The organism is Melghirimyces profundicolus (assembly GCF_003054245.1).
Taxonomy (GTDB): Bacteria; Bacillota; Bacilli; order Thermoactinomycetales; family DSM-45169; genus Melghirimyces; species Melghirimyces profundicolus.
In genome coordinates, this window is sequence record NZ_QBKR01000023.1 from 1 (window position 1) to 57,671 (window position 57,671).

Here is a 57,671-nt window from a genome sequence, read left to right on the forward strand (position 1 = left end):
CGGGGCACCCGGGTGAACACCTTTCCGTCCACCGGAGACGGATTGTCGAAGTATTCCCCTCCGAGGGGGGCCACCCACTCTCCTCCGATGAAATTTTCGTACTGGGGCTTGTAATGGACCAGACTTCCCTCGGTGTTGGGCTTTTTGTAATCCGACAGAGTCACGCTCATCCCAATTCATTCCTCCTCTTAACGTTTTGAGGCAAAGGGACCGCATCTCCTGTCCCACAAAAGCACTTCGACGCGAAAATTCTTTCTCCTTCCGAAAATTCATTTTTCAACCGATGGTTCCCGGAGACCCTCGTTCCGGGGCACGAATATTGACTTTGATAAAATGGTTCTTTCCATTTGTGGTAAATAGTGATCCACATCAAAACAAGGGTGAGCCGATCATCGATCTGTCACGATCACATACGTCACTTTTACCGGCCCGTGAACACCGACCACGAGACTCATCTCAATATCTGCGCTGTTACTTGGTCCGGAAATAAAGTTGACACAGGAAGCCACCGGGTCTCCTTTTTCGACCCTTTTATGAATCTCGTGTGCCGCCTGTGTCATCCGAGGAACAATCGTGCTTTTCGGAATAATCGCTATATAGTTTTCAGGTAAGAGACTGACCGATCGTCCTTTTCCTTTGTCACTGAAAAGGACGACGGTTCCGGATTCAGCGAGGGTGATGTCGCTGAAGGTGATGCCGATCTCCGCCCGCTCAGCGATTTGAATGTTTTTTTCTCGACTTCGATTTTCGTCCCAAACGTGAACTTCTGCTCCTTGTTCCGGAAGGTTCTTTTCAAGATAGGACTGCAGACCGAATTCTTCAAATCTCGGGTCATCCCATGTCACGATCTTTTTCCCTTGATACCGGGTTATGACTTCAGATACGACGTGAGGCAGATTTCTGATCGTTGTTTCTTCCACATCCGTATGAATCGATTGACATTGTTCTTTTAAAACATCGACGAGCTGCTCCGGAGAATGGCCCTGATATACGTTCCATTGCGGAAGTGTGCTCCATTTCGGGCGTTTCACCCCTTTTGTTCGTCTCTTTCGCCCTAAACGATCGGCAATGTGATTGAGAAACGCTTCTTGATGATGAATCGTTCCTTTTTTCATTTTCTCCGCCCCCCTTTCTCCCGCTTATTGTACCAATCCCGAAACCGCTCTTTTCCCGGCGCCGGCAAATCACGAATTTCCGTCCACGGCTTTAACGGGCCGGGCCCTTTTGAGATGTTGCCTTCCTTCGTAAAAGGAGACATGGCCAGCGACGCTGCTTTCGATCCCATATTGTAAAGCGACGGGGTGCTTGCAACCCATTCAAATGCTTTCATCGCGAACCGTTCCGAAGCTTCCGTTTTCTTTGCTTCCTCGACGATCTTTTGCCGGTGTTTAATCAACAGTTCGTGCAGCGGAATTTTCACAGGACAGGCCTCTGTACAGGCCGCGCAAAGGGATGAAGCATATGGAAGTTCTTTGTTATTCTCGTATTCATCTAAAAGTGGCGTCAGGACTGCTCCGATCGGCCCCGGATAAATCGAGCCGTAGGCATGGCCGCCAATGTGACTGTAAACCGGACATACGTTGATACAGGCTGCACAGCGGATACAGTGGAGCGCTTCCTGAAATTCGGTCCCGAGAATGTTGGAACGGCCGTTATCGACAATCACAAGATGAAATTCATCCGGTCCGTCCACATCACCATCCTCTTTCGGTCCGGTCAATCCCGTGATGTAGCTCGTCAGCTTTTGTCCCACTGCACTGCGGCACAACAGGCTCACGAGTACGTCAAGCTCTTCCCATGTCGGAACGATCCGCTCCATCCCCATCACGGTGATTTGTGTTTTAGGAAGGGCGGATACGAGGCGGGCATTTCCCTCATTCGTTACCAGGCTGATGGAACCGGATTCGGCTACCGCGAAATTGCAGCCTGTAATCCCAATATCCGCAGATAAAAATTCGTTTCGCAATTGCTCTCTCGCAAATCGAGTCATTTCTTCAGGAATGTCGTTGTTTACATAGCCTTTTTTGTCCCGGAACACATCACGAATCTGCGCTTTGTTTTTATGGAGAGCGGGGGCGACAATATGCGACGGTGGATCCTGGTCATCCATTTGAAGAATGTACTCGCCCAAGTCCGATTCAATCACTTCACAACCGTTGTCTTCCAGCGCTTCATTCATGCCGATCTCTTCGGTGACCATCGATTTTGATTTGATCACCTTTTTCGCCTGTTTTTCTTTTACAACCTGTTGGATATACTCGTTGGCTTTTTCAGCCGTTTCTGCAAAAAAGACATGTCCTCCCCTTTTGGCAACATTTTCACTCAATTGCTGCAAATAAAAATCGAGATTTTCCATCGTATGATGACGAATTTCTTCACCCAAGTCGCGCCAGCTTTCCCAGTCGCCCAGTTCTTCTGCGGCTTTGAGTCTTCCGGTTCGCAAGCGATCTTGAGCTTCCGTGACTGCACTGCGCATGAAGGAATCAGCGAGGCCTTTTTCGACACGCTTGTCAAATTCTTTTTCACCGATTCGGATCCCCATGATCTCACCTCTTTTCCTTGCGATTCAATACTTGTGCAATATGCATCACTTTGACAGGCTTTCCTTTTCGCCTCAAACGCCCGCCGATATTCATCAAGCAACCGGCATCCGCACCGATTAATACATCCGCATCCGTCTCTTCAATATGTTTCACTTTGGCGTCTGCCATCTGTTCGGAGATCAGCGCCATTTTAACTGAAAATGTCCCTCCGAAGCCACAGCAATCGTAACCGTGGGGAAGAGATGTTAAATCGAGTCCCTCGACCTTGCTGAGCAGTTTCACAGGTGCATCTTTCACCCCGAGAAGACGTGTCATATGGCAGGAAGTATGGTACGTGGCTTTCGCATGGAACGCAGCCCCCACATCCTCTTCGTTCAGCACATCGACTAAGAATTCAGTCAGTTCATATGTTTTTTCCCCGAGTGCTCTTGCCTTCTCCTGCCATGCTTGATCGTCGGCCAACAACTTCTCATACTCCTTTAACATTGCCGCACAGGACCCTGACGGGGTCACGACATAATCGGACCCTTCGAAGGTTTTCACCATATGTTTGGCAACTTTTATTGATTCTTTGTGATAGCCGCTGTTAAAAGCCGGTTGACCGCAGCACGTTTGCGATTCAGGAAAATCGACCTCACAGCCAAGCCGTTCCAATAACTCCACAGTATCTTTTCCCACCTCCGGATAAAAAATATCAGTGAGACAAGTAACAAATAAGGAGACTTTCATCGGAAAACTCCTTTCCAAGTTCAGCTGATTGCACCGAACGGTTTTGCTTTAAACCGGTCACGATTGCAGCAATCATCATCCGACAACAACAATCAATATCAAAGAACCGATATGAAAACCGAAATCTTTTCGCCGGCCATCTTAAAATAACGAGAAATAGAAATACAGATACAATGGGGATCAGCCCCATAATCAGAAACCCATCTCTCCACCTCACCTTCAGTTATTTATCAGGTCATCTGATGACCTGTTTATTAGATCATCATAAAATAACCGATTACAAAATTGAAGGCGGCTTCGAATAATGTTGAAGATTTCGAAATTCGTTTATTGGAAACCACTCTTTCTAAGCGTGCCGTAATGGTATAGGGGTGTTCAGCGTGCGTTTCTTCGCCATCTTTCGTTGTACGCCATGTAGTTTCAGGATTCCTCCGGCTCGTTCTTGGTCAAAGCGGTACGATTTTTAACGGAGCAATTCCGACTTCTTGATGATCATGGCCATTCAGCGGGAAACCGGCCCCGCCCTTGTCACCGTTTTTCCCGATAGAGCAGCAGGAACAAACCTTATCCATAAGAAAAACTCTATAAGTGGCCCTTCTCGTGAATGGCTTCAATAGAAAACTTTTAAATCCCGTCCACGAAGAATTAACATTCCACCGGTATGTTGTCAGTGGATTATTGTGTTCTAAAAAGAGAAGGAGGTTCCCCCCGTTGGATGAAAAAAACCTTTCTCGCCGCAATCGATATCAACAGGAATCCGTGAACCGGAGCCGAAGGATCTTCCTGAAATCTCTCTTGGCCGGCAGCGCCCTGGTGGCCCTGGACCAATTGGGCGGACGCCGTCTCACCGACGCGCTGGCCAACGCTGCCGGCGGCACCCCCACGTATGGTCTCCCCCGCTTTGAACCGAGTGAAGCGGTCGGGAAAGGGTTTGATCAGTCCGTTGCCGCCGGGGATCCGACCCCCACCGGCGCCGTCCTGTGGACCCGGATCGACCCCTCCCTGGTCACCGGAATCCGTGCCGCCCCATACGATCCGCAACTGGTTCAGTGGCTGGACAACTCCGCCGGGGAACCCAACGATTCCGTCCGCCGGGCGATCGAGGAAGGTAAGTTTCTCATGGTGGAACTCGCGGAAACCCCCGATTTCTCCGAAGTGAAGCTGACGGGTTACACCCCGGTCTGGAAAGATTACGACAACGTGGTCAAGGTGGATGTGGATGGGTGGCTGGAACCCCGGAAAACCTATTACTACCGCTTTGTCGCCAAGACGGGGCACGTGAGCCAGACCGGTCGTTTCCGTACGCTGGTCCCCGAGGGGGCGGATCTCGCCTCTCTCCGGTTCGCCTATGTCAGTTGCCAGGACTACACCAACGGATATTACCACGCCCTTCGGTTTGCCGCTGAAGAAGAGGTGGATTTTGTCATCCACTTGGGCGACTATGTGTATGAATCGGTGGGGGATCCCACCTACCAAAGCCCTCTTCCCGACCGTCAGATCAAACTGCCGAGCGGAAAATCCAAAGCTTTTACCATCGAAGACTACCGGACCCTCTACCGGACGTACAAATCGGATCCCGATCTGAAGCGGTTGCATGAGCGGCATGCCATGATCTCCATCTGGGATGACCACGAATTCGCCAACGACACTTACTATCCTGCGGTGGCACCCGATGACAGCCTCGACTCCGACCCGGACCGGCGCCGGACCGCCAATCGGGTGTGGTTCGAATACACCCCCGCCCGGGTCCGGTTTGACCCCTCCAAGGGGTTTCGGGATTCCTTGCGAATTTACCGTTCCCTCAAAGCCGGCAACCTGGCGGAGTTCATTTTCACCGATGAGCGGCTCTACCGGAGCTCCCACCCTTGCGGGGAAGAGACGCTGGACCGCTATTTCACCGCCGGTTGTCCCAGGATGAACGACCCGTCCCAAACCATGCTGGGAGCCGGAGTTTCCCAGCAGAAGGAATGGTTCCTCAACCGAATGAAAAACTCCGACGCCCTTTGGAAAATCTGGGGGAACGAAGTCCAGTTCACCCCGTTGAAAGTCCTGAGCCGGTATATGAACCTGGACGCTTGGGACGGTTTTGCCGGGGAGCGGAAAGAAATCACCCAAGCGCTGAAAGACGCCGGGGTGAAAAACTTCCTCACCATCACCGGTGACCTTCACACCTATGAGGCCGGTTTGATCAAAGAGGACTATGAGAACGACCCCGATGACGCCGCCGTTGGCGTGGAATTCATGGTGGGCTCCGTCACCTCCTCCAACCTGAGCGAGATGGTTCACCAGGCTGCCACCAACACCGTCTCCCACTCCAACCCGGTGCCCTCTGAGGCCATGGACGGGATCATCACTCAAATCCTGGGGGCCGCCACCCCGTTGACCAGCGCCCTGGTGGATAAGGTGGCGGGCGAGCTTGACACCATTATCAAAACGGAGAACCCCTGGATCAAGCTCTTCAACAGCAACACCCACGGGTACTGCGTCATGGAGCTGACTCCGTACAAGGCCGCCTGGACCGCCTACAGCGTCAGTGATACCCAATCCCGGGACGCTCAAAAGTCACTCTTGTTTCAATGTGAAGTACCGAAGGATCAGGCCCGGATCCACATTTTGAAGAAATAAACAAACACCGGAAAACAGATCTTTGAGGAATATGAATCCTCAGCCAACACCTCTCTTTACATGACCGGGATGCTTCCATCCCGGTTTTTTTATTGATTGATACAGTCAAAGCTGGACGGAAATGGATTATAATGCCTTTTTTCTCTGACTCAGGCAGTTGCCCTTACAATTTCAAAGTAAATATCTAGACTATATTGACACTCATGAAAGGAGGAGTTTTCATTATGAGTTGGTTTGGTGGCGGATACGGTTATGGATCTGGGTTTGGTCTGAAACGTTTGCTTCTCTTCCTTTTGGTGATTGCAACCATCTTTGCTTTAGTCGGTATTTGGGGCTATTAAATTTTCGATAACCAACACCTTAACAAGCCGATTCTCTTCAAGAATCGGCTTTACATGATAAGGAGGGAGAATCTCTTTAATCTTCTTAGCCTTATGAAACAGATGGGACTGCGCTCGGAGTGCTTCCCTAAAGTGAAGCCCTGCGTCTAACGCCTTTTGATTGTTAATCTCCAACATTCCTTGAGATGGGCCGTTTTTTCGACCCAAGGTTTTGCTTCAGGAACCCATAATGGTACCTCCCTAAAGGGCTCAACGGATTGTTCCAGTAAAAACAGATCGGGAACCCATGTAAAGGCAGCATCGCTTTGGGTGAGACGGGTGTACTGACTCGGGTAAAGGACGACCGCCCTTGAACGGTGTAATTTTTCGTGACAGGCGATTCGAGCGCCCCCACCGTGGAGTGATCGGTCTGCTGGAGGACATCCTGTGTTTTGCCCAGCCTGTCACCGAATGTGTGAAGGATCGGTATCTGTGTACCTGTGTATGGCCCTCTTTAAGAGCGTTACAAGAGAAAAACCGAGAATACGATCATAGCGGCTAAATTCATTCAAACTGGGGGCGAGCCCTTTCCAACCCTCCCACTGGCACATAAGATACAACTGGAGCAAGGGAGGTGAACGAATGTCGGGTTACTATGGGTTTGGGTTGAAACGGCTGCTTCTGTTCTTGTTGGTGATTGCGACCATCTTTGCTTTGGTTTCCTTTGATGGTAAAGGTTATGGTGGCTACTAGGTCCAAAAAGCCCCGTTAGGGGCTTTTACATAAACAAGGACCGGTCGATGACTCAGCACAAATCGAAAGTTTGAATCTACACGCCATTTGATCGGCCCAAAAGTTCAATCATCGTGCATTTTTCCCTTTGCGCTCCTCTCACACTCCTGAAGCTCCCGCACCACCTCCGTCAAAAGAACGGATCCCTTTCTTTTTAATAAACGAATGCCTGATAACGAAAAACCGGCCTTCCACACTTCCGCGCGGAAGGCCGGTTTGATCACTCCGCTTCCATCAGCTTGGTCATCACCAGTTTTTGAATCTGGGTGGTGCCTTCATAGATGCTGAGGACTTTGGCGTCCCGCATCCACTTCTCCACCGGGTAATCCCGCATGTACCCGTAGCCGCCGAGGATCTGGACCGCGTTCGTGGTGACTTCCATCGCTGTTTCTGCGGCGAAAGCTTTCGCCATGCTTCCCTCCATGGAACAGGGCTCGCCCCGGTCGTACATCTCTGCGGCCCGCCAGACCAGAAGGCGGGAGGCTTCAATCTTGGACCGCATGTCGGCCAGCATGAAGGAGATGGATTGGTTTTTAAAGATGGGTTTTCCGAATTGCTTCCGTTCCCGGGCGTAGTCCAAGGCGTATTCGTATGCGGCCCGGGCCACCCCGACCGCTCCGGCGCCCACCACCGGGCGGGACTCCTCCAGCATCTTCATCGCATGGTAGAATCCCATGTTTTCTTCTCCCAGAAGAGCATCCCCCGCAACGCGGACCCCTTCAAAGATGACATCCGCGGTATGGGAAGCCCGCTGTCCCATCTTTTTCTCCTTTTTCCCGGCGGAGACCCCCGGAGTGTCTGCCGGAACGAGGAACAGGGACACCCCCTGCGCCCCCTCTTCGGGCCGGGTCTTGGCAAACACCAAGTAGAGATCGGCGATTCCGCCGTTGGTGATGAAACACTTGGTCCCGTCCAGCTTCCACCCGTCCCCGTCCCGCTCGGCTCTCGTCCGGATGGCCCCGAAATCGGAACCCGCACCCGGTTCCGTCAAACAGACCGCTCCCATCCGGACCTTGCCGGGATCGCAGAGGAACGTGAGCCACTTTTTCTTCTGTTCTTCATCCCCGAAGTGATGAATCAGCCCCGCGGCCAAAGCACTCACTCCGAAGGACGTGCTGAACCCGGCACAGCCCCAGAACAGCTCCTCCGAGATGATGCAGGAGGTCAACAGGCTGTCCACGCCGCCCCCGTGGTACTTCTCCGGGAAGCGGTAGGTGATCAGTCCGGTTTGATGGGCCTTCTCAAAGACCGTTCTCGGAAAGATCTCTTTCTCATCGCATTCCGAAGCCACCGGCCGCATTTCCTCCCGGGCAAACTTTCGCGCCAGGCGGGACAGCTCTTTCTGTTCCTCTGTCATCGAAAAGGAAATCACGGTGGACTCCCCCCTCCCTCAATGACCCGATTCTTTTGCAAACGCCCGATCTCTTCCGGGGAATAACCGGCCTCGATCAGCAACATCTTCGTATGCTCCCCCAGCCGAGGGGCCGGGGTGATGTCGGAGACGGCTCCCTGTTTCAACGTTCCCCCGTTGGGCAGTGACACCGATGAACCCTCTTGGCTCTCGGTGATAAAACCGTTCCGGTCAACGGCAAGGGGAGAGTCGATCGCTTCGGTGACGGACAGGACCGGAGTAAGACAACAATCCGCTTCCTCACCGATCCGGGTCCACTCTTCCCGGCTTTTGGACCGGAAGAGCGCCTGGATGTCTGCGTAAAGCGATTTATCACTGGACACGGGGGTCAAGCCCCTGCCCTTCCACTCCAAGCGTCCCACCGCCTCGCAAAAACGGTCCCAGAACTTGGGCTCCAGAGCCCCCAGAGCCATATATTTCCCGTCCCCGGTTTCATAGACATTGTAGCCCACCACTCCACCGCCGAGGACGTGTGCACCCCGGGACGGGGCCTGACCCGTCTGTTCCAGGAACAGGGCGTAGGCCTGCCAACCGTACAGCACGTCCATCATGGAAAGATCCAGAAAAGCCCCTTCTCCCGTGTTCTGACGGTGAATCCACGCCGCCAGGATCTGTTCGCTGGCGGCCAACCCCCCGGCCAAATCCGCCACTTGGATCGAAGGGAGAGCCGGGGGACCGTCCCGGCGCCCCACTCCGTCCAGGATTCCGGCCAAACCAATGTAGTTCACGTCATGACCGGCCAGGTTCGCCATACGCCCTTCCTGGCCGTAACCGGTGATCGAACAGTAGATCAACCGCGGATTGATTCCCCTCAGGGTCTCCGCATCCAAACCCCACCGGGCCATGACACCCGGACGGTAACTTTCCACCACCACATCGATATCCTCGATCAGCTGGTGCAGGAGTTCTCTTCCCTCCGGTTTCCGAAAGCGGACCGCCAAGCTCCGCTTGTTCCGGTTCAACATCCGGAACAGAAGCCCCGACTCACTCCCCGGCGACTGCAGATGGCGGAGCAGGTCCCCTCCTCCTTCGGGATCCTCCACCTTGACCACATCGGCTCCCATGTCCCCCAAGCGCAAGGTGGCGTAAGGACCGGGAAGATAACGGGAAAAGTCCAGCACCCGCATCCCTTTCAGCAAGGTTTGCCGCTGCATGTTACCGCCCTTTGAAGACCGGCTCCCGTTTGGTGAAAAATGCCTGGATTCCTTCCCCCGCATCTTCCGTCGTCACCAAACGGAGCATCTCTTTCATCTCTTTCTCCAAACCTTCCTCCAACGGGGATTCCACCCCTTCGTTCACCGCCCGGAGAATGCCCGCCAGGGAGAGGGGGGCGGAACGACGGGCCAACCGGGCAGCCCGCTCAAAAGCGGCTTCCCGAAGTTGTTCATGGGGGAACACCTCGTTGACCAATCCACATTCCTTCGCTTCATCGGCGGACATTTCCTCCCCGCTCAAAAGAACCTCCAAAGCCCGCCGTTTCCCGATCAGGCGGGGTAAGCGCTGGGTCCCTCCGTATCCCGGCAGAATGCCCAGCTTCACCTCCGGAAGCCCGATCCGGGCCTGATCGGAAGCATAGGCCAGGTGACAGGCCAACTGGAGTTCATTTCCCCCTCCCAGCGCAAGACCGTTCAAGGCGGCGATCACGGGTTTGGGAAAGGTCTCAATCCGTCGGAACAGGTCGTGCCCCCGCCGGATCGCCTCCCGGGGACCGCCTTCCAACTGCCCGAACTCACTGATGTCAGCCCCGGCGGAAAACGCCCGGTCCCCGCTTCCCGTCAGCAGGATGACCCGGACTTCTTCGTCTATCTCAAGGGAATCCAGGATCTTGCCCAATTCCGTGAGGGCGGAGACGCTCAACGTATTGAGCGGGGGGCGGTGGATCGTGATCGTCGCCACATAATCCCGGGTCTCGATGTTGAAGTGTTCCCACATGGTTACGCCTCCTCCCTCTCCAAAATGGTGGCCACCGCCATCCCGAAACCGATGCACATGGTAGCCAGACCGTAACGGGCTCCCCGGCGTTCCATTTCGTTCAGAAGCGTCGCCGTGATCCGGGCTCCGCTCGCCCCGAGAGGGTGCCCCAAGGCGATCGCCCCTCCGTTGACGTTCACCTTTTCCCAAGGAATCCCCGTTTCCCGCTGCCAAGCGAGGACCACGGAGGCAAAGGCTTCGTTCACCTCATAGAGATCGATTTCTTCTTTGGTCAAACCCGCCCGCTTCAGTACCTTCTCCGTGCAGGGGATCACCCCGGTCAGCATAATGGTGGGATCGACTCCCGCCGTTGCCGTGGCCACAACCCGGGCCCGGGGTCGGATCCCCAACTCTCTCGCTTTCTCTCTGGAAGCGACCAGGACAGCGGCCGCCCCGTCGGTGATCTGGCTGGAGTTGCCCGCCGTCACCACCCCGTCCGGTCGGAAGGACGGACGGAGCCCGGCCATTTTTTCCGGATCGGTATCCGCCCGGGGGGTTTCATCCGCTTCCAGGATGAATTTCTCTCCTTCTTCGTTTTCGGCTTCCACCGGAATGATCTCCCGGTCAAACCACCCTTCCTCTTGAGCCCGCAAGGCTTTCTGGTGGCTCTCGTAAGAGAAATGGTCAAGGGACTCCCGGCTGAGGTTCCATTGCTCCGCGATCATTTCGGCGGAAAATCCCTGGGGGATGATCGTATGGCGGTCCAACAGTTTGTCGCTGAAGTCACCGCCGTCACTTCCCATCGGAACCCGGCTCATGCTTTCCACACCGGCGGCCACCATCAAATCACCCATCCCCGCCATGATCTGATGCGTCGTCTGATTGAGTGTCTCCAGGCTGGAACCGCACATCCGGTTGGAACTCACCCCGCATACTTCGACGGGAAAGCCCGCGATCAGGGGGGCCATCCGGCCGATGTTGTACCCCTGTTCCCCGATCTGGGTCACGCAACCCATCTTGACGTCTTCGATGGATCCCGCCTCCACCCCGTTCTTCTCCACCAGCTTGGTGAGCAGATCGGCCGCCAGTTCATCCGGCCGTCGCCTGCTCAGGCTCCCGTTTTTGCGGCCCATCGGCGTTCGGACCGCGTCCAGAATCACCGCATCCCGGTCCCGCATGCCAAAACCCCCTCTCTCAAAAAGTGAAAAGTTCAATCCCACCGGACACATTCAGTTCAATGCCGGTAATGTACTTGGCGTGATCCGAAGCCAGGAAACAGATGGCGTTGGCGATGTCCTCCGGCTCCCCCGGCCGCTTGAACGCGGTCCGGTTGATCATGCGCTCCCGCATGCCGGAATCCGTCATCTGGAACGCCTCTGTGTTAATGATGCCGGGGACGATGGCATTCACGTTGATGTTATATTTGGCCCCCTCCAGAGCCATGCTCTTGGTGAAACCGAGAAGGCCGGACTTGGTTGTGGAGTAACTCGCTTGTCCAAAACCGCCCAGTGTACCGGCCACGGAAGCCATGTTGATAATCCGCCCCCACTTCTGTTCTTTCATAATGGGCCAAACCGCTTTGGTGGTGTGGTAGGCGCCGGTCAGATTCACTCTCAGGTCCCGTTCCCAGAATTCATCGTTCTGGTGTTCGATCCGGGAGACATGATCCAGTGTCCCGGCATTGTTGACCAGGATATGAATTCCGCCCATTTCTTCTTTCACTTTTTGAAAGACTTCCGCCACCTGCTCCCGGTTGGTCACATCCATCTGAATGGCCAGGGATCTTCTTCCCATCCCCCGGATCTCTTCCGCTGTTTTTTCGGAATAGACCACCCCGGTGGACTGCATCACCTGGCTGACCGGACCGTAGCGGGCGGCCACTTCCTCGTTCTCCCCGCTTTCCAGCAGGATGTCCGTGATCACCACATCGGCGCCGGCCCGGGCCAGAGCCAACGCATCTGCCCGTCCCAATCCCCGGGACGCTCCGGTTACCAGTGCCACTTTCCCTTCAAGAGAGTAACTCATGGAATCCTCCTTGTTATGAATGAATGCTCAATCATTTCAGCGGAAAAAAGTTCCCCTCCCGGGGATGATCACACCCGTCCGACGGCTGCTTCCACACCGGCCCCCGCGGCATCGGCGTACGCTTTTTCGATCAGGTCGCCGTATTTCTCTTCAACCACTTTCAACCGCACCTTCATCGTGGGGGTCAACTCCCCGCCCTCGATGGTCCATTCTTTCCCGCACACCGTCACTTTCTTGGGTTGTTCGAAGGCGGCAAAATCCTTTGTAAGCCTTTTCACTTCTTCGTTTAAGAGATGCTGCACTTCGGGGTGGTTCGCCAGGTTTTCGGGGTCCTGTGCCGGCAGTCCCTTCTTTTTCGCCCACGGAATCAAGTTTTCAAAATCGGGAACGACCATGGCGATCACAAATTTCCGACCGTTTCCGATCAGGACCGATTGGGCGATGTACGCGCTGTTGTTGATGGTGTTTTCCACCGGTTGCGGGGCCACGTTTTTGCCCGTGGACAGTATCAGGATGTTTTTCTTCCGGTCGATGATCTTCAGGTAACCGTCTTCATCCAGTTCGCCCAAATCCCCTGTGTGGAGCCACCCATCCCGGATGGTTTTCGCCGTCGCCTCCGGGTTGTTGTAGTATCCTTTCATCACGCTCGGTCCCTTGACCAGCACTTCCCCGTCGGGAGCGGTTCGGACCTCCAGGTTGGGAAGGGGTTTGCCCACCGTGCCGATTTTGGGACGGAGCATGGGATTGGAAGCAATCACGGGTGAGGTCTCAGTCAGACCGTACCCTTCCAGCACCGGCAAATCGATCGACCAGAAAAATTCGGCGATCTCCGGGTTGAGAGGAGCTCCGCCGGATACCATTCCCCGGAGGCGTCCTCCCACCCGCTCCTTGATTTTCCGGTAAACCAGCCGGTTGGCCAGGTCAAACTGAATTCCCAGATTGGGATCCAGGGGATCTCCCAGGAGCAACTGGTCCACCCGGGCCTTCATCAGGTGTTCATAACGGCGTTTGCCCACATCGACCGCCCAGTTGAAGATCTTCTTCCGGAGGGGACTGGCCAATTCGATCTGTTCCTGCACCCGGGCGTACACTTTCTCGAACAGCCGGGGAACGCTGGTCATCACCGTCGGGCGGACTTCCACCATGTTTTGTTGGATGGTGTCGATGCTTTCGGCATAAGCGATGGTGGCCCCCACCTTCAAAGGCATAAACTGCCCCGCCATCCGTTCGAACACGTGGGACAAGGGCAGGTAGGAGAGCGTCACGTCCTCCGGCAACAGTTCCAGGATCCAGAAGTGAACCCCCTCGGTGTTGGCCAGGAAATTGTCGTGAGTCAGCATCACCCCTTTGGGCGGCCCCGTCGTTCCCGAGGTGTGGATGATGGTGACCAACTGCTCCCCGTCGATGGCTTTCCATTCTTCCTCCCAACGCGCTCTCGGGTGGTCTCTCCCTTCTTTTCGGAGGGCATCAAATGAGAGAACCCCTTCTCCGTCGGAAAAACCGGGTTCCGGCTTCATGACCACGACACCGCCCAGTTGCACCCCGGTGGATTTGACCTTCCGAAGTTGGTCACCGTTTTCCACCACCGCTGCCTTGCACTCGGCGTTTTTCAGGATATAGGCCGTCTGTTCGGCCGTCTGGGTGGGATAAATCGGCACACTGACCGCTCCCAGGCTGGCGATCGCCAGGTCGGTGACCGGCCACATCGGGTTGTTCTCCGACAGGATCGCCACCTTGTCACCGGGGCCAACTCCCAGACGGGTGAGACCCAAGGCCGCTTCTTTTACCTGCTTCCACATCTCCCGGTAGGAAATGCCACGGTAGGCCCCTCCATCTTTGAACATCAGGGCGTCCTTTTCCGGGTAGCGTTCCACCGTTCTCCGTACCATGTCCAACAGGTTCTTCGGCTTCATGGATCAAGCCCCCGCTCGCAATGGACTCGTACGGTTTCTCCCCAGGGTCCGGTTGTTTTTATCTCCGGTTTTTCCGTTTCCGTTTAAGACTGGTACTTTCCCAACACACTTTGCAGTTTCATCGCTTTCCCCATGTCCCCTTTTACTCTCAGCTTTCCGGACATAAAGGCCGCCGTGGCATTCAGGTTGCCGAGGAGCATTTCCTTGAAATCTTCGGAATCCATCTGGATCGTGCAATCCGCCTCATGAGGCGTTCCCTCTTCCACCCCGGCCGTCCCCTCCGACAGCTTCAACTGGAAAACGCCGCTGTCATCACCGGACAGTTCAAACTGGTAGACCGTCTCCATCCCTTGAATGGGTTCGGGGTTTTCCTTCAGCCGGGATTCAATCTCCTCAAATACCTGCTTTGTACTCATTTCCACGCTCATGCCCGGTTCCCCTTTCAACAGAAAATGTATTCGGAAGGTCGCCGGCGGCGGATCCCATCGTGTCGGACGGAATGTGGGAGTCAGAAGGCTCAGAGCCTCTCGTGTTTTGTAAAAGGACGCCTCCTGCTGAAAACGGATGAGTTCGTGTACCGGTACCGTTCCGTCCTTACCGAAAGGGCGTCAGATCCCGCCCCAGAGCAAGGGCGGAGAAGGAGCCCACGGCGATCCGGTTCAGCAACCGTGCCACCGGTTCCACCTCCACCTCTTCGGGCCCCATTAAGCGCTGAATCACCACTTCGTTGATCGCTCCGACCATGGCCTGGGAGACGACCTCCATCTCTTCCTCGGAAACCTTGTCGATCAGCACTTCACGGACGGTTCCGTGGATCAATGCCGCAAACCGGTTGTGGGCTTTTCGCCGGACTCGCTCCACCTCATCGCTGACCCCCACGGAAGCCACCAGCATGACCTGGGTGATCGGCTTGTGCCGCCGACACAGCTCCATATACCTCCGGATTCCCGCATAGCCCTTGTAGGCCACCCGCTCTTCTTTCCGGATCGCCTCTCCCACTTCATGAAGAAATTCTTCGGCCAGCTGTTCAAAGAGCTGGGCCAAAAGCTCTTCTTTGCTCCGGAAAAAGTTGTAGAAGGTGGTCTTGGACACACGGGCTTTTTCAACCACGTCCAAAATGGACGTTTCTCGATACCCTTTGGAGGCAAAGAGATTCATGGCGGAAAACAACATTTTTTCCCTCGCATGAACGGGCAATTCCGTAGTGGACAACAGAGGTTGCATATTCGACACTCCCCACCCGATACCAGTACGTATTCGTATTTTAGCCTCGGTCCAAACCGTCTGTCAATATGAAATAGTCAAAAATCATTATGCCTTTTCTTTGTGCAAAATGCAAGAACCATGATTCTCATGACCAACAAATCAGCCAACACGGCGCTGACAATACCCCCAGTGAAGCGTTGTGAAAAAGTGAGCGGCAGCATTTACCCAAAGCCGCTCCGGCTGCACTCACAGAGCACAAGTCTCGCTTGGGTCGCTTGCGCTCCCCGGTCTCGCTATGCTGTCCTGCAGAGATGGTGGCACTATCCGCTCCTAATCTTCCTGCTGCGGGTAGGGGCAAACGCCTGCGGATGCAACACAGAGAAGCTTTTGCCCCTGAACGCCCTTGCCGGCTGATTCTCCGCTTGGTAGGACAGCAAAGTCGCTGTTTTGGGTAAATGCTTCCCTTCTTCTGAGCCTGACCATCAATCACAACGCTTCCAGCGGATCGATAAGAAGGATCCGGGAAACGGCTTTTCACTCACATCCCTCCTTTATTCAATCGTTTTAACTTTAAAGTGAAACCGGGATCCAACACGCTCCGGGGTATTCGGCCATACACTATCCTGACACCCAGACAACGGAGGAATGACCCGAATGGTTCCCTATGTGTATCACCCACCGGTTTGGCCTCCGCAGCCCTTATGGGCCCGCACTTCGCAGGAAGGCGGTGCCAGTGGGGAGAAGCCGGATCTGATCCAAGACATCGCCAAGGCGATCAGCGGTCAAATCAACGCCATCGCTTGCTACGAAAAACTGGCCCGGTTGGCCCCCACGGAGGAAGAGCGCCGACAGATCATGGAGATCCGACAGGACGAAATCAATCATTACCGGGAATTCACCCGGATCCATGTCCGTCTGACCGGGCAACAACCCCGGCAGGTCACGCCGGAACCCTGTCCGGACGACTACAAGGAAGCACTGGAATTCGCCCTGAAAGACGAACAGGAAACGGTGGACTTTTATCTCGATATCGCCGACAAAACGAAAGACCCCGCCATCCAAAAGGTCTTCACCCGGGCCGCCCACGACGAACAGAATCATGCCGTCTGGTTCCTCTATTTCTGGACCAAACGGCGCCGCTGCCGGTGCAATCATCCGTAAAAACCCCTGCCGAAGGGCAGGGGTTCTCTCTTTTGCAATATCCTTCAACCCTCAATCGCTTTCCCACCGGAGCACCGGTTTGCGGGCGGCGGTCACTTCGTCCAGTCGCTTGACCGGGGTGTGGTGGGGGGCCTCCTGGACCGTTTCCGGGTCTTCCTCCGCTTCCTTCGCGATCCGGATCATGACATCGACAAACCGGTCCAGGGTCTCCTTGCTTTCCGTCTCCGTCGGTTCGATCATCATGCACTCTTCGACGATCAGCGGGAAATAGACCGTGGGGGGATGGATGCCAAAGTCCAGGAGACGTTTGGCCATATCCAGGGTACGCACACCCAGCTTTTTCTGACGGTTCCCCGACAGAACGAACTCGTGCTTGCACACCTGGGGAAACGGCAAGTCAAAGTGGGGTTCGAGCCGCTTCATCAGGTAGTTGGCGTTCAGCACCGCATCTTCGGAAACCTGTCGGAGGCCGTCAGGGCCCATGGTCCGGATGTAGGTATAGGCCCGGACGAGCATCCCGAAGTTTCCGTGGAAACCTTTCACCCGGCCGATGGTCCGGGGAAAATCGTAGTTGAAATAGTACCCCTCGTCCCCTTTTTCCACCAACGGCGTGGGAAGAAAGGGCACCAGCACGTCTTTCACCCCGACGGGGCCGGATCCGGGCCCGCCACCGCCGTGGGGCGTGGTGAAGGTTTTGTGCAGATTGAGGTGGACGACGTCAAAACCCATGTCCCCGGGGCGGCTTTTCCCCAGGATGGCGTTGGCATTGGCTCCGTCATAGTACAGGAGGCCGCCGGCTTCGTGGACGATGTCGGCGATTTCCTTGATATCCTTTTCGAAAAGCCCCAGCGTGTTGGGATTGGTCAGCATCAGAGCGGCGGTGTCTTCCCCGACCACCTGTTTGAGATCCTCCACGCTGACCAGACCTTCGCTGTTGGACTTCACCGTCACCGCCTCAAATCCGGCCACCGTGGCGCTGGCCGGGTTGGTCCCGTGGGCGGAGTCCGGCACGATCACCTTGTTGCGCCCGGTCTCCCCGCGGCTCTCATGATAGGCTTGGATCATCATCAACCCGGTCCACTCGCCCTGGGCTCCGGCCGCCGGCTGCAGGGTGACCCGGTCCATCCCGGTGATTTCCGCCAGATCGTTCTGCAGTTCATACATCAGCTGGAGAGCCCCCTGGACCGTTTCCTCCGGCTGGTAGGGATGGATCTGGGCAAAACCGGGGTAGCGGGCCACATCCTCGTGAATTTTGGGGTTGTACTTCATCGTGCAGGAACCCAAGGGATAAAACCCATTGTCGATTCCGTGATTCCGCCGGGAGAGTTCGGTGTAATGGCGGATTAAGTCCAGCTCGGACACTTCCGGCAATTCCGCGGGGGAAGTGCGGAGCATCTCCTCCGGAATCGCATCCGACAGCTCGGTTTCGGGCACGTCGGACTCCGGAAGGCTGTGGGCAATCCGGCCCGGTTTGCTCATTTCGAAAATCAATGCTTTCGCCTCACTCATGCCCATCCCTCCAGTATACGGGCCAATCCGTCAATCTCCTCCTTGGTTCGCATATCCGTGACGGCCACCAGCATGGCGTTTTCCCATTCCGGATAATCCCTTGCCAAGTCATAGCCGCCGATGATGTTCCCCTGAAGGAGTCTTTGGTTCACTTCCGGCACCGGCCGATCCAATCGCAGCGCGAACTCATTGAAGAAGGGCCGATCGAACAACGGAGTCACGCCGGGAACCTGGGAAAGCCGTTTCCGGGCATAATGCGCTTTGTTCAGATTCAGCCTGGCCAGTTCCCGGAGCCCCTGTTTCCCGAGGGCCGTCATCCAGACAGCCGCGGCCAGAGCATTGAGCGCCTGGTTGGAACAGATGTTGGAAGTGGCTTTTTCCCGCCGAATGTGCTGTTCCCTGGCCTGAAGCGTCAATACAAACCCGCGAACTCCGTCTTCATCCCGGGTCTGCCCGACGATCCGTCCCGGGACTTTGCGCATCAGTTTCCGGGTCACGGCGAAAAAGCCGCAGTGGGGTCCCCCGAACTGGGCGGGGATTCCCATGGGCTGGGCATCCCCCACCACAATGTCGGCGCCGTACTCGCCCGGAGGTTTCAGGAGACCGAGGGCGACCGGATTGGTGCTGACGATCAGCAACCCTCTGCGGGCATGGGCGATTTGCTCCACCCGGGCCAGATCCTCCACATTGCCGAAAAAGTTGGGGGATTGGATGATCACCGCGGCGGTGGCGGCATCTCCGGCCGACTCCAGCTCTTCGAGGTCGGTGACGCCATCCTTGCAGGTGATTTCCACTACCTCCAGGCCAAGCCCTTTGGCCTGGGTTGTCAGGATCGCCCGCGCCTCCGGATGGACGGCCCTGGACACGAGAATCTTCCGTTTCCGTGTGGCCGCAGAGGCGACCCCTGCAGCCTCCGCCAGGGCCGTGGCCCCGTCGTACATGGAAGAGTTGGCCACTTCCATCCCCGTCAGTTCGCAGATCATGGACTGAAACTCGAAAATGGCCTGCAGTTCCCCTTGGCTGATCTCCGGCTGATACGGGGTGTAGGCGGTGTAAAATTCGGAACGGGAGATCACGTGGTTCACCACGCTGGGAATGTAATGTTCATAAGTTCCCGCCCCAAGAAAGGAGGTGTACCGGTCAAAGGAAGCGTTGCTTCCGGCAAGCCGTTTCATGTGCCGGGTCAGGACCGGTTCCGGCATCGGTTCCGGAATGTCGAGACGTCCCTTGAACCGAATGTTTTCCGGTATGTCTTGGAACAACTGATCGACGGAGTCCAACCCGAGAACATCGAGCATCTCCCGGCGGTCCTCCTCCGTCATGGGCAAATATCGAAAGTTCATCCTGGATCCTCCTCGGCAATTGTTCCGCCTCAGTCACGATTTCGGCCGTTTGTAAAAGGGGGTTTTCACAATTTTCGCGGCAACGCGCCTCCCCCTGACATCCACCTCGACCTCCTGGTCCAGGCGGGTGTATTCCGCCCGGATCAGGGCCAGGCCCACATTCTTTTTCAGGGTGGGGGAGTGAGTTCCGGAAGTCACTTCTCCCACCTCTTCTTCGCCGACATAAACGGGATAGTGGGAACGGGGGATGCCCCGGCCGATCATTTCAAGGCCGACCAGCTTCCTCGGCGGACCCTCTTCCTTCTGTTTGGCCAGTACCTCCCGTCCGATGAAATCCCCTTTCTCCGGTTTCACCGCAAATCCGATTCCCGCTTCGACGGGGGTGATGCTGGCGGACAGTTCGTTGCCGTACAAGGCCAGCCGGGCTTCAAAACGGAGGGTGTCCCGGGCACCCAACCCGCAGGGCACCACCCCGTCTTCCTGTCCTTCCTCCAGAATGCGCTTCCAAAGCACCGGAGCATCTTCTGCGGGAAGGTAGATTTCGAACCCGTCCTCCCCGGTATACCCCGTGCGGGAAACCAATCCTTCCGTATCTCCCAGGCGGACGCCTTCCCGGAAACGGAAGGGCTTGATCTCCGACAGGTCCGTCTCCGTCAACCGCTGAAGAACCCGCTCCGCGAGCGGTCCCTGCAGGGCGAGTTGGCCCGTCTCGTCGGATACATTCCTGACGGTGACCTCCCCCGTGGCATGCTTTTCGATCCATTCGATGTCCTTCTCGATATTGGCGGCGTTGAGGACCATGAGATACTTGTTTTCCCCTTTTTTGTAGACCAGAAGATCGTCCACCGTGCCGCCGTCGGGGTAACACATGGCCGTGTACTGCACCTGGCCGACATCCAGTTTGGATGCGTCGTTGGTCGTGACTTTCTGGACCAGGGCCAGGGCATCCGGTCCTGAAACTTCCGCTTCTCCCATGTGGGAGACATCAAACAGGCCGGCACGCGTACGAACCGCTTCATGCTCCGCCTTGATGCCGGAAAACTGAACCGGCATTTCCCAACCGCCGAAAGGCACCAGCTTCGCCTCGTCCTTATACACGGGGTAAAGTGGCGTTCGTTTCAGTTCGGCCATCATTTCCACCTCCGTCGGATCCGCGCCGTCAAGGGCTATGATCCCGATCTTTTGGATAGTGAGTCTTCCCCGATCCGTTCCCCTGTCCGGTGACCTGAGAGTTTGACCCGATCCTTCGGGCGTGCCCCTTGGGTGGCCGCATCGCAGCGCTTTCCAGGGTACGTCCGGCGGGCCTCCTTTTGCCTGAGAGATTCACCGGGAGATCCGGTTTGCTCCTTCGGCGCCACTTCCGTGGTCTCTCCTCCCGCCTTCAACCGCTCTGAAACCAGGGAAATTCCTTCTTCATTGTGCCACAACTCTCACCCTATTTCGATACCTCATTCCGATTTACATAAGGGCAGGAGTTTTTCCCCATACTAATCCGGAAATGGACACCGGTGTTTTTTATGTTTGGGAGGTGCTGGATGGATGGAAACGATTCCAATCCGAATGGACCGACGATGGTTGAACGAATTTGAGGAACGGATGGAAACGGACAGCGGTTGGTCCACCTGGGATCGCTTCCGGCTGGCTCTCGATGCGGCGGAAGCACAGAAGGTACCCGATTTTGACACTCTTCGGAGCCTGAGCACACTCCAGGGGTTGACCCCTCTGCCCCACCAGGTGGAGACGGCCCGCCGCGTCCTGGGAGAAATGCGCGGCCGGGCCATCCTGGCCGATGAAGTGGGATTGGGAAAAACGATTGAAGCCGGCCTGATTCTGAAAGAGTATCTTGTGCGGGGACTTGTGAAAAACGCCCTGATCCTCGTTCCCTCCTCCCTGGTGCTGCAATGGAGCCGGGAATTAAACCGGAAGTTCCAGATTCCGGCGATGGCGCAAAAGAAAGCATGGATGTGGGACCGATACGACATTCTCGTTGCCTCCATCGACACCGCCAAACGGGAACCCCACCGGTCCAAGGTGCTGAGCCGCCACTATGACATGCTGATCGTCGACGAAGCCCACAAGCTGAAAAACCGTCGCACTCAAAACTACCGGTTCGTCAATGAGATCCGCAAAAAGTATTCCCTTCTGCTCACCGCCACGCCGGTCCAGAATGAACTTTCCGAGCTGTACAACCTGGTCACGCTCTTAAAACCCGGACAACTGGGCCGTCAGCAAGCCTTCAGTACGCACTATATCGCCGGGAAACGGAAACCGAAAAACGAGGAGCAACTGCGGGAGGAAGTCCGGCAGGTCATGATCCGGAACAAACGGAGCGACGGACATATCCACTTCACCCGCCGGAACGTGGAAAATGTCCCCATCTCCCTTTACCCGGAGGAACGGGCTTTGTACGAAGGCATCACCCGGTTTGTCAAAGACCAATACCATAACAGCGGACCCATCAAAAGCCTTCTCTCTCTGATCATCCTGCAGCGGGAAGTCTGCAGCAGCCGGGACGCCGCCTTCCTTACCCTGTTCAAACTGCTGAAAAAAGGGGTGACCGGGCAGGAAGAACTCCCTCCCGATGTCTACCGGCTGGTCAATCTGCTTCGCCGCGTGGAACGGCAGGCCAAGGTGGAAGAGGCGGTGATACGGGTGCGTTCCTTAAAAGAGAAAGTGATTATTTTCACCGAATACCGCGCCACCCAGGACGTGATCCTGCGCCACCTGGCAGCTGAAGGCATTATTGCCGTCCCTTATCGGGGAGGTTTTGCCCGGAACAAAAAAGACTGGATGATGGAACTGTTCCGAAACCGGGCCCAGGTCATGGTGGCCACCGAAGCCGGCGGAGAAGGGATCAACCTCCAGTTCTGCAACCACATCATCAACTACGACCTCCCCTGGAACCCCATGCGGGTGGAGCAGCGAATCGGACGGGTCCACCGCCTCGGTCAGGAGAAAGACGTGACCATTTATAATTTCGCCACTCAAAATACGATTGAAGAGCACATCCTGTGGCTTCTCCACGAAAAAATCAATATGTTCCGTATGGTGATCGGAGACTTGGAAACGATCTTAACGGAAATGGGGACGGAGGGGGATATGGAGCAGAGCCTGATGAAAATCATGCTGGAATCCGAAGACGACCGGGAGGTCCGCCGCCGGCTCACCGACCTCGGGGAAAGCTTCAGTGAGGCGCGGAAGGAAGCGGAAATCAAAAAACAGGAACGGGAGGCGTTGGTGGATGGAACCCAGCCAGGTTAAATCCTTCGCGGAACGGTATCTGGACGCCTTCGGATGCCGGATCATCGAGCAACGACCCGGGCTGATCCAGGCGGAACTGTCCGTCGAAGCCGACCCGGATCTGGTCCACCGCCCGTTCTATTGGATGTACGTTGAAAAGATGGGCCTGAATCCTCAGACCTCCACCTTGACCTGGGTCTTCGATCGGGAAGAGGCGCCCCAGGGAATCCCCGCCGAACGGTTGAGCTTTGGATCTCCGCGCTTTCAGCAAATGCTCCATTCCGCCCGGAAACACGGCCGGTTTATCCGTCTGTACGAAGACACCCCCCGACCCGTTCGAAGCCGTGCGGGATCCAAACCCTATGATCCGTGGCTGGGGGTGAATTACCGGATATCCTACCTCTGTGACAGGAAAAAGGAAGAAATTCTCCATTTCGGAATCCACCTGCGGACCGGGGAAATCATCGAAAATTTTTATTCCCGCATCCGTGACCGGAACTGGAATCCTCGCCTCCCCGCTCACCGTCACATCCTGCCGCCACTGTTCACCGTGGCCGAAGCGGTGGGGGAGCTGGAGTACAACCTGCAGGGTTATGTCGAACAACAGGATATGGAGTGGGCCCGTGACGCCAAAGAGCAGCTGAACCGGGAGCTGGAACGTCTCCATGCTTACTACCCGGAAGAATGGCGAATGAGCGACGAGCTCCACGAGGAAAAAAAGCAACGGATCCGGGAAACCGTCTGGCAGTACCACCCCCGGGTGGAAGTGGAAGTGGTCAACGCCGGGCTCTTCTATCTGGATACGCCTCCCGTATAACGGAAAAACCGGCGCACCGTTTGTTCACGGTCGCCGTTTTTTTGTCTGAACCTTACAAGCGGAAATTGTTAATCCTTCGTTAAGATTGGATGACTTCTATCTATATTTCGGACCCTACCCCTATAAACTGTCAAATCCCCGTGCTATCTTTATAATTGTATTCATGCTTGTCAGAAAGACCTTCTTGGTTTTACATACAACCATCAACGGTTTCGGAGGTGGTCGGATTGTGGACCGAAATCGGTCAACAACTGAAACAGGCGAGAAAGGCGGCGGGGTTGACCCTGGAGGAACTCCAGGGCCTCACCCGGGTTTCCCGGGCGGAATTGAGGGCGTTGGAGGAAGGCCAGTTTGACCGCCTGCCCGGCCCTTTCTACGTCCGTTCCTATCTTCGCTCCTACGCCTCCCAGGTAGGCTTGGAACCGACCAAACTCCTGAAAAAATACCGGGCGACGGAACAGACCTTCCCTCCCGGCGGCACTCCCTTTCCGACCGGAGAGTCCCCCTCATCCACCACGGACCGCTTTCCTTCGGAAACCTCCGGCAGGATGCCGGTGAACCCGCCGTCGAGCGACCGAAACAGGCAGACCCGAGCCCCCAGCCCTCGGGCAACAGGCTCCCATCCCGGGTTGAACGGGACGAACCCCCGGATCTCCGGAAAACCATCACGGTTAAGCGGAACCCACCCCCGGGTGAGCGGATCCGTACCGGCCCGCGTAAACGGCCCGGAAGTTCCTGCTGCACCCTCCCCTTCAGGAGATGAGAATCGTCAGGAATGGAAGGAGCCGGAACCGGAAACACGCGGACAAACCCTTCGGCGAGCGCTTCCCCCCTCCCCTGCTCCCATGATTCCCGACAGCGGTCCGCGATCCACCGAAACCCATCCCACACTGGACCTTTCCCACCTCCGGCAAGGTGCCTTGGATCCCTCACCGGAGAAGTCCCGGAGCCGCACTTCGGGAAAAAAGGAAAGAAAAACGCCGAACTTTTCTTTCCGCTGGCCGGTTTGGGTTGCTTCCATCGGCGCCCTTCTGCTCATTCCCCTGGGGATCTGGGCCGGTGGGATCCTGGCGGGGAATGACGGCGGCACCCAGGGGAGTTCCCGGAGCCACACCATCACGGAAGAGGCGGATGCCTCCGCTCCGGATGGGTTGGCCCTGATCAGCCGGAATGAGGGAAAGAGTATCTATGAAATGACCAACAACCGGGACCTCCTGCTGGAAGTCAAGGCCAAAGGCAAGTGCTGGGTTCAGATCAAAGAACACGAGGACGGAGGCTACGTGAAGGACATCACGCTGGGCAAAGGAGACCCGCCCTTCCGCTTTACCCACTCCAAAAGCGTGACCACCGACCTGTGGATCTTCCTCGGAGCCCCCGAAAAAGCGGAAGTCAAGGTGAACGGCCAGAACATCAACGCCTCCGATGTGATCCATATCAAAAAAGTTCAGTAAGCACTCCGTTGCTTAACGGAGTGCTTTTCCGGGTTTTCCACCATGCACGTCCCATCCTCCCGGGCTGGCTTCTCAACAGAAGTTCCCCTGAAACAATAAAGCCCGCCAAGCGGCGGTACCCCCGATAGCCATCTGATTATCTGGAATGCGTCATCATTGAACTCCATTAAGGGCCTCACTTCTCTCCTCAGTTAGCAGAAGTGGGCTCAAAAACGATACGGCCAAATGGCCGTGCAGAATGTGAGCTGTTATATCCTTTAACCCAATTTGTGGTCAGCAAACGTCTGTTAATCGAGAGAACTTATACTCTCACGCGAAAGTGAGAATCGACCACAAGCTTCATTCCTCTTCCCTTTCATCGAACAACTCATAAAAGTCGGGAGTACCTTTCAAGATCCACTCTTTGTGCATCCTAGCTGTTACATGAAGCTCCTGACACGCATAAGGCCATTCATCCCCTGATCCTTCCGTCCCTTCTTGCATAATCGATAAAAAGGCCATGGCCCACGCTTTCACGTCTGACTGTATAGAAGGAATCTGTGGATAGTGGTGAAAAAAAGCGCATCGTAAAATCGTTTCGGCTATATCGAGATCGAAGGCTTCCAGTTGGACTGCTTCAATCTGTTGCTCATATTCCTCTTCCAAGAGATCGAGATTTTCAGCACATCGATCCAATACATCTTCCTCTATCATGTGTTTTTGGCTGGCCAACCACAATGAAGCCCAATCCATTACTTGGTAGAACCTTTTTGGCAGCTGGTTATCCAAAAGAGGATCGTCCAAGTTAACCACAAAGGAATCCCCAAACTTGTTCAGCTTCACATTCCCTTCTACACCGATCCACCTCAAGGCCAGTAAAGCGCGTGTTTTCAACTTTGCCGAAGCATTTTGATTACGACAGAAGCGGCGCAAAAGCTTTTCCATGGGCGGGTGAGTAAAGAAAGGAGCAGCATCTAATGCTTCCGCTTGAAAATCCTCATCTTCCAGCAAGGATTGAACATGTTTGACGATATCCTCCTCCGGCGCATCCAACAGCCAATCCAAAACGATCTCTTGTTCCGCTACTGTTTCTAATGGCAGCATCCCCATCATTTCCAGTGCTTCGCTGCCTTCCTCCTCGACCATTCTCTGGTATGGTTTCTGAATATCTTCTCGTAACTCTCCTATTATTTGTCTATCTTTCTTTGGGATAGACGGTTTTCTCCCCACTTCCTGGAGCCATTCCGACAATGCCCTGGGATTATGGGAAAAAGCAGTAACACCCAGAGGAATGATATCATCGAGGAATGGTGCATCTTGCAAAGCATAGCGAGCTAAAACCGTTTGTCGATCCTCGCTTTGCATCGATTCCAATGCAGTAGCCAATCCCAACCAAGAATCAGGATGGCGAGGGTCATTCAGTATCGCTACATAGAAGCGATAGGCTGCCCGTCCATATATCCCCTCTTCTAAATCCAATATCCCGTTCTTAAACAGGAACTGAGTGGACTGATCCGAATCGTAGTCCATTCTATTCCACCTTTCGAAAATCTGAGTTACCTGAATCACATAACCCATGGTATCTGTCAAAGTGTCCTGCTCTTCTTCCATTCGGACCATTCGGCCTTCCACCCGAGTCCAGCAGCTTATCCAGCGCTTCCAGCTTTGCGTGGGTGCCCCTGCCCTTCGATTAACTCTTTCAGTAGATCCTTCATTTCATCCATATTGGATTCTTCCTCTGTATTATCATACATTTTTAACCGGTTCATGTCTTTAGTTATGAGGAAACAATCCGAGGGTATATTCGAGTCTCCGCAGGTTGAAGAGCTGAAAAAACAGGATGACATTATTCATACAATGGGTTTTGAGGCAGATCTGAACAACGGCTTTATCGAGGGTGAAAAATCGGCTGCCTCCAGTCTACAACAAAAAGTCCAACTATAATACAAAAAGCCTCGCACCAGGGTCGGTGCAGGACGTCCATCACTTCATGCCGTGTCCACCAATCCAAATGGCTTAGCAGGATTTAGCGGGGGATGAGATAGACCTGTTCCGGCACCATAATCAGACCGAGGGTTTTCGATTGCTTCATCACCAGGCTGTGCGCCACGGCGCTGGGTCGATCATCGACTCCGCCACTTCCAGCACCCGCTTCCGCGTCTGGGGACGGATGTCGGGATACCCGTTCAAGGCAGGGAAACCGTCGTCACGGACACCCCCGCCCTTTTAGCGATATCTTTGATGGTAACGGTCATGATTGCCCTCCGAAAACGTTTTTGTTTACAGTCTGTGAATCTCGGATTTCTCCAGTCTGAGACAGCACTGATCCGTCTTTACCGTGCTCGAACTCCTCAGCTTTTTTCAAAATTCAACTGCCACGAAACCCCAAATCGATCCTCAACCCAGCCAAACTTTTCGCTGAAGGGATACTCGGATAAGGGCATGAGAACGTTGCCGTTCTGAGACAACTCCCCGAAAAGTCGCTCAATCTCTTCTTCCGTGTCACAAGTGACATATAGAGACATGGCCGGGGTGAATGTAAAGTTATGTTGAACAGGACTGTCTATACACATGATCTCTTGCCCGTTGAGCGAAAAAACGGCTTGCAGCACCGTCCCCTCTTTACCAGGACCGTCCGCTCCATAACGGGTGATACTGATGATTTCCGACTGGTCAAACAAAGAAACATAAAAATTCATGGCTTCTTCGGCCTTCCCATCGAACATTAAAAATGGAGTAATTTTTTGACGGATCTTCTCCATAAAGAACCCTCCCTTTCCTTAAATGGAACAAAACTCAAAATTGTCTTCCCGATGTAAGTATAACCTATAAGCCGGCGTTTTCTGCAGGTTGTTGAACCTTTCATTTTTTAAAAAAACGGACCGCCTTTTGCGGTCCGCTTTTCTTCATTCCGATTTCAGCAGATCGTGGAATCTTCCAGGCCGAGACAGCGGCGGTAGATCCATTTGTAGTCGTCCACGCTCTTGATGATGCGGGGGTTGCCGAAGGTTTGCGGGTCGTCGAAGGCCGCCTGGGCGTAACGGTCGATCTGTTCCGGATCGACCCCTTGCTCGCGCAGGCTGGGGATGTTGACGTCGGCGACGAGGTTTTCCACTTCCAAGACGGCTGCCCGGGCCGCCTCGTCGGTGGACATGCCTTGGGTGTCAACACCCAGCGCTTGGGCGATCCGGGCGAATTTGTCCGGGCAGCCCATCCAGTTGTACTCCATTACCGCGGGAAGCATGGCGGAAACGCACTGGCCGTGCATCACCGGAACCATGCCGCCCAGGGTCTGGGCCATGGCGTGAGCGGCGCCGGCGGAATCACTTCCGTAGGAGAGACCGGCCAGCATGGCCGCTTGCGCCATCCCGTAACGCGCTTCGATGTCCTCCCCGTTGGCGTAGGCCCGGCGCAGGTACTTGCCCACGTATTCCATGGCCAACAGCGCCACCGCGTCCGTGATCGGCTGGGACTGGTGCATGGTGTAGCACTCGATCGCGTGGGAGAGGGCGTCCACCCCGGTGGCCGCCGTGATGTGCGGCGGCATGGACAGATGCAGTTCCGGGTCGATAATGGCCAGGTGCGCCGGAATCAACGGACCGCCGACGTTAAATTTGATTTCGCGGACGGGGTCTTTGATCACCGCCCACTGGGTCACTTCGGAACCGGTTCCCGCCGTGGTCGGGATGGTGGTCAAAGGAGGAATCCGTTTCTCCAGGGGCTTTCCGTTCTCCGAAGCTTCATAGGTCAAGAGCGGTTCCGGGTGCACGGCTTCCACGCCGATCGCTTTGGCGGTGTCCATGGAGCTTCCCCCGCCGATGGCGATCAGGCCGTCGCAACCTTGCTCCTTGAAGGTCCGGCTCCCTTTGGCGACCAGCTCGGTGTCGGGTTCGCCCTGGATTTCATTGAAGACGCAGATCTCCATCCCCGCGTCCTTCAGTGCTCTTTCGATGGGCTCGGTGATCCCGGCGTTGTAGATCCCACGGTCCGTGACGATCATCGCCTTGGTCACGCCCAGCTCCCGAATTTCGTCGGCCGCCCGTTTGGAAGCGCCGATCCCGGAAACCACTTTGGTCGGCATCACAAACTGTTTCAAGTCCAACATCTGCTCCGTACGCATCATGATGGGGGTCACTCCTTTTAGCAGTATTGTGAAAGAGGGAGCGGCGGCATTTACCCGAAGCCGCTCCGAATCTTCCTGCTGCGGGCAGGGGCAAACGCCTGCGGACTCGGTCGTTACTTAAACCAATGCATCGGCTGCGGATTCAGATTCTGGAAGATGTGCTTTTGTTCGGTGTATTCCTCCAGTCCGGTTTTGCCCAGTTCCCTTCCGATCCCGGACTGCTTATAGCCGCCCCAGGGCGCCTGGGGGAAATAGGGGTGGAAATCGTTGATCCAGACGGTCCCCATCCGCAATGCACGGCTGACCCGCTGAGCCCGGTTCAGGTCTTGGGTCCAGACGGCTCCCGCCAGCCCGTAGATGGAATCGTTTGCCAAACGGATCGCTTCTTCTTCCGTTTTGAAGGTTTCAATGGTCAGGATGGGACCGAAAGTTTCCTCCTGGACGATCCGCATGCGGGTATCGCACCCATCAAAAATGGTAGGCTCCACGAAGAACCCTTTTTCGAATTCGGGACCTTCCGGGCGCTTGCCACCGATCCGCAATTTGGCGCCTTCCTTCTTCCCGATCTCGATGTAGTTCTCCACTTTGGCCCGATGCTCTTCCGAGATGAGCGGCCCCATCTGGGTGGATTCATCAAAGCCGTTGCCCAGTTTAATACGCTTCACCCGCTCCACCAGTTCTTCCACCAAACGGTCGTGCAGGCTTTCTTCCACGATCAGGCGGGCACCGGCGGAGCATACCTGTCCGGCGTGAAAGTAAACGGCGTTCAGGGCGTAGTCCACCGTGGTTTCGAAGTCGCTGTCATCAAAAATGATATTGGGGTTTTTTCCTCCCAATTCCAGCGCGATTTTCTTCACATTGTTGGATGCGGCCCGCATGATTTTCTTCCCGGTCTCAATTCCGCCGGTGAAGGAAATCAGATCGACCTGGTCGGACTCGGAGAGTTCGGCTCCCACCGAGGCACCCGGTCCGGTCACCACGTTGACGACTCCGTTGGGGAAGCCGACCTGTTCCATCAGTTCGGCGATCTTCAGGGATGTCAGCGGGGTGATCTCGCTCGGCTTCAGCACCATCGTACAACCGGCCGCCAATGCCGGGGCCAGTTTCCAGGCTGCTTGGAGCAGAGGATAATTCCAGGGTGTAATCATCCCGCAAACCCCGACGGGTTCCCGAACCACTTGGCTCACGGCATCGGGTATCGGAGGCTCCACCGTTTCCCCTCCGTCCTTGTCGGCCAACCCGGCGAAGTAACGGAAGACGTTGGCGATGTCTTCCATGTCCGCCCGGCTCTCCACGATGGTTTTGCCGGTATCCAAGGATTCCAGGCGAGCCAGCTCTTCATTGTGTTGGTCGATCAGCCCGGCCACCCGGAACAGCTTTTTTCCGCGGTCCGCCGCGGGGGTATGGGGCCAATCCCCCTGGTCGAAGGCCTCCCGGGCCGCTTGAATGGCCCGGCGGGCGTCTTCGCGGTCCGCCTCGGGAACCACCGCCACCACTTCTTGGTTGTAAGGGTTGATAATCTCCCTCGTGTTTCCGGATCGGGCTTCCACCCATTCTCCGTCGATGTACATGCGATTCAATTGCAAAGATGCCTCACCCCAACTGGTTTAAGTTTGTACAGTTTTTTCTGTACGAACTGTTCGTTTGCAAGGATAACATTCCGTTTTTGATCTTGCAACCACCTGTGATCCTCTCCAAGAAAGAATTTTCTTTCACCGGTAATTTGACATCCCTCTTCATTGTGTTACCATGTGTAACGGTTGTACGATAAAATCTGTACAAACCGAATTTTCCGGTTGGGTTTTCGGGAAGAATAACAGGGACCTTGTCAGGATTGGGAGTGTGTGTATGTCGTCCTCGGAAAAGTTGGAACAAGCCCGCCGCCACTATATTGAATCCCTTGCGGAAACCATGGAGATGTACGGTTTGAGCCCGTCCATGGGGCGTCTGTTCGGAATCATGTTTTTCCACGATGAACCGATGACCCTCGACGAAATGAGAAAACTGACAGGCATGAGCAAAACCAGCATGAGCACCGGCGTCCGTGCCCTCTCCCGACTCAAGCTGGTACACAAGAAGTGGCAAAAGGGCGTCCGGAAAGACCTGTATGAAGCGGAACACGATCAATTCCGTTCCTTCGTCGATTTCTTTTCCCAACTCTGGGAAAAAGAGATCGAACTGAACCAAAAAAATCTGACAAAAACAGAGAGAAATCTGAAATCCCTGTTGCAAGATCCGGAGCTGACACCGGAAGAAAGGGATCAGGTCGAGGAAGATCTGGAAAAGTTGAAAAGGGCCAGGCGTTATTACACTTGGCTCGATCATCTGGTCGATGCCTTTGAGTCCGGAGACATCTTCAAGTATGTTCCAATTCCGGATGAAGAAGCAGATTAAACAGTTAAGGAGATGATACGGACCCATGGAAGACACGACCACCAAGGCTCCGTCCTTCTGGACCCCCGGCAAGCTGGGGTTGGTCGGCCTGTTTGTCGTTATTGCTTTTATCGCGGTCTACGGCGCGTTCACCGGCCGGGAAATTCATTGGGGAGGCATCTTTTTCCTTCTGGTGTTTTACGCTCTCGTCTATTACATCGGTGCCGTTGCCGCAGGAAAAAAGAGCAATGACCTGAAAGACATGATGCTGGCCGGTCGCAGCATGCCGATCTGGATCTCCATGTTCACCATGGCGGCCACCTGGGTCGGAGGCGGTTACGTCAACGGAACGGCGGAAGCCACTTATGCTTCCGGTCTGGTTTGGGCGCAGGCCCCTTGGGGCTACGCTCTCAGCCTGATCATCGGCGGCATTTTCTATGCCCGTAAGATGCGCCGTTATCAGTTCACCACCATGTTGGACCCGCTGGCATCCCGGTTTGGGGAAAAATTGACGGGCGTTCTGTTCCTCCCCGCCCTGGCGGGTGAAATCTTCTGGAGCGGTGCCATCCTGACCGCGTTGGGGACCACCTTCGGAACCATCCTGGGACTGGATTTCACCACCTCCATCATTCTTTCCGCCGCCATCGCCATTGCCTACACCGTGGTGGGCGGCCTCTGGTCGGTGGCCTACACCGATGTGTTGCAGTTTGCCATCATCATCGTCGGCCTGTACCTGGTCGTTCCCTTTGCTCTCGGTGAAACCGGCGGACTCGATCTCACATGGTCCCAGTACGTGACCGGAATGGAGAAAATGGGCACCCACTACGCTCATCTCTTCCCACCCCTGGACGGCTGGAAGGACCCGGATTGGGGCCCTTATTTCTGGAACTGGTGGGACTATGCCCTGCTCCTGATCTTTGGAGGAATCCCGTGGCAGGTATACTTCCAACGCGTGCTGTCCGCCAACAGTGAGCGCTCCGCCATGTGGCTCTCCATTTTGGCCGGTGTGTGGGCGATCGTTGCCGCCGTCCCGGCGGTGCTGATCGGTGCTCTCGGATACACCGCCGACTGGTCCGCTCTGGGGGTGCAGGAACCCGAGAACTCCGCCATGATCCTGCCCTACGTGCTCCGGTACATGACGCCGGAATGGCTGGCCGCCCTGGGTCTCGGCGCCTTGGCCGCCGCGGTGATGTCGTCGGTGGACTCCTCCATCCTGTCCGCTTCCTCGCTGGCCTCCTGGAACGTCTACCGACCGCTTTTGAAACCCAAAGCCACCACCGGGCAATTGCAGAAGATCATCAAGCGGTCCATCGTGATCGTCGGCGTGGCCGCCACCCTCATCGCCCTGAACGTTCAAAGCGTTTATGAGCTGTGGTTTTTGAGCAGTGACTTTGTTTACTGCATTCTGTTCCCTCAACTGACCATGGCCCTTTTCTTCAAGGGAGCCAATAAATACGGAGCCGTTGCCGGTCTGATCGTCGCCTTCATCCTGCGGTTCGGCGGCGGGGAACCGGTACTCGGGATCCCGCAGTTCATCCCCTATCCGATGGTGGAAGACGGAGTCGTGCTCTTCCCCTTCCGGACGATGGCGATGGTATCCAGCCTGATCACCATCTACGTGGTGTCCAAGCTGACCGCCCGGATCTGCCCGCCGACTCCGCTGAAAAACCTGAAAAAAATCTGACGGGATGAATCAAGCCTGTCCTTCTTCGGAGGACAGGCTTTTTGCATGGGCTCAACGCGGAGGGCCGCTATTGTCGCTTCCCCCGTTTTTGTCTTAACATGAAAAGAACAGAGACACAGGAAGGTACACAGGGAGGAGAAAATGGCCATGCGGAAACTGGACATTCAGATTGACATCGCCCGGGAAAAGGAAGACATGGATAAAGAGAAGTTTCATCAGGACCTTCGGCACGTACTGGAACAATATTTTGAACTCAATTCCATTCATATCCGAAAAGAAGTACATACCGTGGAAGTGGAGCGGCTCCCCCTCAAACCGCAAGCGGAAGAAGAACCGGAAGAATGGCGGGACGTGATCGAAATCGAACGGGAACCCCTGGTGACGGAGTTCGATTCCGCCGGGGAAAAGAAGACGGCTCCCGCCACCCCTTCCCACCGCCCGCGGAAAAAAACCTCTTACTATTGAAAAACCCGGGGCTGATGGCCCCGGCTTCTCCTCGGCCGAAGGATTCCGTTCCGTTCTTTCACACATCGGAAGCATGAACTCCCCGGACGGGGAGCTTTTTAATTTCACCGGCAGCAGGCGGGGACGCGGTCTTCAAAGACGGGGATTTTGCGCCGGACCCGGCCGGCCTCCCCGGGATCGACTTCCATTTGAATGCAGGAAATTTTCATGTTGAACGTTCTCCTTCGGCTGCACAAAAAAACATGGCAACTGCCATGGAAATTTAATGGAGAAAAGGCTCTTCCCCCCAGGAAGAAAGCATGGATCATAGGGTCCAGACCCTTTGATCCATTGGGGAAGCCTTCTCTTTTTCAGAAATGATCTGGACCCATAGAAGCAGACAAGGTAAAACCCCTACTTTGAATCAAGCCGAGGTTCATGTAAATCTACTCCCCATTCGGTTCATCTAATCATTGATCCCATGGAATAATTATTAAATCAGGCCAAACCGCTTTCCACCTTCGTACTTTTTTTTCATATATCTCTTTCGTTATTTTTGTTTTATTGGCCCTTACAACCTTTCCAAAAAGATCGTTTAATCCAAATGGGGCATACACAACCCATTTTCCATTCACATCTTGTCTTACACCAATTGAGGTTGCGGTCGTTGGCCAAGAATTGATGGCCTCTTCAAGCGAAAAGTAAGGTTCGATAGAATAACCAAACTTCTTTTCATACCATAAATGAACCCTTGCCTGATTTTTCACATCAATTTTAATCGGTATATCCTGATATAAGCTTGTTATTTGCTGTATTTGCTTGTCTTCACTATCATAACTTAAATTTATTTTGTCAAAATAAACAAAGTCTATATCCTTAATACCTTGACTTAAAGGATATCCGGATAAAAAGTTCCAAACAGTTTGTGTTATACAGCCAGCACCGATGTAATACTCTTTCAAACCTAATGTTGGTGCTCTATTCAGTACTTTTTGAAGATAAGTGTTCATTATGATTATTCTTATCAATAAATCTTTTTGTGAATCAATATCTGGATTGTAACTTTCTTCGTTCATGCTTTTTCTCTCTCCTTTTAAACAGCCTTGGTATTACTCCTCTTATAAGGGTTACCGGACCATGTTTATGGGATCGCACCAAATAGGGGGCGTGCCAGACGGTTTAGGTTCGTTAGATCCAAGTTGTCGGGATTTTAATTTAAAATCACTGGCGGGACCTCCTTATGGACTGGTTTACCCCTTGGACGTTGCTGACTCTAGCCCTATGTTTAAACACTCTTTCTCTCCTCATCCAAAACATCCCGGACTATATGTAAAAATAAATCCCGGTCCTCCGGGTGACAGGCAACCAGATACGGCTCTGGGTTCATCCCGTCAAAGAGCCGCCCGTCAAAATCGAAGACGGCGCCTCCCGCTTCCCGAACCATCATCACTCCTGCGTAGAGGTCTTCTCCTTCGGAATTGTAAAGGACGATTCCGTCCACGTCTCCCCGTGCCATCATACACCAGAGGAGTGACGGAGCCCATAGGCGGAGAACCCGTTTGAAGCGCTCATCCAAAGATTGCTTAAGTGCCATTGCTTTCCTTTCTTTTTGCACCTGGTGCCCCTGGATCCAACCTACAGTCATCTTCGGAAAATATCGCTTTTTCCACATGTGAAGCGGCTGGCTGTTACAAAAAGTCCCCTTTCCCTTTTCAGCTGTGTACACCTTCTCCAGATGAGAATCGTAGATGACCCCCAGAACAGGTTGTTCTCGGTGGAATAGGGTGATGCAGACTCCATAAAGTGGAATACCCAGGGCATAGTTGTTGGTCCCGTCCAAAGGGTCCACCCACCACATCCATCACCCTCCTCACCGGACGTACCTTGCTCTTCACTCCGGATCCTGTGGTCCGGAAAATGCTCCTGGATCCGGTTTATGATCAGCCAGTCGGCCTCCTCGTCAACCTCCGTCACAAGGTCGCCGTCTTCCCCTTTCTCCCGGGTTTTAAATCCACTGAAAAAACGAACCTTCGCCAGGCGCCCAGCCTCCACCGCTGCCTCTTTGGCTACCTGCCTTGCTATCGTCAATATTTCTTCCATCGCAGTTCACCTCGATTTGGAGAAAATTTTTCATTCTACTGTGCTGAAAAACTTTTTCAAACGATTCTCTTTCTCCTCCTTGATTATATGACGCTAGCAGATTTTGTAGTGTTGCTGGTTTTGGCCTAAGTATATGCCGCCAAATACCTTTGCGAAGGAAGGGGTAATTAGCGTGGGAGTAGCTAGGAAAAACACCTTAGCGGACATGGACTTTCAATGTTTTTCCACGCATTATCGGACATCATACGGCCAAATCAAAGGGATAGATGACCGCTGAGGAGTTGCATATCCGGAAAGTTGGAAACCGTCTTTACATGCTCCAAGTCCCGGCGAACCACATAAGGGTCCTCGTCACTAAAGTTGCTCCCCGACCAGAGTCCTACATCGAAAAACCGATCCCTGCTCCCTTAAAAATCCTTCCCGATGCCGAGGTGATACAGATTATAATGGCATAAAGTGAAAGTAACATCGATGACATCACCCAACCATAAAGGAGCGATCCGAATGAACCTGCCAATCGGCGCCTTTTTCAACCGCATCCAATACAACGGAAGCACGGATATCACATTTTCCGACTTGCCGGCGATCCAGCGCCATTTTGCCCTGACGGTTCCTTTTGAAAACAACGCGGTCATGGCCAAAAAGACTGCCCCCATCTCTCTTGACGGCTTAAGGGAAAAAATCATTGACCGCAAAGAGGGGGGGCTGTGTTATGAATTGAACCCGCTGTTTTACTCCTTCTTGAAACAGCTGGGATTTGACGTGCACCTGGTGGCGGGAACGGTGTTTGTGGATGGGCAACACAACGACTTGATCGGCACCCATGTGGCCACCCTGCTCCATCACAACGGTCGGTCTTATATCGTGGATGTCGGCTTCGGCAGCAATCTCGCGTTGCAGCCGGTTCCCTTGAGCGGGGAACCCGTCACCGCCATCACCGGCGAATATCGGGTCCGCGAGGTGGATTCCCCCTGGGGCGATTATGCCTACGAGAAGTACAGCGATAAGGAGTTGACGCTTTACTACACTTTTTCCACCCAACCCGTCGATGAGGCTTACCTCAGCCGGGTGCGGGACATCATTCTCACCAATGAGAAGTCCAAATTCAACAAGTCCCTGTTTTTCACCAAACTGACCGATGACGGGCACATCACGCTGACAGAGAAATCATTCACCATCACCCGCAACGGCCACAAAACCCAGCAGGAAGTGGATAAGGAGATGTTTCACCAACTGGGCCGACGTCATTTTGGCATGAATATCTCACTCACTGATGGCTCTGTCCAGGCGCTTCTGCACCACAAGGCACAACCCGAGCAAGCAACCACATAAGCCGACATGGACACCTACAGCAGGGAGTCGCCGAGACACTCATCACCCAACCTCCTCAACCACTTCACCCTGCTGATTTTTGATATAGGACTTCACAATCTGAATCTGGATATACGGTGCGCCGGGAAGGTGGAAAGTACCTGCTTTGGGAATGAGCTGATTCAATAAAAAACCATAATCGCTTTGTTCAAGAAACACTTGCAAAATACCATCGGCAACCTTGGCAGTTGTTTGCTTCCCAGGTACAAACTTAACAAGATGCTCATCACCCTTTAGCAACAAGGACTTTCCATGCGGGATGCGTCCTTTCAACACTTGGGCGATCATATCCGCCTGATGGGCACCCAAACTGATGTGATAGTCCCTTTTGCCCAATAATTTCTTGTGCTCCTGCCATTCCAAATCACTGACAAAAAGCATGCCCGAACTGGACCCTTCTGTTTCAATCCCTTTTTCGATCGCTTGAGAGACCTCGTCGACCCAACCTTTCAGATCAGCGATAAAGACAGCCCTCTCATTCAGATGCCCCTCCTTTGACCCACCGCTTATACGCCACCATGTCCCCGTTAAAGGCGTTCATATCCACCGAGGTGTTCACACCTTTCATCCGGTCACGATTGTGGTATTGCCAGAGGATCCATTGGCCTTTGCTCAAGGTGGGAGGGGTGTAAATATCCCGGATCCACAGGTCGCTTTCCTGAAAATGTCCTTTGATGTAACGCTCATAGGTGTCATAAGTGACATATAACATCGGCCGCTTGTCGTAATGAGCCTTCAGCTCCGACGCCAAACGGCGCAGCTCCCGGCGAACTTTGACCGGGTCGTGGTTGAGATGCACCTCCACATCGATCACCGGGGGCAGGCTGTCCGCTTCTTTGGGTACGGTGCGGATAAAGTTTTGTGCCTGCCTCTCCCCTGAACTGCGCATGGAGAAAAAATGGTACGCTCCCACATCAAAGCCCGCTGCTTTCGCCTCTTTCCAGTTGCTTATGAAACGGTGATCGACAAAGTCATGCCCCTCTGTCGCTTTCAGATAGACAAAATAAATCCGGTCCGCTTCTTTCACCTGCTGCCAATCGATTTTCCCCTGGTGGTGGGACACATCCAATCCCTTCACCTTATAGCGTTGGCAAACAGGTCGTTGGGCCAAATGGTGCCCTCAAAGCACAAATAGCCCAGTATACCGGCCATCAGCAGCCCGATCCCAATCCCTCTCCTTTTCCTCTGCACCAATCATCCCCTCCTGCCCCTCCCGGGTTATATCTTTCGACAGAAGGAACAGGCAATCCTATCGATAGGTAAGATTGTTGCCCCTACATTAATTTGTTTCCGATTTGGGTCGATGCGGAAACGATATGCCTTATACATCAGCACTCACCTCCTCGTCCCCTTGATTCCCACCTGAATAAGAACATTTGTTCTGGATTTTCTTTAGAAAAAACCGCCCTCTCCCCTTCCCTATCGGGTTAAAGGCGGTTTTCACATAAGGTACCTTTTTTACGTTTCCGGTCTTTCCTATGGTGATTCTCGGGTGACTGCCCCTTTCTTCAGCGGTTCCTCCGTTTTTCACGCCATGTTCTCCACCGTTCCCTCAAGCGCGGAACCCAATGCATCATGACGCCGCCCAAGCCGGTCAGCAAGATGGCCGTAAGCACCAACCACCCCACCGCCGGAACCCAAGCCAGGTGGGCCAACAAAACCGCCCCCAGAATCAGGGCTTTCCAGCGCGCATCCGTCAACCAGTTCAGGCGATCCGATACGAGGGTGCCGGCATGGATCGCCAAAGTGGCGAATCCGATGGCGATTGCAATCATCAGGCCCACCATGAGAGCCAAAACGACCGGAATCCCCACGATGGATATGCCAAGCAAAAACGACACTGCCGCGGTAATCAACACCGTCAAAAAACCCATCCAAAGCGATTTCCACGGAGCCGTCGTCACATGTTCCCGTGTCTGGTCCAATTCCCGCCGCAAAAACGCATCCGCGAGTGCCACCAGGGAGATGATTCCGATCAATGTGGGAATCCACGCGGCCACGGAGCCCATTCCTCCCCTTCTTCCGTGATTCCAATCCCCGTCCGCATGTCCATGGAAATGCGAATTCTTCATACCTTCATCCGGCATGCCGTGCTTTCCCGTCCCACCGTGCCAACCGAAGGAACCGTCCCCATGCGGGGCTACCGTTCCAAACACATGATGGGCCAACGAGCCCCGCTCCAAAAAACTGAACGCCAACAATAAACCGGCCGCCAAAACAAGGATCAACAACCCTGAAATCCATCGATTCACAATATTTCCTCCTTATTTGCGGGATCCGATTGTCATGAGGTTGCCTTGACCGTCCTCCACCAGAAAGGGACTGTGACCATCAAACAAATGATCGCCAATCCCACCCCACCGATCGATGCCAAAGAAGCCACCCATTGAATCCATGGTCCCAAAGCATCCAGAACCATTTTCGCCCCCATGCTTTCCCAAACGTCTGGGGGAACCTCCCACAATCCGGCCACCGGTTGCAGAAACCATGGAATGATCGCATCCTCCAATGGATCAAGTATCCCGGACAGTTCCAAAAAACCGGACCAGAGGATCACCCCCAAAAGCAGGGTCAACACCGAAACCAACCCGCTTCCCAACATTCCCGGCAGAAGATCCCTCCGGACCCAATCCCTCTCGGGAGGGTTTTCCCGTATCAGGTTCGAACGCCGCAGAATTTCCTCTGTCAAACCTGAAGGCGATGATTCCATCGTCAATGCCGAGAACAGGACGTCGTCTAGAAACCGCATTTCTTCGCATTCCTTCCTGCATTCCTCGCACACGTCGAGATGTTCCGCCATCTGTTCACGGATTTCGGCCTTTAATTCGTCATGTAAAAAGGCTTCCAGGTGCGGCCGGAGACGATCGCAATGTTTATTTCCCCCCATCGATCCCCCCTCCTCTCCAAACCGGATCGAGCCGGCTGCGAAGACGGGCTTTCGCCCGGTGAATCCGTGTCCCCACCGTCCGTGGGGAAACCCCGAGAATCTCCGCGATTTCCCGGTAGGAAAGCCCTTGTTGATAATGCAACACAATCACCGTACGGTACAGATCCGGCAACTCATCGACCGCTTCCCCGACGATTTGCCGGACTTCCTCCTGATTGACGACAACAGCCGGATCCTCTGACCGGGGGTCATTTCGTAAATGTGTAACTTCTTTCCAAGGTCGGTTTATACGTCGTGTCCGTTCCCGCTTCGCCCGGCGAAGCTGATCCAACAGATGATTGGTGGCAACCCGGTAAACCCAGGTGGACAGCCGCGATGAATGACGGAAGTTCTTCAAGCGGGAGTGGAGCTTGATGAAGATATCCTGGGTTGCGTCTTTCGCCTCGTCGGGATCCCGCAACATCCTGAGAGCCAAGTTGTACACACGATGTTGATGGGACCGGACAATGCCGGAGAACGCTTCCGGATCCCCGTTTTTGGCCCGTTCCAGTTCCCGTTCCACCAACTCCACACCTTTTTTTGTCTTTTACTTGTTTAGACGACGGAAGCCGGTTTATTATTTCATCGGAAACGGATCCTTCCGAAAAAAACCATCGGAACAGGGTTGTTGAGGGCGCCGAATGATAAAATATCGACTGCAACAAGGTAATATCGATCCCCGATTTATAGGCGAAATAGCCGAAAGTCTTCCGTAAGGTATGCGTTCCGACTTTCTCCCGGAGCCCAACGGCCGGACGCCAGGTTTCGAGTTGCGTGCTGTCATGACGTTGCCCGGGTGTGACATATTTTCTGAATGACTTCACAATTTGAAATTGTTACTGTATAGTAATTGATTACTCTTCAGTAACATATGGAGTGAGATATGAAAAACATTGAACGCTTCATTGACATCAAGGCCAGTGTATCGGAAGTATGGCAATTAATCTCGACTCAGGAAGGAATGAGACAATGGATCGATCCGGGCATTCAGATTGACATGCGGGTCGGGGGCAAGTATCGACTCAAGGATCCGGAGGAAAATCAGGTGATCTGCGGTGAGATACTGGAAATCATCCCTCTGCAGATAATCACTCTCTCTTGGTATGAGGTGGACTCCGATTGGGTTCATCCTACTCCAGTGACGTTCCGTCTGGAGGAAAGATCCAATGGTGTTCGGGTTCATGTCACTCACGCAGGTTTTGAAAAGATCGGAAAACGAGCCTGGAAGCATACTTTTTATGAATACCAGCAAGGTTGGAGTCGTCATCACTTGCTTGAGAATTTGAAAGGCCGAGCTGAGGGTGCTGAGGGTTAGATGGCTTCATCTGATAAACCAAGCATGGCGGATGAAAAAGACTTTTTTCATGCCCTCGGGGACTACACGCCCATTAACCGTCTGCGTGAGGCCGGAGTACCGGTAGTCATTGCACCGGAAGATCAAAAGACCGGAAATCGCCGTGCTTATGTGACAGACCCTGATGGCAATTGGGTTGCGATCGTTTCCCATAAAAATGACCTGTAACAAAATCTTTCCTTTTTTACTTTTTGATAACGGAGCGGAGCCTACGCTTCCAAGGTTATGGGCCATACACTTTAATCCGATCCACATCTTGGGTCGGAGAAGCCCTCGGATCGGCAATCGTTCGATTCCCCAAGTTCTTCGCAATACCGAAGGGATCCCTTCCCCACCCGCACGAAAACAAGCCAGCTTTCCCGTTCAGTTGAACCCGAATCCACCCATCATCCGGCTCCGGTTCAGGTTCCGGCTTCCGCTTCAAACCCTCGGCAATGGCATCCGCCAAGGCTCATCCCGGAAGGTTGCCGACTTTAACAGCTTCGCATCCCGATCCGTGTCGATAAAAAACATCTCTACCAAACAAGCCTTCATTTTGAATGCAGGAAATTTTCATGTTGAACGCACCTCCTTCGGCTGCACAAAAAAACATGGCAACCGCCATGGTAATTCAGTGCAAAAAGGCTCATGGATCAGAGGGTCCCGACCCTTGGATCCATTGGGGGAGCCTTCTCTTTTTTTCAGAATGGTTGTCAGAAACAATGCACCATCAAGGATTTTCGTTGAACGCCACCGTCCCCCGGGAAATCCGAAGGGCTTCTTCCAAGTCGGAGAGGATATCATTCGGGTCTTCGAGACCGATGGAGATGCGGACAAGATCTCCCGTGATTCCCATTCGCTCCCGAATTTCCTCCGGAATGACGGAATGAGTCATGGAAGCCGGATGCTGGACGAGGGTGGAAACTTCCCCGAGGCTCACGGTCAAATGACAGAGTCGGACCGAGTCCAGAAATGCGCGGGCTCCTTCCAGTCCCCCGGCCACCCGGAAGCTGATCACCCCGCCCGGTGCGTCCATCTGCCTCCGGGCCACCTCAAACTGGGGATGGCTTTCCAGTCCGGGATAGAGGACCTCCTTGACCTGCGGGTGATCCTCCAGCCAGCGGGCCACTTTTTTCGCATTTTCCACATGGCGGTCCATCCGGACCGCCAGGGTACGGATTCCCCGCATCAGGAGCCAAGCATCGAAGGGGGAGAGAACGCCGCCGATATCTTTCAGGGTGGAGATGCGGATGGCGTCCATCTCTTCCTTTTTCCCGAGGGCGACTCCGGCGATGAGGTCTCCATGCCCGCCCAGGTATTTGGTGGCGCTGTGGACGACATAGTCGGCCCCGCATTCCAGGGGTCGTTGCAGATAGGGGGTGGCGAAGGTGTTGTCCACCACCACGCTGGCCCCTGCCCGGCGAGCAATTCCGCTGACTGCTTTCAGGTCGATCAGCTTCATCGTCGGGTTGACGGGCGTTTCCAGATAAACCACCCGGGTCCGGGGCCGAATTGCTTCTTCCACCTTCTCCGGCCGGGTCATGTCCACATATGTGATCTCCACGCCGAACCTTTCTTCCAGCAGCCGGAGCAGACCGTAAGTACAGCCGTAGATTCCGTCGGAACAGATCACGTGATCCCCGCTTTTGAGAAGATGAAACAGCACCCCGGAGACCGCAGCCATCCCGGAACCGAAGGCGATGGCGGCTTCAGCCCCCTCCAGATCGGCCATTTTGGCCTCCAAGTCGGAAACGGTCGGGTTGCCCAAACGCGTGTAGATATACCCCTCTTCCTCTCCGGCAAATCGGTCCGCGCCCTGCTGCATATGGTCGAAGACAAAGGTGGAAGTCTGATACAGCGGAGGGGTCAAGGAACCCGTGGTCGGGCAGGGCCGACTCGTGCCGTGCATCAGCCGGGTGGAAAATGAAAGCACTTTCTTTTCCATGCGGTTTCTACCTCCATGCTCCTTTTTCTCTCAACAAGGAAAGACTTTCCCACGACTCCGGTGCGGGAGAAGTTTCCGCGCGAATGATGCGGATCAGACGGACCATCCGGCCTGCCATGCATTTTCCCACCAGATTGGAATCGGGCCTCACTTCCACGGTCACCCGCAGCCCTTCCACTTTCAGCGGTTGCAGAAGGGCGGGCTCGGCCACCAACTCAAAACGACGCCCTCGGTCCTCCACCAATACCCAGCAACCGCCCTGGATGTCGAGATAATGCATCCTCCCTTCCAGGATGGTGGTCGGCGGCTCCGCCGCCGCGCGGTCCCCGGACACCCACATGCCCGGCAGAAACAGCGCGACAGCCAACAGCACCGTTCCAAAGCTTTTCATCTTTCTTCCTCCTCCTGCCACGTTGTTGGTTCCAGTTTGCGACAAGAGAAGGGCAAATATTAGATCAGGGAGCGGCCCGAACCGTAAAGCCGCTCATACATGCGGACGGCGAAGGGATCGGTCATGCCCGCCACGTAATCACAGACGATTCGTGCGCGGCTTTGGGGCTCTTGATCCAACTGCCGACGGTCGTTCTCCGGCAGCAATTTCTCCTCCGACATCAGGGCATCAAAAAGGAGACGGACCACCCGCTCCCCCTTGAAGGCCAGCGCCTGGACCCCCGGAGAATCGATGACCCGGATTTCCGCCAATTCCTTCAGTTTCCGGTTCAACTCCTCCAATCCGGCGGGGAAATCGACCCGGTACCGGAAGCGGGGGGAGAACGTCGGCTCTCCCTCCTCCCGCAGTTCCGTGTAATTCACAAATGCGGAAATGAGATTGGCAAACACCTGCTTCAGGTGGTGTTTGAAATCCTCCTGCCGGGGGCGGAGGGACCGGGTCAGCTCCAAGGCCCGTTTGACCTCTTCGCAGGGATGATTTCGTGCCGTTCCCGCCAAAATTTCGAAGAGTTCTTCCATCTCCACCAGACGGAAGTTGACGGCATCTTCCAGGTCGTGAGTGGCATAGGCAATATCGTCGGCCAGATCGATCAGGGAGCATTCCAGAGACATGCGGCGCGTCCGGAAAAAGGGGGAGTTGGAGTCGGTGGCTGCTTTCTCCGTGAAAAATTCTTTTTCCCTTTGGGAATAAGGCTCCAATACCCATTGGAACGCCCTGCTGTCCAAGGTGTACACACTGGCCTTCGGGGGGCGCCGTCTTGCTTCGGGATGTCCCGGATCGTTTATGGCATCCTCCAACCGGATGGGGTACTTCAGAACGGAAAGCAGCAGGGAACGGGTCAGGTTCAACCCCTCCCCTTTTTTTCCTTCCAGCCGGGTGAGGATTCGGAAGGTCTGAGCGTTTCCTTCAAACCCGCCATGTCGCATCATACACCGGTGCAGGGCCCGTTCCCCCTCGTGACCGAAAGGGGGGTGGCCCAAGTCATGGGCCAGAGCGGCGGCCTCCACCAGGGAGATGTCGATCTTTTCCCCTTCTCCCAACAGAGGGGACCGCCGGTTGAGAGAGAGCGCGATCCCACGGGCGATCTGGGCCACTTCCATCGAATGGGTCAAACGGGTCCGATGAAAGTCCCCTGCATCCGTCCCGATCACCTGCTTTTTGGACTGGAGGCGACGAAAGGCCGCGCTGTGGATAATCCGTCCGTGATCCCGCTCAAAGGGGTCCCTCAGGTCCTGCCCCGAACGGGGCCGCCCCCCGAACCGGCGCTCCCGGTCCACCGGTCCGTAAAACCGGTTCTCCCCTTCGGTCAACAACATCTCCTTTTCACCTCCGCAGGCTGAAAAAAGCCCCCTGTATGGTTTCTCACTTTGGGCTCCGGTATCCTCTTTCCGTTTTTTTTATTCCCCCTGTTTTATCATACGAAAATACGGCCCCGTTTGACTCCATTCATGAAAAAGGGAGCCTCCTTCCATCCGGCTCATCCTTTCTTTCTCCATCAACAAAACCCCGCATGAGCGGGGCTTCGCTTTCTCTCCTGTTTTTCCACACCGGTAAGGTGTTCCCCTCCTTATTTCGCCTCCACCTCCACCCGGGACACGCGTCCGGCCCGGATCCGGATGGTTTCGGCGGGCCCCTTCCCCTTTTTCACCTTCACGGTGTAGCGGCCCGGAGGGAGTTCCGCTTTGCCGAAAAATCCGCTTCCGTCCGTCTTGACAAGGTAACGGTGACTGCGATGACGCAATTCCACCTCGGCCCCGTCCAGCGGCCTTCCTTCTCTGTCGACGGTTTGTCCCATCAAGAAACCCTTGGAAGGACGGGTTTTCCACTTCATCTCCGGTGGTCGGGCGACGTCGTGGAAGCCCGGTTCCCCGTAAGATGTGGGTTCTTTCAAAGCCTGAAGGAACACCTCCCTGTCCACGCCGTCTTTGTTGGTGACGGCGTAGCTGTAGAGACTGACCCCGGCCAACCGGTTCCCTTCGGCGGAAGGAGCTTGCGCCCGGGCGATCTGGGCCAGGCTGCCTTCGATGGAATTGAGAAAGATCCCGGGTCCCGCAGCGATTTGACGTTGGTACTGATGATCTTTCTCCCAGTGGATCCACTGATCGTACCAGGCCTTTTGATCAGCCACGTGCTCCCGATCGTAATTCATCGGGACAGCCAAGTCGATGATCCCTTCCTGCAACCACCCGTTCCAATCCTGCATCACCCGCTGGACGGGAGCGGAATTCCGGTATTCCTCCATCGTTTCCGGCCCCTTCCCCCAGGCGATCACGGCCGCAGACACCTTGATGTCCGGACGGATGGCGATGGATTTCAGATAGACCTTCCGCATCAGGTGATCCACCTGTTCCCGGCGCCACTCCTTCCACCCTTCGTCCTGGGGATCGGGGCGGCCGACGGCTCCGGTCTCCTTTTGGTAGCGCTCCAGACTGACCGGGTTGTACCCCCATTCCGGTCCCATATAGCGGACCAGATCCAAGTGGATGCCGTCGACGGGGTATTCCTTCACCACGTTGACGTATTGATCCACCGTGTAGTCCAAAGCATCGGGATGACCCGGGTCCAACACGTAATCAGCCCCGAACCGGTCAGCCCCGTCCACACTCTCCATCAGCCAGTAATCCCTTTCTTCCGCGGTGGGACCGTGCCGGTTGAAGACATGGTCCGGCGACTCCGGCGGTGTCGCAGAGTTCCAGATCGGCAGGGTGGCCAGCCAAGCGTGAACCTCAATCCGGGGGGATTCGTTGTGGGCTTTTTCCAGCAGGTAAGCCAAAGCGTCAAACCCCGATTGAAGCCCGGGATCCTGGGTCCTCGGCTCCAGAGCTTTGTTGAAATAGGCATCCCCCCTGCGGCGGACTTGGACGATGACCGCATTGGCCCCGGCTCTGCGGACATCCTCCATCAGCCGGTCCACCTGTTCCGGTGTCTTGAACCCCTCGTGGAACGCATCCACCCAGAACGCGCGGAACTCTTCCTTCGGTGCCTCTTCCGCCCGCACCGTGACCGGCATTCCGACGGGCAGCCATCCAACGGCCAGTAGAACCACCGTCAAAAGACCGACAATACGCTTCATTTCCCCATCTCCTCCCTTGTCCCTTTCACTCTATGATTCTATCAATCGGGGACTGCGAAGTTTGCCGAAAGTTGTCCATCAGCCCAAAAATCCCATCGGTACCAAGCAAAAAACCGCCCGTCTATCGGGCGGCCAATGAATGAATGGGTGAAAACGGCTTGAGCAAAGGGCCAGGTGCTCATTGGCAGAAGGGACTATAAGCGTTGTGAGTTCATGTTCGTTTCGAGAAAAGGGGAAGCGTTTACTCAAAATAGCGACTTTGCTGTCCTGCCCAGCGGAGCGGACCGTGCAACCATCTCTGCAGGACAGCATAGCGAGACCGGGGAGTGAAGCGACCCCAGGCGAGACTTGTGCTCTGTGAGTGCATAGCGAGACCGGGGAGTGAAGCGACCCCAGGCGAGACTTGTGCTCTGTGAGTGCATAGCGAGACCGGGGAGTGAAGCGACCCCAGGCGAGACTTGTGCTCTGTGAGTGCATAGCGAGACCGGGGAGTGAAGCGACCCCAGGCGAGACTTGTGCTCTGTGAGTGCATAGCGAGACCGGGGAGTGAAGCGACCCCAGGCGAGACTTGTGCTCTGTGAGTGCATAGCGAGACCGGGGAGTGAAGCGACCCCAGGCGAGACTTGTGCTCTGTGAGTGCATAGCGAGACCGGGGAGTGAAGCGACCCCAGGCGAGACTTGTGCTCTGTGAGTGCAGCCGGAACGGCTTTGGGTAAATGCTGCCGCTCACTTTTCACAAACCTTCTGGTTCCTCATCTCCTGACAAAGGAAAACCCCCGTGGGGGGGGAAGCCAAACTCACGATCGGTTCATCATCTTTTTAAACTCTCCTGTCACATCGGGTGTCATCTCCAGGATTCCCTGGCTTAAGGAGGACTCGTTCACCGCGTCCCGCCCCTCCGCCCAGGGAAGGATGTGGAGGAGGTTGACAGCGATCACCAACACGAGGAACGCCTTGAGAAACCCGATCAGCGCTCCTCCCACCCCGTTGATCTGGTTCAGTACGGGAAAACTGGTGAGTTGGGTCAAGACGGCGGCGACAAAGGAGAGAAACACCTTGGTGATCAAGAACAGGACGACAAAGGCAATCGCACTGTAGATGGCCTGCTCCACCGGCAAAAACTGTCCCCATCCTTCACCGCTCACCGATTCGGGAAGGGGAACGACCTCTTTGAGAGCGGGGGTGAGGTCGGAGCTGAACTGATAAGCCACAAAGAGGGCCAGCAGCACCCCCACCAGGGAGACCGTCTCTTTGATCAAGCCCTTTCGGTAACCCTGAATCAACCCCCCGATGATCATCAGAACAATAATCCAATCCATCAGGTTCATGAACATCCCACCACTCTCACGGTTGATCGTCTTCAATCAGGTGCAGGATCTCTTCGTACTCTTGCTTCAGCTTCAGATAAGAGTCGGTGATGTTGACGGCGGAAAGAACCGCCAGCTTGGCGGTGTCAAGCCGGGGATTGTTCTTGGCGATTCCCCTCATTTTCTCATCCACGTGCCCCGCCACTTCCCGGATATATCCGGGGCTGGCTTTGCCGACGATATGATACATCTGACCGTAGATTTCGACTGTGAATTTGTTCTTCATCGGCTGCGCCCCCTGTCCCTCTAAAGCCTTTTCCACTATCTTTCGTCCTGCCCCGATCGGGTTCCTGCCAAGTTTAAAATCCGGAACGTTTACTTTCGAAGAACCGCCCCGTGCTTCTCTTCCAGCCGTTGGATCACGTTTTGATGGACCTCCGCCACTTCCTCATCCGTCAGAGTGCGGTCTCCTGCCTGGTAGCGGAGGGAAAAGGCGACGCTTTTTTTCCCTTCCCCGATCTGTTCCCCTGTAAACACATCGAAGAGAGAGACGGACTGGAGCAGCTCGCCGCCCGCCGAGTGGATCGTTTTTTCCAGTTCCCCCACCGGAATCCCCTCATCCACCACCAACGCCAGATCCCGGGTGGTGTCAGGATGTTTCGGCAGGGTCTCATAGCGGATCACCCGGTTCAGAGCCGCCTCTGTCACCGGTTCCAGATCCAGTTCGAACACATAGGTGTCATCCAGATCGTGGGCGGAGGCGGTTTTGGGATGGACCTGTCCCAACACGCCGATCACGCGGCCGTCCTGTTTGATCCGGGCCGTCCGTCCCGGGTGGTACCCTTCGGGCTGTGCCGCTTCAAAGGAGATGCCGTTCACGCCGAGCCGCTCAAAGAGCCACTCCAGCATGCCCTTGACAGTGAAGAAATCGGGTGCTCCGTTTCGTTTCTGCCAGTGCGGGGAAGTGGCCCCCGTCACCAGACCGGCCAAAGCCCACCTTTCTTCCGGTTGCCGGGTCAGCTTTTTCTCCTCAGTGACAAACACCCGGGCCAGTTCGAAAACCGAAACCCCTTCTTCCCGCCGATGGACGTTGTATTCGGCGGTCTCCAGAAGCTGTGGCACCAGAGAGGTCCTGAGAACCTTCCGCTCGTCGCTCATCGGCATGCTGATCCGGATGGGCCGGGCCTCTTTGTAAAGCACCGGTTCCAACTCGCGCAGGCGGTCGGGGGAGGTGAGGCTGTAATTGATCACTTCATGAAAGCCGGCATCCCTGAGGGAGTGGCGGATCACCCGACGAAGCCGTTGTTCGGGAGTCAGGGCTCCCGGGGATTGCTGCCCCCAGGGGAGGGTGGTGGGAATCCGGTCATATCCGTAGAGCCGGGCCACTTCCTCAATCAGATCCACTTCGATGGAGATGTCCGGCCGGCGGGAAGGAACCTGCACCCGGTACACACCGTCGTTTACTTCCGTGGGGAACCGGAGCCGACGGAAGACGTCCAATACCGCCTTCTCCTCCACCTGGACGCCCAATACGCCGGTCAGGCGGTTGTGACGGAGTTCAACGATGACATCCTCAATCTCCCCCATCCGTTCCGCGGTGACGGGGGAGGCCACTTTGCCGCCGGCCAGTTGGACCATCAGCTCCACCGCCCGCGTGAGCGCCGGGATGACCCGCTCGGGATCCACTCCTTTTTCAAAGCGGGTGCTGGCTTCCGACCGAAGACCCAGTCTCCGGGCGGTCCGACGGATGGATTCGGGAGCAAAATAAGCCGACTCGATCAGGACGGTGGTGGTTCCCTCCTTCACTTCCGAGTTTTCACCACCCATCACTCCGGCAATGCCGATCGGTTTCGTCCCGTCGGTAATCAAGAGGGTCCGGTCATCACATGCGCGGGTCACACCGTCCAGCGTGGTGACCGTTTCCCCGGTTCCTCCCCGGCGGACGACGATCTCCCCGTCTTCCACCTGGTCATAATCAAAGGCGTGAAGGGGTTGGCCGTATTCCAGCATCACGTAGTTGGTGATATCGACGACATTGTTGATCGGACGGATACCGGCGGCAAGCAATCGGTTCTGCATCCATCGGGGGGACTCACCCAGCCGGATTCCCTCCACCACCTGGGTCGCGTAAAACGGACAGTCCTCTTCCGCATCCAGCACCACATCGACGGGTTTCGTCTTTCCAACGGGCATTCGTTCTTCTGTCACGGGAAGATGGACTTCCCGGTCCAAAAGGGCGGCCACTTCATAAGCCACCCCCCACATACTGAGACAATCGGAGCGATTGGGTGTCAGATCCAGTTCCAACACCACATCCTCCAACCCGAGAACCGCTTTTGCATCCTCTCCGACCCCGGTCTCCGCGGGAAGGACCAGAATCCCCTCCTGTTGCTCTTTGGGGAGAAGTTTTTCCGGCATTCCCAGCTCCTGAGCGGAACAAATCATCCCTTCCGAGGGAACCCCCCGGAGCTTGGTCTTTTTGATCTTCACCCCGCCGGGAAGACGCGCCCCGGGAAGCGCGACGGCAACCGTTTGACCCTCCGCCACATTGGGGGCGCCACAAACGATGTTGAGCGGCTCCTCTTTTCCGGCATCCACCGTGCATACCCGCAGGCGGTCCGCACCGGGGTGAGGTTCCACTTTTTTGACAACCCCCGTGACCACGTTTTCCACGCCCTGATCGAGGGGGTGTATGACGTCCACCTCAATTCCCCCGCGGGTCAGTTCTTCGGCCAGTTTCTCCGGCGTCACGCCGTTCAGGTCCACATATTGATTCAACCATTGATAGGAAACAAGCATCGGTACCCTCCCCCTTTTCGTTTACACGGATTGGAATTGGCGCAGGAATCGTAAATCGTTGGTGTAGAATTGGCGGATATCATCGATTCCGTATTTCAGGAGAGCGATCCGTTCCGGCCCCATCCCGAAGGCAAAACCGGTGTACCGTTCGGAATCGTAACCCCCCCGTTCCAATACACGGGGGTGCACCATCCCCGCCCCGAGGATTTCAATCCACCCGCTGTATTTGCACATCCGACAACCACTGCCCCCGCACTGTACACAGGAAATATCCATTTCCACACTGGGTTCGGTGAAAGGAAAATAACTGGGGCGCAGCCGGCTTTCCAACTTCTCGCCAAACATCTGCTCCGCAAAGGCCAGCAGGGTACCGTGAAGTTCGCTCATGGCGATTCCCCGGTCGACGACCAACCCTTCCACCTGCGTAAACTGATGGGAGTGGGTGGCATCGTCGTCATCCCGACGGTAGACTTTGCCGGGGCAGATGATTTTGACCGGCACCTTGCCTTCCTTGCTTTGCATCGAACGGACCTGCACCGGTGAGGTTTGGGTCCGGAGCAACAGTTCCGGCGTGATGTAGAAGGAATCCTGCATGTCCCGGGCCGGGTGATCCTTGGGAAGGTTGAGGGCCTCAAAGTTGTAGTAGTCCGTTTCCACCTCAGGTCCTTCCGCCACTTCAAATCCCATGCCCACAAAGATATCTTCGATTTGTTCGATGACCGCATTCAGAGGGTGGACACCGCCGAGGGGACGCGGTTGGCCCGGCAGGGTCACATCCACGGTTTCCCTTTTCAGGCGGGCCTGAAGTCGTGCTTCTTCCAATTCCGACTCCTTTGCCCGGATCCATTCTTCCAACCGATTCCGGACTTCGTTGGCCAATGCGCCGACCACCGGCCGCTCTTCGGGGGAGAGGTCTTTCATCCCCCTCAGGACGGAAGTGATCTCTCCTTTTTTCCCCAGGTATTTCACCCTGAGCTCTTTCAACCCTTCCGGATCCGAAGCGGCGCGAATTTTCTCTTCCGCTTCCCTCTTCAACGATTCCAGCTTTTCACGCATGGTCGCCGGCTCCCTCCTTAAACTCCGTGAAAATAAAAAAATCCCGCGCCCGAGGGACGAGAGATTTCGTGGTACCACCCTTGGTTGGACAACCCGACGCACGGCAAAGGTTGCCCCACTCATTGAGACGATAACGGATTCAACCGGTAACCCCTTACTGCTTCCGATACAGGGAAGGTTCGGGGGACAGCTCGGGAGCGAACTTCCCGCCACCGTTTCCCTGGGATGCTTCCAGTCAAGGCATTCCCTCCCTGGCAGGGACGTATGGCGGTACTCCTCTCCTTCACAGCCGTTGACATCGATGAACTTAACCATCAGTATAGCCCAAAAACAGTGCCTTTGCAACGGCGGGAGGGGGATCTAACGGGATTCCCTCCCTTTCTGTCTCACCCACTCGAAAAGGAGGATGCCGGCGGTTACGGCCACATTGAGGGATTCCACTTCACCGGGCATCGGAATCCGCACGGTGGCGTCGGTCATCCCCTCCACTTCGGGGGACACTCCCCTCCCCTCATTCCCCAGAAGAAAGGCCGTCTTCAGGGGAAAACGGGTTTCAAAATGGTTTTTTTCCGCTCGGGGGGCCGTTCCGACAACAAAATAACCCTGTTTTTTCAGCTTCGGAATCGCGTCCATCAACTTCACCCGCCGGATCCGGGACCGGAACAGCGACCCCATGGCGGAACGGACCACCTTCGGGTTGTAAGGATCCACGGTCCCGTTTCCCAACCAGATGTCCCGGGCCCCTGCCGCTTCCGCCGTTCGAAGGATCGCACCCAAATTGCCGGGATCCTGCACGGCATCCAGGAGCAGCACCGGCCCGCCATCGGTGAGGCGCCAGGGTTCCCGTTCGTGGGGCACCACCACCTCAGCGGCGATTCCCTGGGGAGTCTGCGTATCCACCAGCTGGCTGAAGGTGGAGGGATACAGGGAGTAAACGGGGATTCCTTCCAGATGCGTGAGCCGATCCAGCATCTCCCGCCCCTCTTCCGAGACCAGGACGGAGCGAACCTGCCAGCCGGCCCTGATGGCCTCACCCAGAAGCTTTTCCCCTTCGATCAGAATGCTTCCGTACTCGTCCCGACCTTTCCGGGTGCTTAGCTTCCTCCAACGCTTCACTTTTTCGTTCCGGGCGGATGTGATTTGAAGGATCTTCATCCTTACGCTCGTTCCTCCAGTTTTTTCAGATCATTGTTATGGCCGATCACAACCAGGATGTCTCCCCTGTGGATGCGGTCACCGGCAAGCGGGGCGATGTTAATCCGGTCGGCGCTTTTAATCGCCATCACGTTGCAACCGAACTTCGCCCGAATGTCCAATTCCTCCAACGTTTTGCCGGCAAAGAATTCACCGGCGTTCACCTCGATGATGCTGTAATCATCGGCAAGCTCGATGTAGTCCAGGATATTGGGCGAAATCAGGTTATGTACCACCCGGACCCCCATGTCCCGTTCGGGATAAACCACTTTATAGGCGCCGATTTTGTACAGCACCTTTCCGTGAAGGTCGTTCCGGGCTTTGACAACCACCTTCTCCACCCCGATTTCCTGCAGAATCAGGGTGGTCATGATGCTGGATTGAATATCTTCCCCGATGGATACAACCACCACGTCAAAGTTGCGGACGCCCAGAGCCTTAAGGGCATTTTCATCGGTGGAATCCGCTTCCACGGCATGGGTCACAATCTGGGAAAAATCCTGAACCCGCTGGGGATCCCGGTCAATCGCCAGCACTTCGTATCCCATATCATGCAATGTCTTGGCGACGCTTCCCCCGAAACGTCCCAGACCGATCACCGCGAACTGCTTGTTCATGAAGCATCTCCTCCGAACACAAAGCCGATTGCGGTTATTATACCACAACTTTTTCCCAATACGGATAAGCTTACGCACCGGTGTCAAACTATGCGTAAAAGGAGGGACACGAAGTGAATTTTCCCATTCGCGGAGCCGTCTATTACAATATTCAGGACATGAACCCCGAAGAGTTGAAAAATATGGTGAGCGATTCCATTCAGGGGGAAGAAAAACTCCTTCCGGGGCTGGGTGTCGTTTTTGAAGTGATCTGGCAAAACAGCAGCCCGCAGGAAAGAGACAGGATGATCGAAACCCTGCACGAGCACATCCCCAGGGAAAAGGCCCAACCGCCGGTGACCCCGTCCTGAGCGGAATCATCCACCTCTTGCATGGAAAACACCGCCCGTCGGGCTTGGGCGGTGTTTTTCATCCCTGCAGGAGTTCCTCCACTTTTCTGGTATCCAGCCGGCGGATGACCGCCACCAGAAGGCGGATGAGAGCGTCCACATCATCCTGATGGATGATGGAGGTATGGCTGTGAATGTAGCGGGAAGGCACCCCGACTGAAACCGTGGGGACGCCCTCCCCGTGAAGATGGATGTGACTGGCATCGGTGGCACCACGGGTGATCCACTCGTGTTGCAGGGGGATTCCTTTTTCTTCCGCTACCTCCTGAACCATCCTCACCAACCCCCGGTGGGGAACGTGCCCGGCATCAAAAAGAACCAACAACGGCCCTTCCCCCAGACGGCAGGGCGCCTGGTCCCGGTTGACCCCGGGGGTATCCCCGGCAATCCCCACATCAATGGCAAACCCGATGTCGGGACGGACCACGGCACTGGCGGTGAAGGCCCCCCGACGGCCCACTTCTTCCATTACCGTTCCCACGCCATACACGGTGTTGGGATGGTCCAGATCTTCGAGCCTCCGCAGAACTTCCACCGCCACGGCACAACCCATCCGGTTATCCATCGCTTTGGCCAGCCAGTGCTTGGGATTGGCCATCTCCGTAAAAGGGGAATAGGGGACCACCACGTCTCCCGGAAGAATCCCCATTTCCTCCGCTTCTTCTTTTCCGGCGGCACCCACATCGATGAATAACTCGTCCAGCGGAACCGCTTTTTTCCGCTGTTCCAAAGATAGAAGATGGGGCGGTTTGGAACCGACGACGCCCAGTACCTTCCCCTTCCTGGTCATCACTTCCACCCGTTGGGCGGACACCACCTGGCTCCACCAACCGCCGAGGGGCCGAAACTTCAAAAAGCCCTCATCCGTGATCCGGGTTACCATGAATCCGATTTCGTCCAGGTGACCGGCCAACATGATCCGTGGCCCCGTATTTCCCTTCCGGGCAATCATCGCTCCCAGTCGGTCGGAAGTCACCTCATCGGCGACGGTGGACGCCCAACGGCCCATCAATTCCCGGACCGGTCCTTCGTGTCCCGGGGGACCGGCCACTTCCGTCAACTCTTTCAGAAGTTGCTTGAAACCCCCTTGCTTCCCTTCCGACATATGTACACCTCTTTCAAAGATTAAGGCCTGAATTTTATATTATCACAACCGGATCCGGACTGGACCGAAGAACTGGCGTTTGGTTGGGGGCAAACGAAGGCGGTCGTACCGGCCCCGCATGCCCCTTGTTTTTTATCCACCTTTGTTTTGGAAGCGTTGTGGTTGATTGTCAGGATCAGAAGAAGGGAAGCGTTTACCCGAAACAGCGACTTTGCTGTCCTGCCCGGCGGAGAATCAGCCTGCAAGGGCGTTCAGGGGCAAAAGCTTCTCTGTGTTGCATCCGCAGGCGTTTGCCCCTGCCCGCAGCAGGATGATTCGGAGCGGACAGTGTCTGCATCTCTGCAGGACAGCAGCCGGAGCGGCTTCGGGTAAATGCCGCCGCTCACTTTTTCACAATACTTTTAGGCTTTGGGCATTCGGATCACCAACGTTTTTTTCTCCTGATCCATCCCCGTGTTCATCCGTTTCGCATCCACCGGTACGGGAAGGTAAACGTTCAGGGTAAAGTGAAACCGTTCCTGGAACCGTTGATTCCCCTTCCCCCCGGTCGACCCCGAAATGTACAGGATCCGGTTCTCCAAGACCTTCACGTTGATTTCATGGCGGGGGTTCAATTGGGGTATCCGGACGTGAACCACCACATCGGTGGCGGTTTGGAAGCATTGGGTGCTCATCCGGTTCTGTTCCAGGTCGTGGGAGAGGTTTCGCCATTCGTTCCAAAGCTCGCCCATTTCTTCATCGTACATGGATTCAAACCACGGTTTGAGCCATCGCACGCCCATCGACCTCCTTCGTTCTTCAGAGGGATCTGCTTGTTCTACCCTCAGGATATGAGCAATGGCCAAAAGGGTTCCCGGCCGTACCCCTTCACAAAAAAACCTCCGCCAAAGGGAGGTTGAATGAGGGGGAAGCAAGTAAAGGGTTAATAGTAGGGACCGTAAGGACCGAATCCTCCGCCCCACCACCAGAAAAATGCGAAGAACAGGAACAGGATGATGATCACCGCTATTGCGATCCACCACACCCATTTGAAGCCGAACAGGCCGAACAGACTGCTGGTTCTCGCTCTGCTCACAGTCGTACCTCCTTCCTGCACAATGGCTCATTACATCGTATGTCCGACGGGGAACATCGGTATAGACATCCGCCCGTACGGCCACTCCCGGAAAATCCCCCTTGCCCTTCCTTCCGCACGCTCCTATAATAATGATTGAAATGATTGAATGATTGGAACCATGTTCCCCTGCGGGAGTCCGGGGTACCGGGCTGAGAGGGCGGCCGAATCCGCCGCCGACCGTTTTGCCTGATCTGGGTCATGCCAGCGGAGGTAACCTGCGGGAATCGGATCGGATTCGATCGTTTGTTTGTTTCCGATTGCCTTCAACGAACCTCCGCCGCCGGCCCGTCCGGCGGCTTTTCCATTTTCAACGGTCCAAAGGAGTGAAGCCATTGACTCTGCCACGCGCGTTGACCATCGCCGGTTCCGACAGCGGAGGGGGCGCGGGCATCCAGGCCGACCTCAAGACGTTTCAGGAGCTGGGGGCCTTCGGGATGAGCGCCCTGACCGCCGTCACCGCCCAGAATACTCAGGGTGTGAGCGGTATATACGAAATGACGGCGGAAGCCGTCGCCCGGCAAATGGATGCCGTGTTGGAAGATATCGGTGTGGACGCCCTGAAAACAGGTATGATCGCCAATGTGGAGATTATGGAAACCATCGCCGAAAAAATCCGTCAGCATGGAGTCGGTCCCCTGGTGGTGGATCCGGTGATGGTGGCCAAAAGCGGCCACTCCTTGCTGGAGAAAGATGCCCGGAAAGCCCTGACCCAAACGCTGCTCCCCCTGGCTCTTCTGGTGACTCCCAACCTTCCGGAAGCGGAAATCCTTGTGAACCAACAACTGGACACGGAGGCGAAGCGGAAGGACGGGGCCCGCCGCATCCTGGACATGGGAGCCTCCGCCGTTGTGATCAAGGGTGGGCACCTGGAAGGGGAAACCGCATCGGACCTCTTCTACGACGGGGAATCCTTCCTCACCTTCTCCGCTCCACGGATCCACACCCGCCACACCCACGGGACCGGTTGCACGTTTTCCGCTGCCGTCACGGCTGAGTTGGCCAAGGGACGAAATCTGGCGGATGCGGTCTATACCGCCAAAAAATTTATCACCCGGGCCATCGCCCGGCCGCTGGAGCTCGGAAAAGGCCACGGCCCCACCAACCACTGGGCTTACAACCGGGACCGCGATCCCGAAGGGGTCATCACTCGGACTCTCTCCACATAGACTATTTGTTGGGTATGATCTTCGCATTGACACAATCAAACCCCGGGAGAGGTGATCCCATGCCCCTGTCCCCGTCCGCGCTGCGTCTGTATTTGGTGATGGGAAGCCAGGACTGCCAAGGAA

Annotated in this window: 54 protein-coding genes, 2 pseudogenes, 1 riboswitch and 1 other annotated feature (1 of these 58 running past the window's edge); of the genes and pseudogenes, 15 read left to right on the plus strand and 41 right to left on the minus strand. The window is 55.3% G+C overall.

The features are described 5' to 3' along the window. Positions 1–389 precede the first annotated feature (389 nt). The 3 genes from C8P63_RS14595 to C8P63_RS14605 are packed head-to-tail and all read right to left on the minus strand — an operon-like array spanning position 390 to position 3,272. Positions 390–1,115 carry a LutC/YkgG family protein gene (locus C8P63_RS14595; protein ID WP_108025387.1) on the minus strand — a complete coding sequence of 242 codons (726 nt, stop codon included), beginning with the start codon at positions 1,113–1,115 and terminating at the stop codon, positions 390–392. Then, the gene (locus C8P63_RS14600; protein ID WP_108025388.1) at positions 1,112–2,542 is read right to left on the minus strand and encodes a LutB/LldF family L-lactate oxidation iron-sulfur protein; all 1,431 of its coding nucleotides are present in this window, start codon (positions 2,540–2,542) and stop codon (positions 1,112–1,114) included. The genes C8P63_RS14595 and C8P63_RS14600 overlap by 4 nt, the downstream gene beginning before the upstream one ends. Before the next feature lie 4 nt (positions 2,543–2,546). Further along, positions 2,547–3,272 (minus strand): (Fe-S)-binding protein, encoded by a 726-nt coding sequence (locus C8P63_RS14605; protein WP_108025389.1) that lies wholly within the window; start codon positions 3,270–3,272, stop codon positions 2,547–2,549. A gap of 711 nt (positions 3,273–3,983) precedes the next feature. Here C8P63_RS14605 and C8P63_RS14610 point away from each other — a divergent pair. Next, positions 3,984–5,897, plus strand: a complete 1,914-nt coding sequence (locus C8P63_RS14610; RefSeq protein WP_170109684.1) for an alkaline phosphatase D family protein — start codon at positions 3,984–3,986, stop codon at positions 5,895–5,897. A 224-nt stretch (positions 5,898–6,121) separates the two neighbouring features. Beyond that, positions 6,122–6,238 carry a sporulation protein YjcZ gene (locus tag C8P63_RS19385; RefSeq protein ID WP_211308290.1) on the plus strand — a complete coding sequence of 39 codons (117 nt, stop codon included), beginning with the start codon at positions 6,122–6,124 and terminating at the stop codon, positions 6,236–6,238. Positions 6,239–7,229: 991 nt separating this feature from the next. Here the strand turns inward: C8P63_RS19385 and C8P63_RS14620 are convergent. From C8P63_RS14620 to C8P63_RS14655, 8 genes are all read right to left on the minus strand, one after another. Continuing rightward, complete coding sequence (locus C8P63_RS14620; RefSeq protein WP_211308291.1) at positions 7,230–8,381, minus strand: acyl-CoA dehydrogenase family protein; 1,152 nt, start codon at positions 8,379–8,381, stop codon at positions 7,230–7,232. Beyond that, entirely contained in the window at positions 8,378–9,574 is a 1,197-nt protein-coding gene (locus C8P63_RS14625) for a CaiB/BaiF CoA transferase family protein (protein ID WP_170109685.1), read from the minus strand. The genes C8P63_RS14620 and C8P63_RS14625 overlap by 4 nt, the downstream gene beginning before the upstream one ends. Before the next feature lies 1 nt (position 9,575). Next, a complete protein-coding gene (locus C8P63_RS14630) occupies positions 9,576–10,352 on the minus strand; it encodes an enoyl-CoA hydratase-related protein (protein WP_108025393.1) in 777 nt (258 codons plus the stop codon). 2 nt (positions 10,353–10,354) lie between these two features. Further along, positions 10,355–11,509: a thiolase family protein gene (locus tag C8P63_RS14635; RefSeq protein ID WP_108025394.1), complete on the minus strand. Its 1,155-nt coding sequence runs from the start codon at positions 11,507–11,509 to the stop codon at positions 10,355–10,357. 16 nt (positions 11,510–11,525) lie between these two features. Beyond that, positions 11,526–12,356 (minus strand): SDR family NAD(P)-dependent oxidoreductase, encoded by an 831-nt coding sequence (locus tag C8P63_RS14640; RefSeq protein ID WP_108025395.1) that lies wholly within the window; start codon positions 12,354–12,356, stop codon positions 11,526–11,528. A 68-nt stretch (positions 12,357–12,424) separates the two neighbouring features. Next, positions 12,425–14,269 carry an AMP-dependent synthetase/ligase gene (locus C8P63_RS14645; RefSeq protein WP_108025396.1) on the minus strand — a complete coding sequence of 615 codons (1,845 nt, stop codon included), beginning with the start codon at positions 14,267–14,269 and terminating at the stop codon, positions 12,425–12,427. Between the two features lie 83 nt (positions 14,270–14,352). Next, entirely contained in the window at positions 14,353–14,697 is a 345-nt protein-coding gene (locus C8P63_RS14650) for an SCP2 sterol-binding domain-containing protein (RefSeq protein WP_108025397.1), read from the minus strand. Between the two features lie 166 nt (positions 14,698–14,863). Then, complete coding sequence (locus tag C8P63_RS14655) at positions 14,864–15,493, minus strand: TetR/AcrR family transcriptional regulator (RefSeq protein WP_108025398.1); 630 nt, start codon at positions 15,491–15,493, stop codon at positions 14,864–14,866. 636 nt (positions 15,494–16,129) lie between these two features. Between C8P63_RS14655 and C8P63_RS14660 the strand changes: the two genes are divergently transcribed. Then, positions 16,130–16,636: a ferritin family protein gene (locus tag C8P63_RS14660; RefSeq protein ID WP_108025399.1), complete on the plus strand. Its 507-nt coding sequence runs from the start codon at positions 16,130–16,132 to the stop codon at positions 16,634–16,636. Positions 16,637–16,687: 51 nt separating this feature from the next. On the opposite strand, the gene gcvPB is transcribed toward C8P63_RS14660, so the two are convergent. From gcvPB to gcvT, 3 genes are read right to left on the minus strand one after another with little or no spacing between them, the layout of a single operon-like run. Beyond that, entirely contained in the window at positions 16,688–18,145 is a 1,458-nt protein-coding gene (gene gcvPB / locus C8P63_RS14665) for an aminomethyl-transferring glycine dehydrogenase subunit GcvPB (protein WP_425437317.1), read from the minus strand. Then, positions 18,142–19,488, minus strand: coding sequence for an aminomethyl-transferring glycine dehydrogenase subunit GcvPA (gene gcvPA, locus C8P63_RS14670; protein ID WP_108025401.1), 1,347 nt, complete (start codon positions 19,486–19,488; stop codon positions 18,142–18,144). The genes gcvPB and gcvPA overlap by 4 nt, the downstream gene beginning before the upstream one ends. A 33-nt stretch (positions 19,489–19,521) precedes the next feature. Further along, positions 19,522–20,619: a glycine cleavage system aminomethyltransferase GcvT gene (gene gcvT, locus C8P63_RS14675; RefSeq protein WP_108025402.1), complete on the minus strand. Its 1,098-nt coding sequence runs from the start codon at positions 20,617–20,619 to the stop codon at positions 19,522–19,524. Positions 20,620–20,780: 161 nt separating this feature from the next. Further along, positions 20,781–20,873: riboswitch (glycine riboswitch) on the minus strand. 154 nt (positions 20,874–21,027) lie between these two features. Between gcvT and C8P63_RS14680 the strand changes: the two genes are divergently transcribed. From C8P63_RS14680 to C8P63_RS14690, 3 genes are all read left to right on the plus strand, one after another. Then, positions 21,028–22,749 carry a DEAD/DEAH box helicase gene (locus C8P63_RS14680; protein WP_108025403.1) on the plus strand — a complete coding sequence of 574 codons (1,722 nt, stop codon included), beginning with the start codon at positions 21,028–21,030 and terminating at the stop codon, positions 22,747–22,749. Further along, complete coding sequence (locus C8P63_RS14685; RefSeq protein WP_108025404.1) at positions 22,730–23,545, plus strand: YqhG family protein; 816 nt, start codon at positions 22,730–22,732, stop codon at positions 23,543–23,545. The genes C8P63_RS14680 and C8P63_RS14685 overlap by 20 nt, the downstream gene beginning before the upstream one ends. 227 nt (positions 23,546–23,772) lie before the next feature. Further along, on the plus strand, positions 23,773–24,996 hold the full coding sequence (locus C8P63_RS14690; protein ID WP_170109686.1) for a helix-turn-helix domain-containing protein: 1,224 nt from the start codon (positions 23,773–23,775) through the stop codon (positions 24,994–24,996). A gap of 339 nt (positions 24,997–25,335) precedes the next feature. On the opposite strand, the gene C8P63_RS14695 is transcribed toward C8P63_RS14690, so the two are convergent. From C8P63_RS14695 to betB, 5 genes are all read right to left on the minus strand, one after another. Continuing rightward, positions 25,336–26,595, minus strand: coding sequence for a hypothetical protein (locus C8P63_RS14695; protein WP_108025406.1), 1,260 nt, complete (start codon positions 26,593–26,595; stop codon positions 25,336–25,338). 566 nt (positions 26,596–27,161) lie between these two features. Beyond that, the gene (locus C8P63_RS20100; protein WP_108025440.1) at positions 27,162–27,230 is read right to left on the minus strand and encodes a LacI family DNA-binding transcriptional regulator; all 69 of its coding nucleotides are present in this window, start codon (positions 27,228–27,230) and stop codon (positions 27,162–27,164) included. A gap of 96 nt (positions 27,231–27,326) precedes the next feature. Further along, entirely contained in the window at positions 27,327–27,737 is a 411-nt protein-coding gene (locus C8P63_RS14705; RefSeq protein WP_108025407.1) for a VOC family protein, read from the minus strand. A gap of 155 nt (positions 27,738–27,892) precedes the next feature. Then, entirely contained in the window at positions 27,893–29,095 is a 1,203-nt protein-coding gene (gene gbsB, locus C8P63_RS14710; RefSeq protein WP_108025441.1) for a choline dehydrogenase, read from the minus strand. A gap of 116 nt (positions 29,096–29,211) precedes the next feature. Continuing rightward, positions 29,212–30,669: a betaine-aldehyde dehydrogenase gene (gene betB / locus C8P63_RS14715; protein WP_108025442.1), complete on the minus strand. Its 1,458-nt coding sequence runs from the start codon at positions 30,667–30,669 to the stop codon at positions 29,212–29,214. 277 nt (positions 30,670–30,946) lie between these two features. Here betB and cudC point away from each other — a divergent pair, with 277 nt between their 5' ends. The 3 genes from cudC (at position 30,947) to C8P63_RS14730 (ending at position 33,620) form a co-directional block, all read left to right on the plus strand. After that, positions 30,947–31,492 carry a choline uptake/conversion transcriptional regulator CudC gene (gene cudC / locus C8P63_RS14720; RefSeq protein ID WP_108025408.1) on the plus strand — a complete coding sequence of 182 codons (546 nt, stop codon included), beginning with the start codon at positions 30,947–30,949 and terminating at the stop codon, positions 31,490–31,492. Between the two features lie 25 nt (positions 31,493–31,517). Beyond that, complete coding sequence (locus C8P63_RS14725; protein ID WP_108025409.1) at positions 31,518–33,155, plus strand: high affinity choline transporter 1; 1,638 nt, start codon at positions 31,518–31,520, stop codon at positions 33,153–33,155. 147 nt (positions 33,156–33,302) lie between these two features. Continuing rightward, positions 33,303–33,620 carry a hypothetical protein gene (locus C8P63_RS14730; protein ID WP_108025410.1) on the plus strand — a complete coding sequence of 106 codons (318 nt, stop codon included), beginning with the start codon at positions 33,303–33,305 and terminating at the stop codon, positions 33,618–33,620. Positions 33,621–34,069: 449 nt separating this feature from the next. Here C8P63_RS14730 and C8P63_RS14735 read toward each other — a convergent pair whose 3' ends face one another. Together C8P63_RS14735 and C8P63_RS14740 are read right to left on the minus strand one after the other, a co-directional pair. After that, positions 34,070–34,675: a nucleotidyltransferase family protein gene (locus C8P63_RS14735; protein ID WP_108025411.1), complete on the minus strand. Its 606-nt coding sequence runs from the start codon at positions 34,673–34,675 to the stop codon at positions 34,070–34,072. 209 nt (positions 34,676–34,884) lie between these two features. Then, positions 34,885–35,699 (minus strand): annotated as a pseudogene (locus C8P63_RS14740) (inositol monophosphatase family protein). Positions 35,700–36,203: 504 nt separating this feature from the next. On the opposite strand from C8P63_RS14740, the gene C8P63_RS14750 reads away from it, so the two are divergent. Then, the gene (locus C8P63_RS14750; protein ID WP_170109687.1) at positions 36,204–37,031 is read left to right on the plus strand and encodes an arylamine N-acetyltransferase family protein; all 828 of its coding nucleotides are present in this window, start codon (positions 36,204–36,206) and stop codon (positions 37,029–37,031) included. Positions 37,032–37,073: 42 nt separating this feature from the next. Here the strand turns inward: C8P63_RS14750 and C8P63_RS14755 are convergent, their stop codons facing one another. From C8P63_RS14755 to C8P63_RS19635, 7 genes and pseudogenes are all read right to left on the minus strand, one after another. Beyond that, on the minus strand, positions 37,074–37,451 hold the full coding sequence (locus C8P63_RS14755; RefSeq protein WP_108025414.1) for a hypothetical protein: 378 nt from the start codon (positions 37,449–37,451) through the stop codon (positions 37,074–37,076). Between the two features lie 94 nt (positions 37,452–37,545). Next, positions 37,546–38,181, minus strand: a complete 636-nt coding sequence (locus C8P63_RS14760) for a GH25 family lysozyme (RefSeq protein WP_108025415.1) — start codon at positions 38,179–38,181, stop codon at positions 37,546–37,548. Between the two features lie 210 nt (positions 38,182–38,391). Beyond that, the gene (locus C8P63_RS14765) at positions 38,392–38,601 is read right to left on the minus strand and encodes a hypothetical protein (RefSeq protein WP_108025416.1); all 210 of its coding nucleotides are present in this window, start codon (positions 38,599–38,601) and stop codon (positions 38,392–38,394) included. Beyond that, complete coding sequence (locus C8P63_RS14770) at positions 38,579–39,322, minus strand: EI24 domain-containing protein (RefSeq protein ID WP_108025417.1); 744 nt, start codon at positions 39,320–39,322, stop codon at positions 38,579–38,581. The genes C8P63_RS14765 and C8P63_RS14770 overlap by 23 nt, the downstream gene beginning before the upstream one ends. Positions 39,323–39,354: 32 nt before the next feature. Beyond that, positions 39,355–39,957 carry a zf-HC2 domain-containing protein gene (locus C8P63_RS14775; RefSeq protein ID WP_108025418.1) on the minus strand — a complete coding sequence of 201 codons (603 nt, stop codon included), beginning with the start codon at positions 39,955–39,957 and terminating at the stop codon, positions 39,355–39,357. Further along, positions 39,944–40,519 carry an RNA polymerase sigma factor gene (locus C8P63_RS14780; protein ID WP_170109688.1) on the minus strand — a complete coding sequence of 192 codons (576 nt, stop codon included), beginning with the start codon at positions 40,517–40,519 and terminating at the stop codon, positions 39,944–39,946. Before C8P63_RS14780 ends, C8P63_RS14775 begins: the two co-directional genes overlap by 14 nt. A gap of 97 nt (positions 40,520–40,616) precedes the next feature. After that, positions 40,617–40,742 (minus strand): annotated as a pseudogene (locus C8P63_RS19635) (site-specific integrase); the annotation flags it as partial. Between the two features lie 137 nt (positions 40,743–40,879). Between C8P63_RS19635 and C8P63_RS14790 the strand changes: the two are divergent. Both C8P63_RS14790 and C8P63_RS14795 read left to right on the plus strand, forming a co-directional pair. Next, a complete protein-coding gene (locus tag C8P63_RS14790; RefSeq protein ID WP_108025420.1) occupies positions 40,880–41,311 on the plus strand; it encodes an SRPBCC family protein in 432 nt (143 codons plus the stop codon). Further along, positions 41,312–41,518, plus strand: a complete 207-nt coding sequence (locus tag C8P63_RS14795) for a VOC family protein (RefSeq protein WP_108025421.1) — start codon at positions 41,312–41,314, stop codon at positions 41,516–41,518. Between the two features lie 541 nt (positions 41,519–42,059). Here the strand turns inward: C8P63_RS14795 and megL are convergent. The 10 genes from megL to C8P63_RS14850 all read right to left on the minus strand — a co-directional run bounded on the left by megL (position 42,060) and on the right by C8P63_RS14850 (position 53,849). Continuing rightward, positions 42,060–43,274, minus strand: a complete 1,215-nt coding sequence (gene megL, locus C8P63_RS14805; protein ID WP_108025423.1) for a methionine gamma-lyase — start codon at positions 43,272–43,274, stop codon at positions 42,060–42,062. 7 nt (positions 43,275–43,281) lie between these two features. Next, a complete protein-coding gene (locus C8P63_RS14810) occupies positions 43,282–43,665 on the minus strand; it encodes a hypothetical protein (RefSeq protein WP_108025424.1) in 384 nt (127 codons plus the stop codon). Between the two features lie 59 nt (positions 43,666–43,724). Beyond that, positions 43,725–45,041 (minus strand): anti-phage deoxyguanosine triphosphatase, encoded by a 1,317-nt coding sequence (locus C8P63_RS14815; protein ID WP_108025425.1) that lies wholly within the window; start codon positions 45,039–45,041, stop codon positions 43,725–43,727. Positions 45,042–45,292: 251 nt separating this feature from the next. Beyond that, on the minus strand, positions 45,293–46,798 hold the full coding sequence (locus tag C8P63_RS14820) for a family 10 glycosylhydrolase (protein ID WP_108025426.1): 1,506 nt from the start codon (positions 46,796–46,798) through the stop codon (positions 45,293–45,295). A gap of 797 nt (positions 46,799–47,595) precedes the next feature. After that, entirely contained in the window at positions 47,596–48,126 is a 531-nt protein-coding gene (locus tag C8P63_RS14825; RefSeq protein WP_170109689.1) for a CvpA family protein, read from the minus strand. A 16-nt stretch (positions 48,127–48,142) separates the two neighbouring features. Continuing rightward, positions 48,143–48,391, minus strand: a complete 249-nt coding sequence (gene zapA, locus C8P63_RS14830) for a cell division protein ZapA (protein WP_108025428.1) — start codon at positions 48,389–48,391, stop codon at positions 48,143–48,145. A gap of 89 nt (positions 48,392–48,480) precedes the next feature. Beyond that, entirely contained in the window at positions 48,481–50,904 is a 2,424-nt protein-coding gene (gene pheT / locus C8P63_RS14835; protein ID WP_108025429.1) for a phenylalanine--tRNA ligase subunit beta, read from the minus strand. A 21-nt stretch (positions 50,905–50,925) separates the two neighbouring features. Beyond that, positions 50,926–51,960: a phenylalanine--tRNA ligase subunit alpha gene (gene pheS / locus C8P63_RS14840; RefSeq protein WP_108025430.1), complete on the minus strand. Its 1,035-nt coding sequence runs from the start codon at positions 51,958–51,960 to the stop codon at positions 50,926–50,928. 49 nt (positions 51,961–52,009) lie between these two features. Then, positions 52,010–52,256: a binding site (T-box leader), on the minus strand. Positions 52,257–52,320: 64 nt separating this feature from the next. After that, entirely contained in the window at positions 52,321–53,115 is a 795-nt protein-coding gene (locus C8P63_RS14845; RefSeq protein WP_108025431.1) for a TrmH family RNA methyltransferase, read from the minus strand. A gap of 2 nt (positions 53,116–53,117) precedes the next feature. Then, positions 53,118–53,849 carry a potassium channel family protein gene (locus C8P63_RS14850; protein ID WP_281258731.1) on the minus strand — a complete coding sequence of 244 codons (732 nt, stop codon included), beginning with the start codon at positions 53,847–53,849 and terminating at the stop codon, positions 53,118–53,120. A gap of 35 nt (positions 53,850–53,884) precedes the next feature. Between C8P63_RS14850 and sspI the strand changes: the two genes are divergently transcribed. Further along, a complete protein-coding gene (gene sspI / locus C8P63_RS14855; RefSeq protein WP_108025433.1) occupies positions 53,885–54,121 on the plus strand; it encodes a small acid-soluble spore protein SspI in 237 nt (78 codons plus the stop codon). Positions 54,122–54,179: 58 nt separating this feature from the next. On the opposite strand, the gene C8P63_RS14860 is transcribed toward sspI, so the two are convergent. From C8P63_RS14860 to C8P63_RS19210, 3 genes are all read right to left on the minus strand, one after another. Continuing rightward, entirely contained in the window at positions 54,180–55,265 is a 1,086-nt protein-coding gene (locus tag C8P63_RS14860; RefSeq protein WP_108025434.1) for a M42 family metallopeptidase, read from the minus strand. Between the two features lie 401 nt (positions 55,266–55,666). Next, positions 55,667–56,041, minus strand: a complete 375-nt coding sequence (locus tag C8P63_RS19205; protein ID WP_170109691.1) for an Hsp20/alpha crystallin family protein — start codon at positions 56,039–56,041, stop codon at positions 55,667–55,669. A 146-nt stretch (positions 56,042–56,187) separates the two neighbouring features. Next, the gene (locus C8P63_RS19210) at positions 56,188–56,340 is read right to left on the minus strand and encodes a hypothetical protein (protein ID WP_170109692.1); all 153 of its coding nucleotides are present in this window, start codon (positions 56,338–56,340) and stop codon (positions 56,188–56,190) included. Between the two features lie 374 nt (positions 56,341–56,714). Between C8P63_RS19210 and thiD the strand changes: the two genes are divergently transcribed. Beyond that, positions 56,715–57,548, plus strand: coding sequence for a bifunctional hydroxymethylpyrimidine kinase/phosphomethylpyrimidine kinase (gene thiD, locus C8P63_RS14870; RefSeq protein ID WP_108025436.1), 834 nt, complete (start codon positions 56,715–56,717; stop codon positions 57,546–57,548). Positions 57,549–57,607: 59 nt separating this feature from the next. Then, positions 57,608–57,671, plus strand: the 5' end (the start) of a protein-coding gene (gene thiE / locus C8P63_RS14875; protein WP_108025437.1) for a thiamine phosphate synthase. Its footprint extends 605 nt past the window's final position; 64 of the gene's 669 nt are visible here — the first part of the coding sequence; its start codon is at positions 57,608–57,610; the stop codon falls past the right edge of the window.

Excerpts from the sequence above, each read along its gene's own strand:
- C8P63_RS14595 (WP_108025387.1), bottom strand. The coding sequence starts at position 1,115 with ATGAAAAAAGGAACGATTCATCATCAAGAAGCGTTTCTCAATCACATT.
- C8P63_RS14600 (WP_108025388.1), bottom strand. The coding sequence starts at position 2,542 with ATGGGGATCCGAATCGGTGAAAAAGAATTTGACAAGCGTGTCGAAAAA.
- C8P63_RS14605 (WP_108025389.1), bottom strand. The coding sequence starts at position 3,272 with ATGAAAGTCTCCTTATTTGTTACTTGTCTCACTGATATTTTTTATCCG.
- C8P63_RS19385 (WP_211308290.1), top strand. The coding sequence starts at position 6,122 with ATGAGTTGGTTTGGTGGCGGATACGGTTATGGATCTGGGTTTGGTCTG.
- C8P63_RS14625 (WP_170109685.1), bottom strand. The coding sequence starts at position 9,574 with ATGCAGCGGCAAACCTTGCTGAAAGGGATGCGGGTGCTGGACTTTTCC.
- C8P63_RS14630 (WP_108025393.1), bottom strand. The coding sequence starts at position 10,352 with ATGTGGGAACACTTCAACATCGAGACCCGGGATTATGTGGCGACGATC.
- C8P63_RS14635 (WP_108025394.1), bottom strand. The coding sequence starts at position 11,509 with ATGCGGGACCGGGATGCGGTGATTCTGGACGCGGTCCGAACGCCGATG.
- C8P63_RS14640 (WP_108025395.1), bottom strand. The coding sequence starts at position 12,356 with ATGAGTTACTCTCTTGAAGGGAAAGTGGCACTGGTAACCGGAGCGTCC.
- C8P63_RS14645 (WP_108025396.1), bottom strand. The coding sequence starts at position 14,269 with ATGAAGCCGAAGAACCTGTTGGACATGGTACGGAGAACGGTGGAACGC.
- C8P63_RS14650 (WP_108025397.1), bottom strand. The coding sequence starts at position 14,697 with ATGAGCGTGGAAATGAGTACAAAGCAGGTATTTGAGGAGATTGAATCC.
- C8P63_RS14655 (WP_108025398.1), bottom strand. The coding sequence starts at position 15,493 with ATGCAACCTCTGTTGTCCACTACGGAATTGCCCGTTCATGCGAGGGAA.
- C8P63_RS14660 (WP_108025399.1), top strand. The coding sequence starts at position 16,130 with ATGGTTCCCTATGTGTATCACCCACCGGTTTGGCCTCCGCAGCCCTTA.
- gcvPB (WP_425437317.1), bottom strand. The coding sequence starts at position 18,145 with ATGAGTGAGGCGAAAGCATTGATTTTCGAAATGAGCAAACCGGGCCGG.
- gcvPA (WP_108025401.1), bottom strand. The coding sequence starts at position 19,488 with ATGAACTTTCGATATTTGCCCATGACGGAGGAGGACCGCCGGGAGATG.
- gcvT (WP_108025402.1), bottom strand. The coding sequence starts at position 20,619 with ATGGCCGAACTGAAACGAACGCCACTTTACCCCGTGTATAAGGACGAG.
- C8P63_RS14680 (WP_108025403.1), top strand. The coding sequence starts at position 21,028 with ATGGAAACGATTCCAATCCGAATGGACCGACGATGGTTGAACGAATTT.
- C8P63_RS14685 (WP_108025404.1), top strand. The coding sequence starts at position 22,730 with ATGGAACCCAGCCAGGTTAAATCCTTCGCGGAACGGTATCTGGACGCC.
- C8P63_RS14695 (WP_108025406.1), bottom strand. The coding sequence starts at position 26,595 with ATGGTCCGAATGGAAGAAGAGCAGGACACTTTGACAGATACCATGGGT.
- C8P63_RS14705 (WP_108025407.1), bottom strand. The coding sequence starts at position 27,737 with ATGGAGAAGATCCGTCAAAAAATTACTCCATTTTTAATGTTCGATGGG.
- gbsB (WP_108025441.1), bottom strand. The coding sequence starts at position 29,095 with ATGCGTACGGAGCAGATGTTGGACTTGAAACAGTTTGTGATGCCGACC.
- betB (WP_108025442.1), bottom strand. The coding sequence starts at position 30,669 with ATGTACATCGACGGAGAATGGGTGGAAGCCCGATCCGGAAACACGAGG.
- cudC (WP_108025408.1), top strand. The coding sequence starts at position 30,947 with ATGTCGTCCTCGGAAAAGTTGGAACAAGCCCGCCGCCACTATATTGAA.
- C8P63_RS14725 (WP_108025409.1), top strand. The coding sequence starts at position 31,518 with ATGGAAGACACGACCACCAAGGCTCCGTCCTTCTGGACCCCCGGCAAG.
- C8P63_RS14730 (WP_108025410.1), top strand. The coding sequence starts at position 33,303 with ATGCGGAAACTGGACATTCAGATTGACATCGCCCGGGAAAAGGAAGAC.
- C8P63_RS14735 (WP_108025411.1), bottom strand. The coding sequence starts at position 34,675 with ATGAACGAAGAAAGTTACAATCCAGATATTGATTCACAAAAAGATTTA.
- C8P63_RS14750 (WP_170109687.1), top strand. The coding sequence starts at position 36,204 with ATGAACCTGCCAATCGGCGCCTTTTTCAACCGCATCCAATACAACGGA.
- C8P63_RS14755 (WP_108025414.1), bottom strand. The coding sequence starts at position 37,451 with ATGCTTTTTGTCAGTGATTTGGAATGGCAGGAGCACAAGAAATTATTG.
- C8P63_RS14775 (WP_108025418.1), bottom strand. The coding sequence starts at position 39,957 with ATGGGGGGAAATAAACATTGCGATCGTCTCCGGCCGCACCTGGAAGCC.
- C8P63_RS14790 (WP_108025420.1), top strand. The coding sequence starts at position 40,880 with ATGAAAAACATTGAACGCTTCATTGACATCAAGGCCAGTGTATCGGAA.
- C8P63_RS14795 (WP_108025421.1), top strand. The coding sequence starts at position 41,312 with ATGGCTTCATCTGATAAACCAAGCATGGCGGATGAAAAAGACTTTTTT.
- megL (WP_108025423.1), bottom strand. The coding sequence starts at position 43,274 with ATGGAAAAGAAAGTGCTTTCATTTTCCACCCGGCTGATGCACGGCACG.
- C8P63_RS14810 (WP_108025424.1), bottom strand. The coding sequence starts at position 43,665 with ATGAAAAGCTTTGGAACGGTGCTGTTGGCTGTCGCGCTGTTTCTGCCG.
- C8P63_RS14815 (WP_108025425.1), bottom strand. The coding sequence starts at position 45,041 with ATGTTGTTGACCGAAGGGGAGAACCGGTTTTACGGACCGGTGGACCGG.
- C8P63_RS14820 (WP_108025426.1), bottom strand. The coding sequence starts at position 46,798 with ATGAAGCGTATTGTCGGTCTTTTGACGGTGGTTCTACTGGCCGTTGGA.
- C8P63_RS14825 (WP_170109689.1), bottom strand. The coding sequence starts at position 48,126 with ATGAACCTGATGGATTGGATTATTGTTCTGATGATCATCGGGGGGTTG.
- zapA (WP_108025428.1), bottom strand. The coding sequence starts at position 48,391 with ATGAAGAACAAATTCACAGTCGAAATCTACGGTCAGATGTATCATATC.
- pheT (WP_108025429.1), bottom strand. The coding sequence starts at position 50,904 with ATGCTTGTTTCCTATCAATGGTTGAATCAATATGTGGACCTGAACGGC.
- pheS (WP_108025430.1), bottom strand. The coding sequence starts at position 51,960 with ATGCGTGAAAAGCTGGAATCGTTGAAGAGGGAAGCGGAAGAGAAAATT.
- C8P63_RS14845 (WP_108025431.1), bottom strand. The coding sequence starts at position 53,115 with ATGAAGATCCTTCAAATCACATCCGCCCGGAACGAAAAAGTGAAGCGT.
- C8P63_RS14860 (WP_108025434.1), bottom strand. The coding sequence starts at position 55,265 with ATGTCGGAAGGGAAGCAAGGGGGTTTCAAGCAACTTCTGAAAGAGTTG.